The organism is Psychrobacter sp., from assembly GCF_041554015.1.
GTDB lineage: Bacteria > Pseudomonadota > Gammaproteobacteria > Pseudomonadales > Moraxellaceae > Psychrobacter.
Genome location: NZ_JBFFMS010000017.1, coordinates 1 through 50,309 on the forward strand (window position 1 = coordinate 1; position 50,309 = coordinate 50,309).

Annotated in this window: 38 protein-coding genes and 1 tRNA gene; 14 read left to right on the top strand and 25 right to left on the bottom strand. The window is 43.0% G+C overall.

Going from position 1 to position 50,309, the window contains the following annotated elements; translation table 11 throughout:
- The first annotated feature begins 47 nt into the window (after window positions 1–47).
- The 3 genes from ABYU67_RS06220 (at window position 48) to ABYU67_RS06230 (ending at window position 1,591) form a co-directional block, all read left to right on the top strand.
- Window positions 48–123, top strand: a tRNA-Phe gene (locus ABYU67_RS06220).
- Between the two features lie 178 nt (window positions 124–301).
- Window positions 302–802: a DUF4385 domain-containing protein gene (locus ABYU67_RS06225; protein ID WP_372844174.1), complete on the top strand. Its 501-nt coding sequence runs from the start codon at window positions 302–304 to the stop codon at window positions 800–802.
- A gap of 96 nt (window positions 803–898) precedes the next feature.
- The gene (locus tag ABYU67_RS06230; RefSeq protein WP_372844139.1) at window positions 899–1,591 is read left to right on the top strand and encodes a phosphoglycolate phosphatase; all 693 of its coding nucleotides are present in this window, start codon (window positions 899–901) and stop codon (window positions 1,589–1,591) included.
- Between the two features lie 12 nt (window positions 1,592–1,603).
- Here ABYU67_RS06230 and ABYU67_RS06235 read toward each other — a convergent pair whose 3' ends face one another.
- Window positions 1,604–3,154, bottom strand: a complete 1,551-nt coding sequence (locus ABYU67_RS06235) for a YifB family Mg chelatase-like AAA ATPase (RefSeq protein ID WP_372844140.1) — start codon at window positions 3,152–3,154, stop codon at window positions 1,604–1,606.
- A 321-nt stretch (window positions 3,155–3,475) separates the two neighbouring features.
- Between ABYU67_RS06235 and ABYU67_RS06240 the strand changes: the two genes are divergently transcribed.
- Window positions 3,476–5,941: a penicillin acylase family protein gene (locus ABYU67_RS06240; RefSeq protein WP_372844141.1), complete on the top strand. Its 2,466-nt coding sequence runs from the start codon at window positions 3,476–3,478 to the stop codon at window positions 5,939–5,941.
- 242 nt (window positions 5,942–6,183) lie between these two features.
- Entirely contained in the window at window positions 6,184–7,728 is a 1,545-nt protein-coding gene (gene hemN, locus ABYU67_RS06245) for an oxygen-independent coproporphyrinogen III oxidase (RefSeq protein WP_372844142.1), read from the top strand.
- 136 nt (window positions 7,729–7,864) lie between these two features.
- Here the strand turns inward: hemN and ABYU67_RS06250 are convergent, their stop codons facing one another.
- The 4 genes from ABYU67_RS06250 to ABYU67_RS06265 form a co-directional block, all read right to left on the bottom strand.
- Window positions 7,865–9,241 carry an esterase-like activity of phytase family protein gene (locus ABYU67_RS06250; protein WP_372844143.1) on the bottom strand — a complete coding sequence of 459 codons (1,377 nt, stop codon included), beginning with the start codon at window positions 9,239–9,241 and terminating at the stop codon, window positions 7,865–7,867.
- Window positions 9,242–9,535: 294 nt separating this feature from the next.
- On the bottom strand, window positions 9,536–10,396 hold the full coding sequence (locus tag ABYU67_RS06255; RefSeq protein WP_372844144.1) for an SPFH domain-containing protein: 861 nt from the start codon (window positions 10,394–10,396) through the stop codon (window positions 9,536–9,538).
- 15 nt (window positions 10,397–10,411) lie between these two features.
- Window positions 10,412–10,909 (bottom strand): NfeD family protein, encoded by a 498-nt coding sequence (locus tag ABYU67_RS06260; protein WP_372844145.1) that lies wholly within the window; start codon window positions 10,907–10,909, stop codon window positions 10,412–10,414.
- Window positions 10,910–11,109: 200 nt separating this feature from the next.
- On the bottom strand, window positions 11,110–11,649 hold the full coding sequence (locus ABYU67_RS06265; protein WP_372844146.1) for a porin family protein: 540 nt from the start codon (window positions 11,647–11,649) through the stop codon (window positions 11,110–11,112).
- Between the two features lie 321 nt (window positions 11,650–11,970).
- Here ABYU67_RS06265 and ABYU67_RS06270 point away from each other — a divergent pair, with 321 nt between their 5' ends.
- Window positions 11,971–13,203, top strand: a complete 1,233-nt coding sequence (locus tag ABYU67_RS06270; RefSeq protein ID WP_372844147.1) for an 8-amino-7-oxononanoate synthase — start codon at window positions 11,971–11,973, stop codon at window positions 13,201–13,203.
- 77 nt (window positions 13,204–13,280) lie between these two features.
- Window positions 13,281–14,093: a methyltransferase domain-containing protein gene (locus ABYU67_RS06275; RefSeq protein WP_372844148.1), complete on the top strand. Its 813-nt coding sequence runs from the start codon at window positions 13,281–13,283 to the stop codon at window positions 14,091–14,093.
- A gap of 82 nt (window positions 14,094–14,175) precedes the next feature.
- Here ABYU67_RS06275 and dnaK read toward each other — a convergent pair whose 3' ends face one another.
- A complete protein-coding gene (gene dnaK, locus ABYU67_RS06280; RefSeq protein WP_372844149.1) occupies window positions 14,176–16,119 on the bottom strand; it encodes a molecular chaperone DnaK in 1,944 nt (647 codons plus the stop codon).
- 256 nt (window positions 16,120–16,375) lie between these two features.
- Window positions 16,376–16,975: a nucleotide exchange factor GrpE gene (gene grpE / locus ABYU67_RS06285; protein WP_372844150.1), complete on the bottom strand. Its 600-nt coding sequence runs from the start codon at window positions 16,973–16,975 to the stop codon at window positions 16,376–16,378.
- A 607-nt stretch (window positions 16,976–17,582) separates the two neighbouring features.
- On the opposite strand from grpE, the gene ABYU67_RS06290 reads away from it, so the two are divergent.
- Window positions 17,583–19,064, top strand: coding sequence for an alpha/beta hydrolase (locus tag ABYU67_RS06290; RefSeq protein WP_372844151.1), 1,482 nt, complete (start codon window positions 17,583–17,585; stop codon window positions 19,062–19,064).
- A gap of 32 nt (window positions 19,065–19,096) precedes the next feature.
- On the opposite strand, the gene ABYU67_RS06295 is transcribed toward ABYU67_RS06290, so the two are convergent.
- The 8 genes from ABYU67_RS06295 to fmt all read right to left on the bottom strand — a co-directional run bounded on the left by ABYU67_RS06295 (window position 19,097) and on the right by fmt (window position 29,282).
- A complete protein-coding gene (locus ABYU67_RS06295) occupies window positions 19,097–20,173 on the bottom strand; it encodes a metallophosphoesterase (protein ID WP_372844152.1) in 1,077 nt (358 codons plus the stop codon).
- Between the two features lie 358 nt (window positions 20,174–20,531).
- The gene (locus ABYU67_RS06300; RefSeq protein WP_372844153.1) at window positions 20,532–21,491 is read right to left on the bottom strand and encodes a TIGR01777 family oxidoreductase; all 960 of its coding nucleotides are present in this window, start codon (window positions 21,489–21,491) and stop codon (window positions 20,532–20,534) included.
- A 135-nt stretch (window positions 21,492–21,626) separates the two neighbouring features.
- Window positions 21,627–22,271 carry an L-threonylcarbamoyladenylate synthase gene (locus ABYU67_RS06305; protein WP_372844154.1) on the bottom strand — a complete coding sequence of 215 codons (645 nt, stop codon included), beginning with the start codon at window positions 22,269–22,271 and terminating at the stop codon, window positions 21,627–21,629.
- Window positions 22,272–22,369: 98 nt separating this feature from the next.
- Window positions 22,370–23,605, bottom strand: a complete 1,236-nt coding sequence (dprA, locus tag ABYU67_RS06310; RefSeq protein WP_372844155.1) for a DNA-processing protein DprA — start codon at window positions 23,603–23,605, stop codon at window positions 22,370–22,372.
- Window positions 23,606–23,659: 54 nt separating this feature from the next.
- On the bottom strand, window positions 23,660–24,793 hold the full coding sequence (locus ABYU67_RS06315) for a LysM peptidoglycan-binding domain-containing protein (RefSeq protein WP_372844156.1): 1,134 nt from the start codon (window positions 24,791–24,793) through the stop codon (window positions 23,660–23,662).
- Window positions 24,794–25,084: 291 nt separating this feature from the next.
- Window positions 25,085–26,506 carry a threonine synthase gene (gene thrC, locus ABYU67_RS06320; protein ID WP_372844157.1) on the bottom strand — a complete coding sequence of 474 codons (1,422 nt, stop codon included), beginning with the start codon at window positions 26,504–26,506 and terminating at the stop codon, window positions 25,085–25,087.
- A 41-nt stretch (window positions 26,507–26,547) separates the two neighbouring features.
- Window positions 26,548–28,128, bottom strand: a complete 1,581-nt coding sequence (locus tag ABYU67_RS06325) for a transcription antitermination factor NusB (protein WP_372844158.1) — start codon at window positions 28,126–28,128, stop codon at window positions 26,548–26,550.
- Between the two features lie 68 nt (window positions 28,129–28,196).
- On the bottom strand, window positions 28,197–29,282 hold the full coding sequence (gene fmt / locus ABYU67_RS06330) for a methionyl-tRNA formyltransferase (protein WP_372844159.1): 1,086 nt from the start codon (window positions 29,280–29,282) through the stop codon (window positions 28,197–28,199).
- A 275-nt stretch (window positions 29,283–29,557) separates the two neighbouring features.
- Here fmt and ABYU67_RS06335 point away from each other — a divergent pair, with 275 nt between their 5' ends.
- Window positions 29,558–32,506 carry a response regulator gene (locus ABYU67_RS06335; RefSeq protein ID WP_372844160.1) on the top strand — a complete coding sequence of 983 codons (2,949 nt, stop codon included), beginning with the start codon at window positions 29,558–29,560 and terminating at the stop codon, window positions 32,504–32,506.
- A gap of 63 nt (window positions 32,507–32,569) precedes the next feature.
- Here ABYU67_RS06335 and ABYU67_RS06340 read toward each other — a convergent pair whose 3' ends face one another.
- The 8 genes from ABYU67_RS06340 to rpmH all read right to left on the bottom strand — a co-directional run bounded on the left by ABYU67_RS06340 (window position 32,570) and on the right by rpmH (window position 40,059).
- A complete protein-coding gene (locus ABYU67_RS06340) occupies window positions 32,570–33,241 on the bottom strand; it encodes a riboflavin synthase (RefSeq protein ID WP_372844161.1) in 672 nt (223 codons plus the stop codon).
- 451 nt (window positions 33,242–33,692) lie between these two features.
- Complete coding sequence (ribD, locus tag ABYU67_RS06345; RefSeq protein ID WP_372844162.1) at window positions 33,693–34,748, bottom strand: bifunctional diaminohydroxyphosphoribosylaminopyrimidine deaminase/5-amino-6-(5-phosphoribosylamino)uracil reductase RibD; 1,056 nt, start codon at window positions 34,746–34,748, stop codon at window positions 33,693–33,695.
- Between the two features lie 97 nt (window positions 34,749–34,845).
- Window positions 34,846–35,304 carry a transcriptional regulator NrdR gene (nrdR, locus tag ABYU67_RS06350; RefSeq protein WP_011514769.1) on the bottom strand — a complete coding sequence of 153 codons (459 nt, stop codon included), beginning with the start codon at window positions 35,302–35,304 and terminating at the stop codon, window positions 34,846–34,848.
- Window positions 35,305–35,397: 93 nt separating this feature from the next.
- Window positions 35,398–36,849 (bottom strand): tRNA uridine-5-carboxymethylaminomethyl(34) synthesis GTPase MnmE, encoded by a 1,452-nt coding sequence (gene mnmE / locus ABYU67_RS06355; protein ID WP_372844163.1) that lies wholly within the window; start codon window positions 36,847–36,849, stop codon window positions 35,398–35,400.
- Window positions 36,850–37,079: 230 nt separating this feature from the next.
- Entirely contained in the window at window positions 37,080–38,762 is a 1,683-nt protein-coding gene (gene yidC / locus ABYU67_RS06360) for a membrane protein insertase YidC (RefSeq protein ID WP_372844164.1), read from the bottom strand.
- A 211-nt stretch (window positions 38,763–38,973) separates the two neighbouring features.
- On the bottom strand, window positions 38,974–39,351 hold the full coding sequence (gene yidD, locus ABYU67_RS06365; RefSeq protein WP_372844165.1) for a membrane protein insertion efficiency factor YidD: 378 nt from the start codon (window positions 39,349–39,351) through the stop codon (window positions 38,974–38,976).
- Window position 39,352: 1 nt separating this feature from the next.
- Window positions 39,353–39,724 (bottom strand): ribonuclease P protein component, encoded by a 372-nt coding sequence (rnpA, locus tag ABYU67_RS06370; protein ID WP_372844166.1) that lies wholly within the window; start codon window positions 39,722–39,724, stop codon window positions 39,353–39,355.
- 200 nt (window positions 39,725–39,924) lie between these two features.
- Complete coding sequence (gene rpmH, locus ABYU67_RS06375; protein WP_007394757.1) at window positions 39,925–40,059, bottom strand: 50S ribosomal protein L34; 135 nt, start codon at window positions 40,057–40,059, stop codon at window positions 39,925–39,927.
- A gap of 622 nt (window positions 40,060–40,681) precedes the next feature.
- Here rpmH and dnaA point away from each other — a divergent pair.
- The 5 genes from dnaA to ABYU67_RS06400 all read left to right on the top strand — a co-directional run bounded on the left by dnaA (window position 40,682) and on the right by ABYU67_RS06400 (window position 48,658).
- Complete coding sequence (gene dnaA, locus ABYU67_RS06380; RefSeq protein WP_372844167.1) at window positions 40,682–42,127, top strand: chromosomal replication initiator protein DnaA; 1,446 nt, start codon at window positions 40,682–40,684, stop codon at window positions 42,125–42,127.
- Window positions 42,128–42,288: 161 nt separating this feature from the next.
- Window positions 42,289–43,464, top strand: a complete 1,176-nt coding sequence (gene dnaN, locus ABYU67_RS06385; RefSeq protein ID WP_372844168.1) for a DNA polymerase III subunit beta — start codon at window positions 42,289–42,291, stop codon at window positions 43,462–43,464.
- Window positions 43,465–43,647: 183 nt separating this feature from the next.
- Complete coding sequence (locus ABYU67_RS06390; RefSeq protein ID WP_372844169.1) at window positions 43,648–44,847, top strand: DNA replication/repair protein RecF; 1,200 nt, start codon at window positions 43,648–43,650, stop codon at window positions 44,845–44,847.
- Window positions 44,848–45,348: 501 nt separating this feature from the next.
- A complete protein-coding gene (gyrB, locus tag ABYU67_RS06395) occupies window positions 45,349–47,964 on the top strand; it encodes a DNA topoisomerase (ATP-hydrolyzing) subunit B (protein ID WP_372844170.1) in 2,616 nt (871 codons plus the stop codon).
- A 112-nt stretch (window positions 47,965–48,076) separates the two neighbouring features.
- Window positions 48,077–48,658 carry a manganese efflux pump MntP family protein gene (locus ABYU67_RS06400; RefSeq protein WP_372844171.1) on the top strand — a complete coding sequence of 194 codons (582 nt, stop codon included), beginning with the start codon at window positions 48,077–48,079 and terminating at the stop codon, window positions 48,656–48,658.
- A gap of 108 nt (window positions 48,659–48,766) precedes the next feature.
- On the opposite strand, the gene rlmF is transcribed toward ABYU67_RS06400, so the two are convergent.
- Both rlmF and ABYU67_RS06410 read right to left on the bottom strand, forming a co-directional pair.
- The gene (rlmF, locus tag ABYU67_RS06405; RefSeq protein WP_372844172.1) at window positions 48,767–49,804 is read right to left on the bottom strand and encodes a 23S rRNA (adenine(1618)-N(6))-methyltransferase RlmF; all 1,038 of its coding nucleotides are present in this window, start codon (window positions 49,802–49,804) and stop codon (window positions 48,767–48,769) included.
- Window positions 49,805–49,869: 65 nt separating this feature from the next.
- Window positions 49,870–50,309, bottom strand: a 440-nt coding sequence (locus ABYU67_RS06410; RefSeq protein WP_372844173.1) for a LysE family translocator, incomplete at its 5' end; no start/stop codon positions are given.

Below are 50,309 nucleotides of genomic sequence, written 5' to 3' on the forward strand. Positions count from 1 at the left end.
CTTGACAGTAAGCGCTATATTTAGTTTAATAGCGCCTCAACGAAGACGGCTCGATAGCTCAGTCGGTAGAGCAACGGATTGAAAATCCGTGTGTCGGCAGTTCGAACCTGCCTCGAGCCACCATTCGTTTAAGAATTCTAAAAAGCCCCAAACATTTATGTTTGGGGCTTTTTTTATGGCTGCAAGTTAGCTGGCGGCTATTATGCTCTACTTTCACTGATCTATAACATATCTACGCTACATTTAAATCATATCAGCTCTTTATACTAAGTCTATCTAGGGCTAGCCGATAGGTAAGATGATGAGAGAATTTGATTATGATTTGGATTATAAAAATCTAGATTTGCGCGCGCAGCCTGAGCTATACCGTGTCGGTCGCGGTGAGCAAGGGGTGCTACTGGTAGAGCCTTATAAGTCTGAGATACTGCCGCATTGGCGCTTTGCGACCCCTGAGATTGCGCGTGAGAGTAGCGATACCATTTATCGGATGTTTTTGGATTATCTGGCAGCCGATGACTTTGTCGGCGCTGATATGGCTCGCAAATTTATCCAAATGGGCTTTACCCGCGCGCGCCGCTATGCCAATCATAAGGGCGGTAAAAAGTACAAAGGGGCGGTCCCTGATGATAAAAAAGGTCAAAGCGGTGCCCATGGTCGCGAAGAGCTGCCTCGGCAAATCGAAGACCCTATCAAAGCAGAGTCAGCGCGTATTTTTAAGGAAAAATGGGATTTATGCCGCGAAAATAAAGGGTATGTAGCGATGAAAGCTCATCACCGTGAACGCTATCAAGACATCAAATAAGCTCGCAACATTAAAATTTACTGCTTGCTTATGCTATGGTAATCGTCATCAAACAAGTCTCAATAAAACATACCGCATTTTTAACGGATAGACATCATGGACAAGCAACTTTTAATTTTTGATTTTGATGGCACATTGATTGATAGCGTGCCAGATTTGGCGGATGCAACCAATGCCATGCTGACTACCCTTGGCAAGACGCCCTATCCTCTCGCCAGCATCCGTAACTGGGTTGGTAATGGCTCAAGAATGCTCGTCGAGCGCGCTTTAGTCGGTAAGATAGAGGTTCTAGAAGGTGAGTTAACGGTCGAGGAAGCCGATCACGCTGAGCAGGTGTTTTTTGATGCTTATAAAAATATCAGTGGTAGCAAAACCGTCGCTTATCCAGATGTCGATAGCGGATTAAAACAGCTCAAAGCAGCGGGCTATACGCTGGCATTGGTGACCAATAAGCCGATGCGTTTTGTGCCAAAAATCCTTCAATCGTTTGGCTGGCAGCATTTGTTTAGTGAAGTATTGGGCGGTGACAGCTTGCCTACTAAAAAACCAGATCCCGCACCACTATTGCATGTCTGTAAGGCGCTGAACATTCTCCCAGCACAAGCAATCATGATTGGGGACTCTAAAAACGATATATTAGCCGGACAAAATGCCAACATGGATACCCTTGGGCTGTCTTATGGCTACAACTATGGGAATGATATCCGCGAGCTTAATCCGACCGAAGCCTTCGATGATTTTGGCGCTTTGGCTGACTATCTATTAAAGGGTTCGTCTGCCAATAGTTAAAACCCAAGGCTATCATTTACTACGATAACTGAGCGCCTCTGACACATGAGCGCTGGTGATATCCGTGCTGTCCGCCAAATCAGCAATCGTCCGTGCAACGCGCAATACCCGATGATAGCCTCGAGCAGATAAATTAAGACGCTGCTGAGCAAGCTCTAACAGTTGCTGCTCGCCCGCCCCTAGCTGGATATATTTATCAATCTCGCTCGGACTCAGCTCATTATTGACCTTGTTCTGTCGTACTAATTGACGATTATGTGCTGCCGTTACGCGAGTACGAACTTGCTCAGAGGTTTCTCCAGCTTTAGCATTTTGCAGATCCGCAATCGGTAATGCTGGCACAGTGATATGCAAGTCAATACGATCAAGTAGCGGTCCAGATAGCTTGTCTTGATAGCGTTTAATCTGCTCAGGTCGGCAGCGACACCTTGCTGACCCATCGCCATCATAGCCACACGGGCACGGGTTCATCGCTGCTACCAGTTGAAAATTTGCCGGAAAGGTCATCTGCGAGTTGGCACGGCTAATGGTAATCTGCTTTGCCTCTAACGGCTGCCGTAGGACTTCCAAGACGGTACGATCAAATTCAGGCAACTCATCAAGGAATAGGACGCCTTTGTCAGCAAGCGTTATCTCACCGGGTTTCGGTCGTGAGCCACCACCGACTAACGCCACCGCTGATATGGTGTGATGCACTTGCCGAAAAGGGCGCGTACCATAATTATAATCACTATCTGCAACCGAGTAGGTACTAGCAACCTCTAGCGCATCCTCAGCACTCAAATCTGGCAAAATAGTTGGCAGACGGGACGCCATCAAGGTTTTGCCCGAACCCGGTGGTCCTGTAAATAATAACGAATGTCCACCGGCTGCGGCAATCTCCAACGCCCGCCGCGCATGGTGCTGTCCTTTGACGTCTGCCAGATCTACTTGATAACCTATATGCTGCTGGACTTGGTTTGGCACGACCGCCGTTAAGCGCTCATGCAAAAGACTGCTATCAGTAAGAGCTTGCAAATGATTGCATACCGCCTTTAAATTTGGCGCTGCCAATACAGTGATACCATCGACACGGCTAGCCTCTGCCCCATTGATGGTTGGGACAATAAGTTGCCGTGATGATGCCATCAGCTGTTTATTGTCTTTGAATAGCTGCGACGCTAACACTTCAGCCTTTATCGCTCGTGCAACCGCCAAGCTACCGCTTACTTGCCGCAGCTCACCATTGAGCGCCAACTCTCCAATAAACTCAAACCCTGACAATACCGCTGGATCTAACTGATCACTGGCTGCCAAAATACCAATCGCTATCGGTAAATCAAGGCGAGCACCATCCTTTGGTAAATCAGCGGGCGCTAGATTGATCGTCAAACGTCTATTAGGAAACTGAAATCCAGAGTTGAGTATCGCTGAGCGCACTCGATCCTTGCTCTCACGTACTGCCGCTTCAGACAATCCGACAATGGTCAATGCTGGCAGTCCTTGCGACAGATGAACCTCAATGATGACCTCAGGTGCGTGCAGCCCAACGACTGAGCGAGTATAGACTTGAGCAAACGACATAAGCCTTTCCTATAGAGAGATTTATCGATCATAGAGGATTATTAATAAGTGCGCAAATGTTGCGTGTTTATATATTTTATTCACTAGCATAGATGTTTGACATTGTTATATGATTGATAAATGCTTTTTGTTTATCTTATTCATCAATTTTTTATGGGTTTTATACACGTTTTGATTAACGTTTAAAAAACCTAGCGGTTAATAACCCTAAACAATAAAAAAGCATGAGCAATAAAAAGGAATTTATTGATCATTTAAAGCTTAATAGTGTTTTGTATTTCAGCTTTAGATAACACCAATTAACCATGGATGGGTAAGCTTATGAGCATCAAAGTGCTTAATCGGCGTGTGTATACGCTAACGTTATTAACAGCGGCAGTCTCATTAGGACTGTCTGGTTGTTCGGACAGTGACAGTCTTAGTAGTAATGGAGACTCTAATACCACCTACGCTGTGGATATCCAGCGCACTGAGTTTGGTATCCCGCATATCACCGCTAAAGATTATAAAGGCTTAGGTTATGGCGTTGGCTATGCCTTTGCTGAAGACAATATCTGCTCACTAGCCCGTGAGCTGGTCGTCGCCCGTGGCGAGAGTATGCTATATCTAGGCAATGAAGGTAATGTCGCAAGCGATGTTTTTTATACTTGGTATAACACGCCCGCCCGCCGCGCTGAATTTTTAGCAGCGCAGGACCCTGAGGTTATCGATGCTGTAACAGGTTATGCAGCCGGCTTTAGTCGTTATCTACGTGATAAAGGCGTTGCCAACATTGACCCAGCTTGTGCTAACGCTAAATGGGTACGTGAGATCACGACTGATGATTTGTTGACCGTCTATGGTAAAGCCAACCTGCGTGGTGGCTTATCTAACTTCGTTGGTCCCATCGTTGCAGCAGCACCGCCCGCTCAGAACAGAGTGATGGGCAGCTCAAGGATGCGTAGTATTGAGGCATCGGATCTCGTCGTAGACTCAGCACCTGCGTTTGATATGACCACTATCAACGTGATGGACGGCGGTAGTAACGCTTATGCCTTTGGTAGTGAAGTAACCCGTACCAAGAGTGGCGTGATGTATGGTAATCCACATGAACCGTGGGAAGGGGTACAACGTTTTTATGAATTCCATCTAACCTTACCAGGCGAGCTTGATGTCATGGGCTCTGCGCAACAAGGTCAGCCCTTTATTAACATTGGCTTTAATAAAAATGTCGCTTGGAGTCATACCGTATCGACCGCCAAACGCTTTACCCTTTATCAGCTTAGTCTGGTGAATGGTAATCCAATGAAATATAACTATAAAAACAGTGCTGGCGTCTTTGAGCAGCGTGATATCGAAGCGGTACCTATCACCATTAAATTACCCAATGATCAAACACTGGTTCGACCTATCTATCTATCGCACTATGGTCCTATGCTAGCAGTCGATAAAATTAATGGGGCGCTACCCGCTTGGGGCGCTAACAATCTTGCCTTTACCATCCGTGACGCTGCCTCTGAAAACCCACGCGCCTTGAATCAATGGCGCAGTATGAATAAAGCAACCAGTGTGGAGGATTTAGTAGATAGAATGCAAGACATAGTCGGTCTAGGCTTCGTCAATACCATCGCAACCGACCGTTATGGTAAGGCGCTTTACGCTGATATCTCAACCGTTCCCCACGTTACTAAACAGCAGCTAGAAGCTTGTAGTGCCAATGCCGGTCCATTTCTTACCGGCTTGATTGCGGCAGATCTGCCCGCGCTTAATGGCAGTACAGCAGATTGTGAATGGGGCAAAGATGCCGACTCGCCACAGGTAGGTATTTTTGGACGTTCAAACCTGCCTTTCTTGATTCGTAATGATTATGTTGCCAACTCTAACGACAGCTATTGGCTAAGCAACCCTAAACAGCCACTCACCGATTTTTCACCCTTACTGCGTCGTCGATTAGCACCTTTCTTAGGACCCAATCCTGTCGAGGGTGTGCCTCTACTGATGCGTAGCCGTATGGGACTGACGCAGATAGCGGATCGCTTAAGCAACAAAGACAATCTAGGCGGGAATACCTTTAACCTAGAAAATATGCAACAGGTGGTTTATGGCAACCGCAGTTATGTTGCCGAATTGGTACTTGACGATGTACTCGCTGACTGTAAACTTAATCCTATAATGCCTACTACTGGAGGCTCTGTAGATGCGACAACAGCCTGTACAGTTCTGAGCAATTGGGATCGCCGTAATAATCTTGATAGCAAAGGCGCGCACGTGTTTAGAGAGTTTTGGCGCAATGTAAAATTCACTGAGACCACGGATGTGCTTTTTAAAGTGAAATTTGATGTAAAGGATCCTGTAAACACACCGCGCGGGCTCATTATAAATGAAGAGACGCGTAAAGCTTTAGGTGATTCAATTGCTTATTTCAATAGTAAAAATATCGCACTTGATGCACCATTAGGTAGCCTTCAATACGTTATCGATGCTGGCAAAAATAGCGAGAAAATCCCTATGCATGGCGGCTTGGGACGAGAAGGTATCTTTAACGTCGCACAAGGTCCGGGTCTTAATGACGATGGCACTTATAAACCTATCAATAATGGCCCAACTTATATGCAGTCAGTGACCTTTGATGCCAAGGGTCCCGTAGTAGAAGCGCTGTTAGCTTACTCGCAGTCAGCAGATACGACTCGACCTTATCACCGTGACCAAACGCGCCGTTACTCGGCTAAAGATTGGATTCGCCTGCCTTTTAACGCTAGCGAAATCTCCAAGCAAGCTGTTGGCAATAAGATTCAGTTAAGAGAGTAATATTTGATAGGAATAAAAAAAGACTCTAGGGCAATCCTAGAGTCTTTTTTTATGGCCTAACCATATAATTTATAGGTATATAACTAACCCTTGCTGTCCATGCTACTGTAGGCTGTGATTTGTTATACTAGTCGCTACGTGTTTCAAAAAATTTATGCGTTTTTGTCAGCAATACAGTTATGAGCAAAACCCTAAACTTCTTATGCAAATAGCGATCGATACAGTCAAACGAGGAATCTTGCATGTCAGAACAACTTGATATCAATAGCACACCTGAGCACCTCATTAATGCAAGCGAGCAGCCCACCATGGTGCGTCCGGTCGTGCAACCAGACAATCCCTATGCCAGTACTCGTGGCAGCATCACCAGTAAACAGCTGCCAGCCTTCGATCAAGATATCATTAATAAGTATGATCGTTCAGGGCCGCGTTATACCTCTTATCCAACGGCTTTAGAGTTTGCGCCAATACCAGATGGGCTTGAGGCAAAAATCCTGCAATCGCGCGAAGCTCATGCACCGCTGTCACTGTATTTCCATATTCCTTTTTGTCGCCACCTCTGCTACTACTGCGCTTGCAATAAAATCATCACCAAAAAGAACAGCGATGCGGGTGATTATTTAGAGTATCTAATTGCTGAGATTAAACATAAACGTATTTTATTAACGCCAGCAGAAGATGGTAAAAAACCACTAGTTAGACAGCTGCATTTTGGCGGCGGTACGCCAACTTTTTTGCAAGACAATGAGTTGATACAGCTATGGGAGTTTTTGCAGACGCAGTTTGAGTTTTTGCCAGAAGACCAAGGCGATTATTCTATCGAAATTGACCCACGCGAGCTCAGTGGTGAGACTTTAAAAGTATTGCGCAATTTAGGTTTTAACCGCATTAGCTTGGGCGTGCAAGATTTAGAGGAAACCGTACAAGTTGCCGTCAATCGGGTACATTCAGCAGAATTGATTGAGAATGTATTAAATGAGGCGCGTAAGCTAGGGTTTCACTCTATTAATATTGATCTGATTTATGGTTTGCCACATCAAACCCCAGCAACATTAGATAAAACCGTGCGCCGTGTTATTAAGATGTCGCCCGATCGCTTGTCGGTATTTAATTATGCCCATCTACCGGAGCGCTTTAAGGCGCAGCGGCAGATTAAAGAGGCGGATTTACCGACGCCAGCCGCCAAACTTACCATGCTCGGTAATACTATCAATACCTTAACCGAAGCTGGTTATCAATATATTGGGATCGACCATTTTGCCAAACCTGATGATGAGCTTGCCATTGCTCAGCGTGAGGGCAAGTTACATCGTAATTTTCAGGGCTATACCATCATGGGCGACTGTGATTTATTAGGTTTTGGTGTCTCTTCAATCAGTCAAATTGCCAATGCCAATAGCAGTTATATGCTGCAAAATCATACCGATTTAGAGGTTTATAAAGACACTATCGATGCGGCACGTAATAATCCTACCGTCATGCCAGCAGTCAATATGATTAAAACCTCCATCAAAGATCGCTTACGTGAGTACGTGATTATGAATTTATTGTGTCACGATTATATGGATTTTAAAGACATCAATCAGAAATTTGGTATCGATGCCATCACCTACTTTATCGATGAAATTCAAAAGCTTGGCGAGATGCAACAAGATCGCTTGATTGATATGGATGCTGCTGGTATTCGCGTGTTACCAAGAGGGCGCTTATTGGGTCGCAACGTCGCCATGGTATTCGATGAATACCTTACTACAAAACACAAAGACCGCTTCTCAAAAGTTATTTGAATATTGAAACTATCAGCTAAATTTTTCAACAGTAAAAAGACCTCTATCGAGGTCTTTTTCGGTAAGTGGCTTTTAGTTAAGTGACTTTTTGGCGAGTGATTGAGTGATAAAGGTAAGGACTTATTGTAAATCGTCTTTATGCCCTAGGCATTACGATATATAATCGATTGGCATCTTCTATGGTTTTTTCTTGATCTAGGTATTTTTGCTCAACGCTACTCTGTGCATCGACTATCTCTGTATCTGTCATCGCAAAGTCATCATCATTGAGTAAACCTAACGAGCCATCTTGGCGTAACCATAAGCCTTCAAGCTTATCATGCGGATAATTTAAACTAGCCAATACATCGACAACCAAAGTCTTTTTTACAGGCTTAATAGCCATCTCTTGTAGTATTTGCCAGTTTTCTTCATTTTCTGCTATCAACTGCTCAAGCGTTTGTCCTTCGACTAGCAAGCCAAGCTTTGCATCTTGCTTAACATTCTCATCATTTATAATAGCTTCGATATCTGTTGCCTGCGAGATATCGATTTTGTAGATAAGCTTTGTTGCCGATTTATCTTGCAGTGGGAGCTTGCGGTCATGCTCAATCAGATAAAACGCCTGCTCATTGATAGCCACAATACCAGAAGTCACGTGCTCTGCTTTATCCAATCGATATAGATACTGGGCTATTTGTCCCGACACCAAATTAATCGTTATGATACGCACGAGGCTAGACAGACGTCCTGACTTATTAGGATTGTCCATCGATGACTCCATGATACCCACCAATGTCGATTGATCAGGCGTAATCGTCAAGGCTTCCATACCACGATTAGCACGGCGCTTGGTAAATTCTGTTGGTAATAAGATTGGCTTGCCATTAACGATTACATTATTACGCTCATCATTGGCAAAGGCATTGATACGCGCAATCTCCACCCCATTGGCATCATAATGTACAAGGTGTGGACCATACTCATCACTGACCCAAAAACTGCCGTCTGTCAGTGCGGCAAGTCCTTCAGGATCTAAACCATGAATATCGGTTTTAATCGGATTGGTCACTTCATCAAATGGTAAATCTGGATTGACCGTCATTGGCTGACCATTGATATCATAAGGTACTTCATTGGTGCCGCCCAGTGCCTTTGGATTCGGTAACCCCGAGATGGGATTGCCCTGATTGTCTTTCAGCAGCAGCTCGGCTACTTTGATAATTTTACCGTCAGCTTGCAACTCAAACAGCCCGATAGACGGCGTATAATTTGGCACGAGAAACTGCTTACCTTTGCCAGCAATACCATCAAAATCAGCATTAGGACCACGATCGGTCAGCGCATAAAATTGATTGGCATTGGTTGGATGAGCCGCCGCATCTGAACCATAGCCGCCGCCACGTATTTCTAACTTCTGCTCAGGGTAAGCAGCATTGATATGAGTGGCATCTAGTACCTTATAAGGTAATGGGCTGCCTTGTGGGAAATTCTCTATAGAGAGTATCTTAGTATTCAAGTGTTGCTTAGGCATTGTTATTTTCCTTGTATCAAGTATTTTTATTATTGAATCATTTATTAAAGAATAAGAAGTAAATTTAGGTCAAAAAAATAGCCAGCGCATTGTGAGCTCACTGGCTATTTTTTAATTTTTATCTATATAGTGCATTCAGTAGTAAAACGATACAGCGGGACTGGAAGAAATTTTACGCAGCCTCTGTCGGCGTAGGTGCAGCACGCCAGAAAAATTTATACCAGTTCCGCGTTGCAATATAACGTATCGGTTTTATTGAGAAGCGACTATAGCATTTGCTTAAAGTAAGACTGTTTAAACCCTAAGCTTATCACCGACCATGCCTTTGATGGTGCTTAGAATATCAGCCGGTAATACCACCATTTTTGTGTTATCCGATTCAGCTAGCTGGCGAATCGACTTGATATATTGCTCACCCAACAAGTAGACAATCGGCATCTCCTCCTCTCCCATGGCAGCCGTAATAAGACGGATAGACTCTTCTGAGCCTTTTGCCAGCACCACCTGCGCTTCAGCATCGCGGCGTGAGGCCTCCAAACGACCGTCTGCTTCTAAGATAGCTGCTTGCTTTTGACCATCAGCACGGGTCACTGTTGCTCGGCGTAGACGTTCGGCTGCTGCTTGCTCCTCCATCGATGCTTGCATGGTTTGTGATGGGTTAATATCTTGTATCTCAACTGTCTTTAGGGTGATACCCCAATCAGCAATATCTTCTGAGATGGCATGCTTGAGTTTGGTTTTGATTTCATCACGGCTAGACAAGGCACTATCAAGATCCATCTCACCGATGATTGAACGCAGTGAAGTCTGGACAAGATTACGGATGCCATACTCATAATCTTCAATACCATAGACCGCTTTGTCAGGGCGCACGATACTAATATAGGCAACAGCATTGGCGATAATCACCACGTTATCACGGGTAATCACCTCTTGTGAGGGGATATCAAGCACGATGTCTTTGGTTGTCACTTTATAAGATACGTGATCAACATAAGGGATAATTAAATTCAATCCAGGTTCGAGGGTTTGGCTGTATTTACCTAAGCGCTGCACGACCCATTTATAGCCTTGCGGGACAATTCGCACCCCTTTAAATACCGTAAATACGACCAGTGCAATTAACACGATCATCACTATACTAAAGCTTTCCATAACTTATCCTTATTATTATATGGGCGTACTTTGGCTGATCGCTGATTTTGTAGTCATACTACTCACAATCAGCTCATTACCAACGACATCTGTCACTATCACTCTATCCCCGACCGACACAAGCTCTCCTCGAGTGCGGCACATCCATTCAGCAGCTCCCACAATAGGCACGCTAAAACGTACGATGCCAGCTCTATCTGGCTGTGGCTGCACAATAATCATACCGGTTTCACCGATGATAACACTACCACCGAGCCCAGCTGCGGTACGATTGACAGATAAAGGTTTGATAAACTTAAACCATGCCAGCAAGAAGATAGCAGAAAGCACCAACCAAACGATAATTTGTACAGGTATAGAAATAGGCAATAGCCATGAAAGCGCCGCCACTATAATAGCAGCAGCACCAAACCAAAGACTTGCAAAGGTCGGCACAAACATCTCTATAATCAACAGTAGAAAGCCCAATACCAACCAATGCCAAGGTTCAATCATCCACAGCATCTCCATCATCGCTTTATTCCCTATCCTGATAATCCTAACTTTCAATGTAGCACATTTACTCTGCTAAGGACGTTTTAAAAGCGCATCTATGTTTGCCTTGAACTACGGCTCAGTATATCGTGTTTAAAAAAGCAAAAAAACGACCGCCGAAGCGATCGTTTTTTATTTTGGGCGTTCTTGTTCATACTTTGCTATCAAGTATCAAAACATTAGAACTTTAGCTGTGCACCAACGGTCATTAGATCCGCATCACTACCTAGCTTGTCATATTCAGCTTCAACGCTGAAGTTAGGGTTTACTGAGTAGCCAAGACCGACACCACCAGCTAAACTTGTGTCTTTGTTAGTACCATTATAGAAACCTGCTGGAGAAGTACCAGTCGCTTCTATTTCAGTTCTTGCAACACCTAGTTTACCTTTAGCATATAAACCAGTGTTTGGGAAAGCATAACGGTACGTACCATAAGCGCCGTAAGTTTTTGCGTCGATGTCACCGCCTCTGTAATCAGCGTCATCTGAGCCTACAAATTCAGCTTCCATACCGAAGTTAGGATCGAAATTATAGCCTGCATAGACACCATATGCGGTTGGATCATCAGCGCCATCAACGTCTAAATCGAATTGACCGACTTTAGCACCAACGTATGGTTGGCCAGTATAACCGTTACCATAAGAGACGGCAGCTTGTGCACCCATGCTTAATAATGAACCCGCTGCTAGTGCAAGTAGAGTTTTCTGTAGAGTTTTCATGTGTATCTCCTTAAAACAACTGTGGACAAACAAGTTAATTTATTTATGTGGACTTTTTAGTCATATCGCCTTGTTTGCTAACGATGTATACATAGTAACAAACCATGTCAAAAACTCTGTCAGTGTTTAATGGTAAGAAAGTTAAGTTTTGCAAGTGTTTATCAGTGTTGAAGTTACAAAGAGCGATATATGAAATCTTTTGTTACAACCACTGGGTTTGTGCAATAATCGCTACTCATTATTGAGATAATTTACTCAAAAACTGATTTTAATAAGTGCAAACGATCAAATAAAAGCGCTCCAACAGAAAAAGGGACATCAATGACTGCTCTCATTATCAATCATCTGCAAGCAGCACTCGACGCGTTAAAATCGGCGAATCAATATCGCCAAATACCCAATCTACACCACCATGAGCGCCATGTGATAAGTGAAGGCAAGCGTTTACTCAATATTGCTAGCAACGACTATTTGGGTTTGGGTAGTAATGATCAATTAAAAAGCAAATTCCTCAATCAACTTAGCCAATTGCCAATCGATACTGTTCCGAGGATGAGTGCTACCTCGTCTAGGCTTTTGACAGGTAACGATGAGCAGCTGCAAGCCTTAGAGACTGAACTACAAGACTGGTATCAAAACGCCATAAAAAAGCAAAACCTCGCTTGCTCAAAATCGGTGCTGGTATTCAATAGTGGCTACCATGCCAATATCGGTATTTTGCCCGCTCTGACCGCACTGCCTATCAAGACTCTGATTTTAGCTGACAAGCTGGTACACGCTAGTATCATCGATGGCATACGCCTGAGCCAAAGCAAGCTGGTCAGTTATCGTCGTTACCGTCATAACGACTATGAGCATTTAGACACATTTATTGAGCAAGCAGATGCAAGTATTGAGCGCATTATTATCGTCACCGAAAGTATTTTTAGTATGGATGGCGACCGTGCTGACTTAGCGCAGTTGGTACAATTAAAAGCCAAAGATGCTCGTATTGAGCTATATATCGATGAAGCACATGCTATCGGTATCTTAGGTGATACAGGCTTAGGGTTGGCAGAGGAAACCCAGACGCTGGCTGCTATTGATTATCTGGTGGGAACTTTTGGTAAAGCTTTTGCCTCTATTGGTGCCTATATCATGTGTGATGATATGGTCAAACAATGGCTGATCAATCAAATGCGCCCCCTTATTTTTAGCACCGCGCTACCTCCGATTAATCATGCCTGGACACGTTTTATCTTAGCAAAAATGCCAAGCTTAACTGAGCAGCGCCTTCATCTGGCGCAGTTATCTGCTACGCTAAGGGCTGCTATACCGGAGCGCCACCGCCTATTATCAACTCATCAAGAGACAGGCTATGACTCGCCTATTGTGCCTTATTTGCTAGGGGATAATGCGCTTACCGTCAAGAAAGCAAAGCAGCTACAAGCAGCAGGATTTTATGCCCTACCTGTTAGACCACCTACCGTTCCTGCCAATACTGCTCGTATCCGTTTGGTAATGAATGCAGCATTGAGCTTAGATGACTGTCAGCGACTGATAGCGCATTTATAATGCGATTATTTGTCTTTTAGTAAATGATTTATTTTAGCTTTAAGCGATCATCGACTTATTTGGATGTAATAAACGATATGAAAAATCCTGCGATACCGGACACCTTTAGCCCAAGAAAACAAACCATCGCCCGTCATTTTTCCACTGCTGATGACTATGACCAGCATGCTAAGATTCAACAGCAGGTCTGCCAGCACTTACTCAATAACATCGCTCATAATCTGCAAAAAAGTGTGTTAGAAATCGGTGCAGGAACTGGTCAAATGACGCGCTTGTTGGCAGAAAATATTGAAAGTCAGCACTGGTTTATCAATGAGCTGTGTCCTGAACGGGTGGCGATATTGCAATCGATCATACCGACAGCCACCATACTGATCGGCGATGCCGAAACCACTCAGTTATCTAAAGGACATAGCCTGATAATCAGCGCCAATGCCGTCCAGTGGTTTGATAACCCACTTAATTTTGTCAAACAATCCGCTCGCTGTTTACAAGCAGGTGGACAATTGGTTTTTAATACCTTTACCTCAGATAATTTTTTGCAGATTAAGCAACTAACAGCTCAAGGACTACATTATCCTGCAATCAATGAATGGCAATCAGCCCTAAAAGAGGCGGGGTTTGAAAAAATTGAGTGGTCGACTCAGCGCTTTGATGTGCCCTTTGCCAATCCCTACGCTGTCCTTAAACATATGAAGCAGACGGGCGTCTCAACCAATCAAACGCAAGAGCAATCAAGTGGTAGCCGTAAACCTTTTATATGGACCAAATCTCTATTAAAGCAATTTGAGGAAGCCTATTGGCAACAGTTCTCTGAAGTCAATGACAACGGTCAATCTTATGTCAACCTGACATATGATGTGCTAATGATAAGCGCTTTTAAAGCATGATTGGTATTTTGTACTCTTATTCATAACAAAAAAACGCACCCCGAAGGATGCGTTTTTTATTAACTAGATACTAGCAGTAGTATTATTTTTTATCGTCTTCTACTTCAGTGAACTCAGCATCGACCACATCGTCGTCTGCTTGATTGCTTTCGCCTGCATTATCCGCACCTTGTTGGAACTGGTTTGGATCCATACCTTCTGCACCAGCGCCGCTATCTGCATAAATCTTCTGGCTAACTGGCAAGAAAGCATTGTCTAATGCTTCAAGCTTGGCTTTGATCTCTTCATGATCATCTTCTTTTGCAGCCGCTTCAAGCTCAGAGATAGCCGCTTCTACTGATGATTTCTCATCGTCAGATACTTTATCAGCCGCATCTTTTAGGGCTTTTTGTACCGCATGGATACGACCATCTGCTTCGTTACGTACTTGTGCTAGATTGGCGAATTTCTCGTCTTCAGCGGCATTGGCTTCAGCATCACGAATCATTTGTTCAACTTCTTCGTCCGACAAACCAGAATCTGCTTTGATTTGGATACTTTGCGCTTTACCAGTCCCTTTGTCAGTCGCTGAGATGTTCATGATACCATCAGCGTTGATGTCAAAGCTTACTTCGATTTGTGGCATACCACGTGGCGCTGGTGGGATATCCGTTAAGTCAAAACGGCCAAGCTGTTTATTTTGGTTCGCAATTTTACGCTCGCCTTGATAAACCTGAATACTAACCGCTGGCTGGTTGTCTTCAGCCGTTGAGAATACCTGTGATTTCTTAGTAGGAATCATGGTGTTTTTCTCAATGATAGGCGTCAAGATACCACCCATGGTTTCGATACCAAGTGTCAATGGCGTCACATCAAGTAGCAATACGTCAGTTTTGTCACCAGACAATACCGCACCTTGAATCGCAGCACCAGCAGCAACCGCTTCATCAGGGTTCACGTCTTTACGTGGCTCTTGACCGAAGAACTCTTGTACTTTTTGCTGTACCAATGGCATACGAGTCTGACCACCAACCAAGATGACATCATCAACATCACCGATTTTTAGACCTGCATCTTCAAGGGCCATCTTACATGGACCCATAGTGCGTTGTACCAACTCTTCCGTTAAGCTCTCAAGTTTTGAGCGGCTGATGGTAATAACTAAATGCTTAGGACCGCTGCTATCAGCTGTGATATACGGCAAGTTTACTTCTGTGCTTTGGGCACTTGATAGCTCGATTTTTGCTTTTTCTGCCGCTTCTTTTAGACGCTGCATCGCAAGAGAGTCACCTTTTAGGTTCACATCTTGCTCTTTTTTAAATTCAGCGACTAAAAAGTCAATCAACGCTGAGTCAAAATCTTCACCACCAAGGAATGTATCGCCATTGGTCGCTAATACTTCAAACTGCTGCTCGCCATCGACGTCAGCGATTTCGATGATTGATACGTCAAAAGTACCACCACCCAAGTCATAAACAGCAACGGTGCTATCGCCTTGCTTTTTATCCATACCGTAAGCAAGTGCGGCAGCTGTTGGCTCGTTGATGATACGTTTTACATCCAAACCAGCGATTTTACCGGCATCTTTGGTTGCTTGACGCTGTGAGTCATTAAAGTAAGCAGGTACAGTAACTACGGCTTCAGTAACCGCTTCACCAAGATAGTCTTCAGCTGTTTTTTTCATTTTTTTCAAGATTTCAGCAGAAACTTGTGGTGGTGCTAATTTTTTACCGTTTATTTCGACCCATGCATCACCGTTATCAGCTTTGGCGATTTTATAAGGCACCATACCGATGTCTTTTTGCACGACTTTGTCATCAAAACGACGACCAATCAGACGCTTAATGGCAAACAAGGTGTTGTTTGGGTTGGTAACCGCTTGACGCTTCGCTGACTGACCGACAAGGATCTCGTCATCTTTATAAGCGACAATCGATGGTGTGGTACGTGTACCTTCAGCATTTTCGATGATCTTAACTTTATCACCTTCCATCACTGCGACACATGAGTTGGTTGTACCTAAATCAATACCAATAACTTTACCCATAATGAATTGCTCCTAATTTATTTTTGAATTAACTATATACGCATCCAGATCTTAGGTGATATAAACCTATTCGATCACATGTTGCTTTATATCGGTTTGCTTATGTATTTTTTCAAGTCATTTACAGTATGAAAAAACCTTTTTCTGTGATTTTCTGGTTAAAGCCTCACTAATATTAAGGTTTAGCCATGTTAAATACTGCTTATTTATTATCTACAGTATTTAATAACGATTGAAACACACGACTGTCTTTAAATTACTGTCCAACACGTACCATTGCCGGACGTAATAAACGTCCATTTAAGCTATAGCCTTTTTGCAATACAGTACCTACCGTATCCGCTGGTGCTTCTGGGTCAATACCGACTGCTTCATGAAGATCAGCGTTAAATTTCTCGCCTTGTGGCTCAACCACTTCGACGCCGTTTTTATTCAGTACATCTAGCAATGCTTTATGGGTCAATCGCACGCCTTCAGTAACAGGGTCGTCTGCATTGGCGTTCTCAATCGCACGCTCCAAATTATCGACCACTTCCAAAAGCTCTTTGGCAAATTTCTGTAGGGCAAAACGTTTGCTCTTATCCGCCTCTTGCTCCATACGTTTTTGCGCATTGTATGTTTCGGCATTGGCACGCGCGGTATGCTCTTTGGCTTGTTTTACTTCGCCTTCTAGCTCAGCGATACGCGCTTTAAACGTATCTAAATCGATATCGTTTGCAATCGTGCTCTCTGTACCTTCATTATTTTGTGGATCAAATTCTTGCAAGGTCTCATTTAAAATACTGTCGTCATGTTCAATATTGTCATGTGATACATTTTGATCAATCGACTCATGGTTGTTATTTTGCTCGCTCATGATAGCTCCCTAAGATTTCTTAGTATGAATGGTTGATAATATGGATAAAATAGCGCACAAAATTAGCGTAGCGCGCCTTTGTGCCTTTATTACTAATGGATGTGTTACTCATCTAGAGTGGTCGAGAGTAGCATTACTAACGATTGATAGGCTTATCTTGCCTACTTGACCGCCTATTTAAAATCTGTCACTCGTCGTCTCTTTAACTATCTTGCAATAGCTGCTTGATAAAGGCTGTGAGCTAAAATTTCAAGTCTATTACGAGGAATTTTTCTTCTCTACAAGAAACCTTATGCAGATTAAAGAAAATAATCAGCTATTCATCCCTTTTATAAGCACATAACTGATCTTTAGTAAGCACAAATAAGCAGCGACGCCAACAAAAGGTACAAAAAGTCGTCATTTACTCCCAATCCTTTACGCTTTCTACCTAAAGCATTACCAAAAAATACTCAACTTAGTTTCTGATTATTTTATAATTGCTATACTTATCATGGGTTTAACCATAGTTATTCCATAGTGCCCTATATCGGTGCCATATATCAACCAAATACCAACAGTTAGTACTGACCATCAAGCAGTACTTACCACAACTTTAAGGGGTGTTATGTCTCATTCAACAGTACTATCAGTCAACACCTTACTTAATAAAGCGGTGAAGACCCTAAATCTTATGTCATGCGGACAAGATAAGAATATCAAAAGCACGGATGCCGCTATATCAGCTGACATGCTAGATATAGAAGAGCCTATGTTGCAAGAGAGTGAGTTGCAAGCCAGTAAATTGCAAGACAGTCGCGAGGCTAAAAACCTATCTATCAAAGAAAAGATACTCGATCACCATCTGATGAGCAGCTATCAGCCGCATCTACTGCACTATGCCATAAAGAGCTTTGGCTGCTTGCCAACGTCGGTGCTTGAGAGCTTGATCAAGTGTTTAGATGGACCTACCTCAAAGCAGTATTTGCATGTCGATGCTCATCTGCGCTTGATACTTGCCGTCAATCGTAAGCTTAAAACGCCTTTACAGTCGATAGAGATGACCGAGCTACGCAAACGCTTTGCTGCCGATGCCGTTGCTATGCAAGCCCCAAAAGTATGGCAGCAAGCCCGCGATACTTTACGCAACCCTATCAGACCTTTTGCTAAAAAGTCTGAAAACACTATTCGTTGGCAAGATAAGACCATTGCTAATGCTGATGACGGCGATATGACCATTCGCTGCTATCAAAATGAAACTGCGGATATAGGCTTTGGCTTTAAAAAAGAGCAAACCAATAATCCTGATGAGACCGTGCTATTATTTTTTCATGGGGGCGGGTTTTGTATTGGTGATCTTAATACTCACCATGAATTTTGTCATGCAATATGTGAGCAGACAGGCTGGCCTGTCGTCAGCGTTGATTATCGCTTGGCACCCGAACATCCTGCCCCTGCTGCTGTAAGAGACTGTATCAGTGCTTATGCTTGGCTGGCTGAACATTGTGAAGCGTTTGGTGCCTTGCCATCACGTATTGTATTAGCAGGCGATAGCGCAGGCGGTGGCTTGTCGACGTTGATAGCTCAGCAAATCATCACGCCAAATAAAGACGCTTGGCTTGATCTGGGTGATAGCGGTCAGAAAACATTTGATATATTGCAGAACTTGCCCCATCCGATGGCACAAATGCCGCTATACCCTGTGACTGATATCGAAACGGATTATCCAAGCTGGGAGTTATATGGAGAAGGTCTGCTGCTTGACCATGCCGACGTCGCCGTTTTTGACACGGCTTGTTTAGAAAACAGTCCATTACCCCGCCAGCATATCTTAACGTCACCGATGCTGGGAGACAATCGATACGTTTGTCCAAGCTATGTCGTCGCTGCAGAATTAGACGTCTTACGAGATGAAGCATTTGCTTATGCCAATAAGCTTAAGAGCTATGGTATAGCGGTACAGACCCATACAGTACTTGGCGCGCCGCATGGTTTTATTCACTTTATGAGCGTTCATCAAAGATTGGGGCAAGAAACGCAGCTTATCATCACAGGGTTTGCGAGATTCGTGCGAGAAATTATAAAAACTCGGGCATTATTGAGTGCTTAATGGGTGCTTTATATCTTAAGTGCTTATTAATATTAGCTTTGAGCACTTATGAGATTAATTATCCAAATTTCAGAGCGCGTGCCCAACCTAAATGGCACCGCTCCAATACCATAGCCTGAGGTGACCAAAAACTGGCTGCTATTGACTTCTTTCAAACCATAAACCAAAGGTGTAAACCACTTTAATACTACCGTTAAAGGAAATATTTGACCGCCATGGGTATGTCCTGATAAGTGCAAATCAACAGGCAAGTCCTGTATCTCTGTTAAAGCTTCAGGGCTGTGCTCCAAAAATAGCACTGGTTTATCAGTTTGGATATCAGCCATCAAATCTGCCGCAACAGGGCGATTCGGGTCTGTAGCATCGGAGCGCCCAACCAGTAAGACGGCATCATCTAACCAGACATTTTTATTATCAATGACCTGTATACCGGCACGCTCAATCGCTTTGGCAATCGCAACCTCATTACCAGAGTAGTCATGATTGCCCAAGGTTGCATAGACGCCAAGCGGCGCTCTCAGTTTTGATAAATGCTCATGCATATTGGTTTTATCATAAGCATCGGTAGAGTCATTCATGACGTCACCGGCGATCAGTACGGTATCAGGACTTTGCTCATCTATCAGGGTAACCATCTTATCTATCTGCTGATTGCCGAACCATCTGCCCAAATGGGTATCAGAAACTAACGCAATCCTCATCGGTTTGGCTAAGTTTTTGTCTGTCTTTATCGTCAGCTGATGAACCACGGGCGAATAAGCATTAAAGACTGCCAAACTGACAATATCTATATAAGTCAGCACTGCAAATGCGCGAATGGCGATAGGATTGAGTGTTTGCTTGAGAATTTGGTTATAAATAATAGCAACGACAGCGCTGATAAGGCCTGCGTACAACATAAATCCTTGTAGGATACTAATGACCAGATAAACATGAAAACGCTCGCGCCAAAACTCACTCAGCCCGTAGATCAGAAAAATATTATTAATGATAAAAATGCTAAAGAGTAAGCTGAGATGACTAACACGCTGTGTTGGTTTGATTAGCCACCAAAACATCATACTTGTCATCAACGCCAATAATTGCGTACCTATGATAAAAACCAACATAATCGAATTTAACCAGCCAAAGACGCACGTATAGTACGTCAATATTCTTACCTATTGACGACAGAGTTTTTGTTTATTGAAACCTGACAATATTTATCTGCTTATACTCTCTACGGTATGAAGAAGAGATAGTGGAACGGAGATAAATATTACGCAGCTTCTGTCGGCGTAGGCGCATCATGTCAGAAAATTTTATACCTGTTCTGCAATGCGATGCAATGTATCTGTTTTATCTACAACCGACTCTATGATTCCAATAAAAATAAGCATCTTGTTTCACGTGAAACAAGATGCTTATTTTTATCGATAAAATACCTATCGTAATTTCTATTTATTACGGCGAACCTGTTTATTTTATTTATTGCTCTAAAGCTTCTTTAAGTGTCTGATGTTTAAACTTAAACCCAGCATCCAGTAAAGCTTGTGGCAATACGTTCTGTCCATCGATAAGCAGAGTCGACATCTCACCAAACATCAGCTTGAGTAAAAACTTCGGTAAAGTGAAAAAAGTTGGGCGATGTAGCCATGCTCCCAATATTTTGGTAAAAGCATGATTGGTCACAGGATTTGGCGCGGTCAGATTGTAAATCGTTGCGCCTTTATTGCTTGGTATATGGTGAGTGGCCTGTGTAGCATCATTACTCTGATAGGTGCTACCGTTAAGATGCTGGTCTATAATAAATATCACTGCTGCCACCCAATCATCACGGCTGATCCAGCTCATGATTTGTTGACCATCCCCCAACTGCCCACCTATGCCCAGTTTAAATGGCGTCAAAAGCTTGCTCAGCATACCGCCTGCTGGATGTATCACCACGCCTGTGCGTACAATCGCCACAGCCACACTAAGCTCAGTCGCTTGTTGCGCCAATCGCTCCCAATCATCACATAGCTGATGGGCAAAATCGGCCTGAAAACCACTGTTTTCGGTCAAAGGTTTATCGCCTTGACTGCCATACCAGCCAATCGCTGAACCACTAATCAACAGTTTTGGCTTTACATGACTGCGGGCCATAAATGCCAGTATATCTTTTGTTGGTTGCATTCGACTGGCTAGCAGTTGTTCTTTACGGTCGTCACTCCAGCGCGCATCCGCAATCCCTGCACCCGCTAGATTTAAAATCACATCGAAATAGGTATCTGAGCTGGCAAGCTCATCATAGGTCATCATTGTGACATCACGAGGATGTGCTTGATTACTATCGCGAGTTAGCCAAGTAATCTGTAACTTCTTATCCGTCTTTTGATAGTGCTTTAGCATCGCTTCACTCAAAGCACTGCCCAAAAACCCTGAACCACCACTGATTAGAATATTCATCGCTGATAACCTTATGAAAGATGATATTCTCATCAGTGTGACAAAAACACCGTTATGAAAACAAGGGGATAAGTGTAGACGTTTGAGCTTAGTAGCACGGAGCAGAAATGGTACTCTCAAGTTTTAACTATCAAATTAGCGAATAACTTGCCCTGTTAACGCATCACGTATTTGGCTTGGCAGCTGATAACCTAAGGTCTCACCTTTAAGGTATCCAACATATGCGTTTGAGCTTTCATTGTTATGTAAAAAATAATCTTGTGCTCCGCTAAGCGTCAGGGCAGGAGCACGACCTGATGGATTACAGCTTGTCGAGACGACAAAGCCATAGGGATTATCAACAGACACCATTTGCTCGCACAGTTGCTTGACCAGTGGATGATCTATCACCCGTACAGCAATACTGCCGTGAGCACCGGTTATCCATGATGGAATAGCAATCGGTAGATTGTGTGAAACAGGCAATAGCCAAGTATGCGCTTGTTTGGCGGTAGTATTTTTCGAATCCGTTTGCCAGCTATCAATTACCCTTTGACGTTGGTCAAAGCTCAAAGCTTCTAGCAGAACTGCAATGCGGCTAGGACTGTCAGTAACCACAATCATCCCTTTTTCTATAGGGCGCTGCTTGATAGCAAGTAGCTGCATGACCGCTTGCTTGTTGAACGGGTCACAACCAATGCCCCACACGCTTTCGGTTGGGTAAGCAAGTAGCTGCCCTTTTTTAAGCCAAGTCGCTGCTTGGATAACGGAATCAGTAATAAGAGGGGTAGATAAGGACATAAACAACGCCTTTAGAACAAAGAGGATGAAAAGAAGTGATGTATATCTATATTACAAGCAATGCAGCGCTATAAGAATATTTGACGCCATAAGTATAATTAAACACGCGAATAGCGTCCACCTTGGACCGTCACTGCGCCTAATAACTCAAGCTCCATTAACTGCCCAATTAATTGAGCGGGTGCAAGATCAGTCACAAGGATAAGCGCGTCCAAATCTTGACCGCGCCAATCTAATTTGTCAAATAAGGGTATTAGGTGCTCAGGTATGCTAATACTGGCTACTGTTGTGATTTTCTCAGATCTGACTTGCTCAGATTTAATCATTTTTTTGCCAGTAATAGGTGGTGTAGATACTGACTGATTGAGACTTTGAGGATTCGAGCGATTATCAGTTTGCTGCTGAGGTTGGCTTGGTAGTTGCACACTAATATCATCCAATACCTGCTGGGGATGATAAATTAAGGTCGCACCTTCTCGTATTAGATGATGGCAACCTTCAGCATTCGCGTTATCAATATGGCTAGGAATTGCAAAGACTTGCTTACCCTGCTCAGAGGTTAAGCGCGCAGTAATTAATGAGCCGCTGTTAATCGTCGCCTCTGTGACGATGGTCGCAAGGCTCAACCCTGCAACCAAGCGATTACGACGGGGAAAGGTATGCTTATGTGGCAGCGTATGCGGTAACAGCTCACTGATAATACACCCGCCTTGTTCTATAATCTGACTAAATAATTTATCGTGATGATTGGGGTAATTCACATCGATACCCGTGCCCATGACACCAACTGTACGACCTTGAAATGCGACATCTGTCTGCGCCAGCGCACCAAGATGGGCGCGCTTATCTACGCCAATAGCAAGTCCACTAGTAATCACGTAGCCTGCCTGCGCAAGATACTGTGCTATATCAAAGGTGATTTTTTGCGCATGTGCCGTGGGCTTACGACTACCAACAATAGCGATTTGTGCCCAACATAATAATTCACTATTACCGCGATAAAATAACAGCGGCGGTGGATCATAGATGCCTAATAGCTGAGTAGGATAGTTGGGTTGGTCGGCAAATAATAGACCGTACTTCTCTTCTATCAATGCTTGTTGAATGGTGTCGATGCTGGCGCGCGTTTGCTCTGGATGTTCATGACGGGCTAAATGGCTATGATGAATCCCTAATTGACGCCACGACTCGACGCCAGCTTGCCATGCCAGCTGTGCACCACCATAGTGATGAATCAGTTTATGATAGGATGATAATGACGCGTTTAACTCAAACCACAACGCCAGTATTGCACGCTGCTCATCTGATAAAATAAAGGTAGCTACCGTCATCATCGTATGACTCTTATAAGCTTATTTAAGATCTTCTCGCTAAAACTTGAGACAGTATTATAAATAAGGAGGTGGCAATAGCTGATCACCAACGTTCAGTGGCAGCTCAGACTCAAGCACATAAGCATAGCTGATATGATCAAAACTGTTAAATACCATTACCATACCGCTTGGTTCACTCGGTAAACGTACTGGTGTGTCATTGTCTTTGATATCGCGTATCACTGCGCCTTTCTGGTAGACAGTCAACACATCACCCGGCTTTGCACCATGTACGCGTCCTAAATTAATCGCAACCACGCTACCTTTAGCAGCTGAGCTAATAGAATCCATTACACGAACAATCATACCACCGCGATTGACGGTTGCAGGCGTTGGATAAAATACTGGCGGGATAGCATTGTCTAATTCAACAAACACCCGATCGCCTTCACGAACCTCTTTATCGTAACTATCGATAAGCTGTAAGCTTGTCACACCATTGGTTTCGGTAGACGTCACCAAGCCTGTCGCCACCTGTGTGACTTCTAAGCCGATGACTTTTTGTGTTTTGGGATCGACATACATCTCGCCCTCGCGGTAGACCCCATAACGCTGTCCAACGATGAGCGGCACACCTTTAGCATATACTTTATCGCCACTGGCTGTAATCAAGTTGCCTTTTTTGGAAGCTAGTATATAAGGTGTGGTATTAAAGTCTTGCGGATTGACAATCAATGTCTTATCAAGCCAATGCTGAATCGCAGACCATGGAATAGGCGGAATACTATTAACAGCCGAGGTGACCGCGACAGTTGTCGCAACCACATTGCCGGTCAGTTGCTTTTCAATACCTGCGCAGCCCTCGCCTGTATCAACACCTATCAAGGTTTTACCTTGTATGACGCATAAAATCAAAACGTCATTAGGGTAAATAAGATGGGGATTTTTGATTTGCTTATTGGTTGCCCAAATCTCTTTCCAGCGCCATGGACTGTCTAGATAACGTCCTGATATATCCCACAATGTATCGCCTTTTTTAACAATATAGCGATTGGGCGCATCAGCCTTAATAGTGGGCGGTGGATTGTTAGCGTGGGCAGTGCTCATCAGCAGTGCACCACTAAAAGTCGTAACCAACAGGGCCTTTGCTATATTTTTTAAGCTCATCTTCATGGTTATATCCACAATAGGTAACGCTGGTAGCGCCATAATTAAGACAACTTAAGTTGATTTATTCTACTTTTACTTAAAAACAATAATAAAGAAAAGATAACAACTTATAGTCCCTTATTATAACGTTTCTAGAGCAGCTTTCAGTGTTAGCGACTGATATGAATGACAGGTATGATTGCTAAAAAAGCGTCTGGTAAACCGATAAGCTACCGACACGATTTCTAATATTACAATTATATCTACCATAACACAATCATAAACACTCTTTTACAATAGCGTAACCTTAAACTGGATAGCCACATTAAAAAATAGCTAAGAAAGCGCTTATTAAACAGGATTTGGCGTCACATGCTGTCGAATTTGCTCAGCGACCAATTCAGCATCATTATCAAGTATTACCACATGCTGCGGTAAGCTCTCTAAGCCTTCGGTATGCGCTGGACGTGCAATATCTATGTGACCTATTGCTTCGACGATGGTATCGGCAAATTTCACCGGTAATGCAGTTTCGGCACAAACAATCACCTCACCTTCGCGCTGTAATTCTTTGGCAACCTTGATGCCGTCAGCGGTGTGCGGATCGACCAAATCGCCATATTGCTCATAAAGCGCTTTAATGGTTTGTAAGCGATCATTATGGGTCGACTTACCTGCTGCAAAGCCATAGCGCGTATTGACCGCCTCCATCAAATCAGGCAAATCAAAACCTTGACCAGACTTTACGCCCTCAAACAATTCATGGACGCGGGCGCTATCTTTGTCTAATAACAGATAAACAAAACGCTCAAAGTTAGAAGCTTTAGAGATATCCATTGAGGGGCTTGAGGTGATATAGGTTTTGGTGGTCGGACGCGGCTGATACGCACCTTGATTAAAGAAGTCGTTTAAGACATCGTTCTCATTGGTCGCGACGATTAGACGATCAACTGGCAGACCCATTTCGCGCGCGATATGACCGGCGCAGATATTCCCAAAGTTTCCTGACGGTACGCTAAAGCTGACTTTTTCATCATTGCTCGTAGTAACCGCAAAGTAGGCTTTAAAATAATAAACGATTTGCGCAAGGATACGACCCCAGTTAATCGAGTTGACCGTACCTAAGTTATAAGCCGCTTTAAATTCGGCATCTTGTTGCAGTGCTTTGACAATATCTTGGCAATCATCAAACATACCGTCGATGGCAATATTATGGATGTTTTTATCAGTCAAGCTATACATCTGTGCGCGCTGGAATTCGCTCATTTTGCCATGCGGTGACAGCATAAAGACTTCGATATTTTCTTTACCGCGCAGTGCATATTCTGCTGCACTACCCGTATCACCGCTGGTCGCACCGATGATGGTAATACGCGCGTCTTTTCTTTTAAGCACATATTCAAAAGCATTGCCTAAGAACTGCATAGCAACATCTTTAAATGCCAATGTCGGACCGTTTGATAAGCCTAGAATGTATAAATTGTCTTCAAGTTTACGGACAGGGACAATCTCATCAGAACCAAATACCTCAGCGGTATAAGTACGCTCAATAATATCTTGCAAATCAGCTGCAGGAATATCGGTGGCAAAGCGCTGCATAATCGCCATCGCAAGCTGTGGATAGCTGAGCGTACGCCATTCAGTCAGCGTCGCACTATCAATACTTGGATAGTGCTCAGGCAACATCAAGCCACCGTCTGGTGCAAGACCCATTAATAACACCTCACTAAAATCCATCGGCGCTGTCTGACCACGGGTACTGATATATTTCATTAGATTGTCCTGTCCATAATGAGATGATTAATTAAAACAGTTTATTCAGCAGTTTTGTGCAACAAGGCATAATAGAAACCGTCGCCGCCCAGACTATCAATTGGCAAGCACTGACGACCAATCGCTTGTTCGATACCCCAATTGCACTCATCGCTAAATTCAATGGCTTCTACATTACTATAATGAGTCATAAAATCCTGCATCTGCTCAACGTTTTCTTGCTTTAGAATAGAGCAAGTGACATACAATAAATAACCACCAACTTTAAGCTGTGGCCATAGATTATGCAAGATATCCGCTTGTAACAGTGCTGTTTGCTCAACGTCTTCTTCAGTACGCAAGATACTGATATCAGGATGGCGACGGATGACACCAGTCGCCGTACAAGGTGAATCTAATAATATGGCGTCAAATACAAGCTTACTCTTTTTCTTACCTGCCCCTTGCCATGTGGTCGCATCAGCACAGACAATATCGAGCTCGATATTTTTCTCAGCTTGCTGCAAGTCGTGCTGACTAAAGCTCAAGCGCTGTAAATTATCATAAATACGTTCGATACGCGGCGCTTCATTATCGATGGCAGTAATCTTCACTTTCAAAACTCGAGGAACCGACTCACCATCTTGTTTCACGTGAAACAACGAAGACTCGTCTGAGCTGATTAATTCTAGCCAATGAGCAAGCTTACCACCCGGCGCTGCACAAGCATCTAAAATACGAATCTCGCTGTTATTAGTGTTATTCGAATCTATATCATCGGCTGCTTCATCGTTTTTGACACTCAGCTTATTAAGTAGCGCGCTATGGATAAGCGGTGCTGCAAGCTGAGCATGCATGTCTTGCACACTTGCCGCCCCATGAGCAAATTGCGGTAAAGCATTGACTGCGGTGCTTTGATGTAGTCTCAAGCCTTTGGTTGAGATAGGACTAGCAGCAGCTGTATCTAGCGAGTTGGGCAAATTAAAACCGCTCGTTAGCTCAACCAAATCTGCGTCAACCTCTGCCCCATCAAGTGCCTGCTGATAGCCCTCTACCGAAGTCATCGCTGTATTTGCGCGTAAGAACATAGGCGCAGGTTGGCGTAGACCCTGCATCAGATCATCATACTGCTCACTCCAATCTTGCTTAAGCTGATAGGCAAGCCAATTGGGTAAGCTGTGTTTTTTATCGCATTTCTTACGAAACTTACTGGGGTTTTTAGCGACTTTACGCAAAATGGCGTTGATTAGACCCGTCGCATGTGCAAACTCAATCTCTTTTGCCGCCTCAACCGTTTCATGAATCGCCGCATGATCCGCTACTTGCAAATAGAGCAGCTGCGTTAAACCGACTTGAATCGTCGTACGTACTTCTTTTTCATCAATAGGGTTATCAGCCAGACTATCGAGTAGACGCTCAAGGGCATACCACTGGCGCAATGCGGTGAGCAACAACGTATGGGCAAACCCTCTATCGCCGTCATGTAAGCTATTTAATAGCGGATCAAGGACGCTTGCTAGCGACTGACCATTTTGAATCGCCATCAAGGTGCGAATGACGCGGACGCGGACGCTACCATTCATGATAAGATTGCTTGATGGTTTAAGCTTATTGTTTCTTGGCGCAGTACTGGTTTGTCTCATTAAATTGAATTTCCTTGACGTCTAATCATTAGCGTCTTATGCGATTTGGATGATATAAGTAAATAAAATCAGTTCGTTTCTTTACTAAACTGGTCGCCATCATTGAGCTGATTGCCATGACAGAGCTGTTCGGCGGTCATCGGTTTACCACCAGCGAATTGTAGCTGAGTAATCGATAAAGTACTGGCGTGCGGCGTGTCAACATTATTATCAATACTGCTGTCATGACCACAGGCGACTAAGACTGCCTTGCGCCCTACACTAATGACCGTTCCTGCTGGTTTATCGGTTGTTTGAGTGTTATTAACAGGTAAGCTGGCCAATATCTTGACGCGCTGCCCTGCTAAAAAGGTATAAGCGCCGGGCCATGGGGTTAAGCCGCGAATTTGTCGTTCAATCAGAGTAGCTGACTGCGACCAATCTATTTCACCTTCAGTTTTGACTAGTTTTTCAGCATAATTGGCTTGGCTGTCATCTTGTGCTATAGCCTGAACCTGATAATTTAGTAAATCTTTTAGCACGGTAACAATAGCGGTTGCACCAAGCTCAGCCATTTTGTCATGTAGACTGGCGGCCGTATCATCAGCTTTAATAGGAGCACTGACTTTATAAAGCATATCGCCAGTATCAAGCCCTTTATCCATCTGCATAATGGTAATGCCAGTCTCACTATCACCAGCCAGTAAGGCGCGATGAATAGGTGCCGCACCGCGCCAACGTGGTAACAATGAGGCATGGATATTTAGGCAACCATAGGTTGGCGTATTTAAAACCCCAATAGGAAGAATCAATCCATAGGCAGCGACAATCATCACATCTGGCTGATAGCCACGTAGAGTCTCACGTGCCGTCACTCCCTCACTACTGGATTTTTTGAAGGTGAGAGGTTGCTCAACCGCAATACCATGTTCTAATGCCACTTGCTTTACCGCAGACGCTGTTAACTTTTGACCCCGTCCTGCTTTGCGATCGGGCTGGCTATAGACCGCGACAATATCTATATTAAGAGCTTGTTGCTGCTTGATTAACGCCTCAAGGCTTAGCGCAGCAAACTCAGGCGTACCAGCAAACACCACTCTCAATGACTCAGTAGAGCCTGATGTAGGATTATCTAGATTAGAAGATGAATCGGATTTAGAAGCAAGTGTCGTCATAGTTCAATAATATTAATAAGTAATAAAGCTATTATAGGTGAGTTTGTTACGTTGTGCCATGGCTGTCATAGCCACAATCGAACGCTACTAATGCGTCTTATTATTTTTATAATAGTAATAAGACTCAGTATCATTTTTCACGATGTTGTATATTATTAAGCTATCGATAGATTGTATTGATTTATCCTAGCCTAGTCATAAAAATGGTTGTTAAATTTAACGTAATCCTCTTAAATTCACTGTGTATTATCATGCTGACGTAGGGACATGCCTTTATGCCACAGTTTCAGTCTCTGCAACGCTTGTTGGCTTTTTATACTTTGACATTATTTGCGATGTTATTGTTGTATTACTTCATCCTGTTTCATGAGATGAAAAACGATAGCAAGCAGCACAGTGTAGAGGTTTTTCATACCTTGCAGTATCAGGTTTCTGAGCTTAATAATCCTATAAACCCTGTTGTGAAAAAGATAGTAGAAAAGCCGTTTTTGGCAGGAATCAGTTATCAGCTGATTTTTATGATGCCCTCTGGTCAAACTTATATTTACTATCATACTAAAGCGGATGAGCCTGAGTTTACTGGCCTCATGCTTCCAAGTAATGAGACTGCGCTATTATCCAATAAGCATACTCATAGCACCTATACTTTATCCAACAATAAACTGGTCGGCACCATTGAGCTTAGAAGCGGGCATAAATTCTATACCATCTTGCGTCATAAGCCGCTCGATATTAACTGGGTATCGTATCGCTATTGGCTGCCTTTAATGACCGCCATTATGTTTTTTACTTTGGCACTGCTCTATACCCTAAAGCGCCACGCCAATTGGGAGCAGTTGCTGCTTTATACCGATAATTTAAGCCGTCATGCAAAAGACGCTTATACGCCGCCGCCGTTTGTCAGCAAAGAATCTACGCCTGAATTTTTGCAATTGGGTCATGCGCTTAGTCGTATTAATTACCAGTTGCATCATAATCACCGCTATATTACTACTCTAAAGCATCGCCTAGAACGTTTGGTTGATCACGCCCCGCTGCCTATGCTAATGATTATGAGACAGGGTCAGATTAGCTTTTTTAATCAGCGTTTTGAGCAAGTATTTTCGACTGCCTTTCAAAATGATCGTCAGTACCAATTGACAGATTTTGTCTTTTCTGAAGATGACTCTATCCAGCTACTGCTGCAACAACTGACACATCTTCGTGTGACACGTACGCTTATGGTATATGGGCTGGCCAATAAAAAAGCGTATCAACTGCATATTACCCCGTGGTTTGGTGAGCACGGTCAAGTACAGGGTTTTACCGTACTACTGAATAATGTCAATGATTTGGTGAGCCAAAATACCCAGTTACAGCAACAAAATATAGAAATACAGCGACAACTTAGTGAATTTAACACGCTCAAATCAACGATGGGTCATGACTTACGGCTGCCATTAGAAGCCATGATTGACACTTTAGAACCAATTGATACCAGCGTTTTGACTGTCAAAGAACATCAAATTGTCACTACTTTGATTGAAACCAGTCATGCCATGCTCATTATGCTTAATGAGATGCTGGATATAGGAGAGATCGAGGTTCGAAAGACGCGTTTAGATATCAAAACGGTCGACATTTATAAAATAGGGCAGCACGTCAGTCATTTAGTGACAAAAGATGCAAGACAGCATGGACTTGAGCTCCTATATTTCTTTGCCCCTGATTGCCCTCGCCTCATCGATACCGATCATAAACGTCTGCAAGCAATCTTACGTAACTTACTCGATAACGCGATTAGATATACCAGTTCAGGTTATGTTGTACTGACGATTGAAGCCTTACATAACGAACAGCTACCTGCTAAGAACCCCATGTCGATTGATGACTTAACGGACAGCGCCCCTAACAAACCCTTGCCTAATGCTACCAACAAAAAAGCCAACCCAGCGCATGACTGGATTCGTTTTCGTATCCAAGATAGCGGTATTGGCGTAAAGGTAACCCAAAGAGATCAGTTGCACAGTTATTTTAGTCAGATGTCTACTCTAAAAAACTCACCAGCAGATCTGTCCAGTGACTTGCAAACGGCCAGCCGCATGCATACTCAAGTGACGCAAGCCGATGTAGTAGGACTGACAACAGCTCATAGTTTTGCTAAGTTATTAGGCGGTTTTATAGCGCTGCATAGCACACCTAATATTGGTAGCACCTTTGATCTTTATCTGCCTTGTCGAAATCCAGACTATCAACCTATCTACCATCTTAATCAACAGCTAACGCGCTTACATCTTATCGCTATTATCAATCAGCCCCTTGCGGCTGAACATCTAAGACGCTTATGTACTTATTTATCTATCACCCTCACTATTTTTGAGTCTACTGATAGCATGACCCTACAGCAGCTCAGCGACAAACTGATACAGAATCAGGGTACACTCGTGCCCATATTGCTCCTCGACTACGATTATTATGAAAGCATTACGCTTGCTTTATCCAATCAACCAGAGATAACAGATGAAGAAATGACAGAGACAAATCTGGTAGAAGAGCAAATAAAAGAGCAGCACTTACAAGACAAAGTGTCTATCAATAAAGTGTCTACCAATATTGATAGACAGCATACTTTAAATCATCTATTGGCCAATACTTCGCTACCAAAGATATTACTCAGTATGAAATCTGAGCGCCGCATTGCTTCTATGCTCCTAGATAAGTGTGATGGCTTTTTAACCAAACCACTGGATGCAAACTTATTATTGTCTGAGCTATTACGCTTATCACTCTCTAGCAGACAGACGCTCAAACAAGCAGCAGATATTGAGCATAGCGATAGCGCTATAGCATCAGCAGATGCTATGCCTACTAAAACTGTTGCGCCGCTGATCTTGGTGGTAGAAGACAGTCCCACCAATCAAAAAATCGCTTGCAAAATGCTCACCAAACTTGGTTATCGTAGTGTGGTGGCAGAAGATGGTCAGCAGGCATTAGACATGCTGCAAGCGCAGCGTCAAGAGATTGATCTTATTTTGATGGATTGTAGAATGCCGGTGATGGATGGATTGCAAGCAACTCAGGCGATTCGAGCGCAAGGCGATGATATCCCTATCGTTGCTCTAACAGCGAACAATACTGAAGACGACCGCTTATCATGCTTAGCGGTCGGGATGGATGAGTTTTTGGCCAAACCTATCAATAAGGATAAACTACAAGAAGTTATAGCAGCGCTGATTAAACCCTAAAAAACATTAGAGTCTCATGATATAAAATTCTCAGCAGGGTAAGACTGTTGTAGCAAAGGTCCTTTATTTCATAAAACCATTATCTGCTAGAAAAGCTTCGGTAATACTGCTCTGCGGGCTGCTATTGTCACTGTTTCCCTGCGACTTATTTAATAGACGCTCTAGATATCTGGCTACGATATCTACCTCTACATTCACCTTAGATCCTATCAGCCAATGCTGAGCAATATTGGTCACTTGCGCGGTATGTGGAATGATATTGAGCGAGACGATATTATCGCGTACTAGATTGGTGGTAAGGCTAATACCATCAAGGGTAATCGAGCCTTTGGTCGCGGTATAGTGTGCCAACTCTTTTGGTATCTCAATTTCGATATAAATAGAGCGCGCATCCTTTTGTAGCTTACTGACTACCCCGACGCCATCAACATGACCTGCGACGATATGGCCACCGAAACGTGTGGTTGGCAGCATCGCCTTCTCTAAATTGACCAGATGACCGGGCTTTAGATCTTCTAATGCCGTTCGCGCTATCGTTTCACGTGAAACATCGACAGAGTAATGATTACTACCGAAGTCTACTACTGTCAGACAGATACCGTTAGAAGCAATCGAGTCGCCAAGCTTGACATCACTAAAGTCTAGGTCATGTGATTCTATGGTCAAGCGTATATCACCGCCTGTAGGCTGCATCGATTTAACTTTTCCTACACTTTCTATAATTCCGGTAAACATATCAACCTCTTATCATTGCTTGATTTTCATTGTAGATAGTATTTGTCGTCTAAATACATCGTTAATAAGACTGCTTCACTTAATATCTTGCTAACATATAACAAAAACCGCTTTTATTAGTAATACACATACGCTATGACATATATCTTGGGATAAGTTGTGGATAAGTGACAAACAACCTCTATCGTTAAGCAGGAAACCTTTAGTTATTAACAAGTTATCCACAATTACCATTATTTGTATATAATATCTATATGACTAGTTGCAAGAATCTAAGTTATTGATTTAAATAATATTTAATGAGGTAAATACCTATAAACCCTAATAAGTCGTTTCATGTGAAACAAAGTTATACACAGTTTCATGTGAAACCAAGATCATTAGCTGCTTTTTATCCCCATTTACATGAATTCTCTTCGATCTTGTGGACAGACTGGACAATCAGTTAAAATCATATCGGCGATAACGTTAGTTTTAGATCTGAACCAAACTGCTCATGACCCTGAATAGTAAAGCGTAGCTGCTGAGCCAATGATAAAGGATTGATATCAACCATCGCACGCGCTTGTTGCCCAAGCAAACATGGCGCTTGATATACAATCAGCTCATCTACCAATTGCTGCTCTAAGAAGCTACCAGCAACACTGGCACCTGCTTCTACTAAGACGTCATAACAATGATACTCACTCACCAAACTCTTTAGTAATTCAACTAAACCTTCTTCGCGCCAATATAGCGTGTCAATACGTCGGCATAACTGATAATCCGATTGTAGATTGTGCTGTAAGCGCCCTCGCCTATCGAGTATCACCACTTTAGGATGTAAAATTTGTTCAGGCGTGATACCCAGTTGGCTAGAGCGTACGTTCAACTGTGGATTATCGACGATAACCGTTTCACTACCGGTAATAATAGCACCACTTTGCGCCCGTAGTTTTTGTACGTCTTCGCGAGCACTAGAACCTGTAATCCATTTGGATTCTCCTGTTGCCATCGCTGTACGACCATCAAGACTGGTGGCAATCTTTAGCCTGACATACGGCATTTGAGTACGCATGGCTTTCAAAAAACCTTTATTTAACGCTTCTGCCTGAGCGCTAAGGATGCCAACCGTTACCTCAATGCCTGCTTCCTGTAGCAACCGTACCCCGCGACCTGCAACCTGCGGATTTGGATCTAGCCCAGCAACGACAACCCGTATGACGCCAGACTCTAGCAGCGCTTTTGCACACGGCGGGGTACGCCCAGTATGACTACAAGGCTCTAACGTGACATAGGCGGTAGCGCCTACTGCTCGTATACCAGCATCTTTTAGAGCAAATACCTCAGCATGCGGCTGACCAGCTTTAGGATGAAAGCCTTGACCGACAACCTCCTCTGCTTGAACAATGACACAACCTACAGCAGGATTGGGTCTGGTGGTATATAAGCCAAGCTTTGCTTGCTCAATAGCAAGCATCATAAAATAGCGGTCTTTTGCATTTTGAGAGTGGTCTAAATTTGACATAAAAATGGGCTTATTAAATGATTGGTCACTATGATTGAAAGGCGAAGCTGCTAAACAGAAGTAAGAAACTCACAATCACCAAAACCTTAACTCAATGTTATTTTTCATTAGGGCGTATATTGGCAATCTCTTGATGAAAAGCATCTATATCCTGAAAGTCACGATACACACTAGCAAAACGCACATAAGCCACATCATCAAGCGTTTTGAGCTCACTCATAATGATTTCGCCAAGTACTTTACTGCTGACCTCACGCTCACCCATTTGCCGAACGCGTTTTTCAATTCGGCTAATCATCCCTTCTTGCTCATCGATAGTGATAGGACGTTTTTGTAGAGGCAATAAGATCGAGCGGCGCAATTTATCATTATCGTAAGGCTCAATCTTACCGCTGGACTTAATAATACGCGGCATCACCACTTCCACCACCTCAAAGGTAGTAAAGCGTTCTTGACAGCTATTACAAGAGCGTCGGCGACGCACTTGCGCGCCTTCAGCAGCAAGACGTGAGTCGATTACCTTTGTCTCTGACGCATTACAATAAGGGCAATGCATACGGCTTTCCTTGTCTTTATATGAAGCACTATTAAACCAGTTATCATCCTATCTTTACCGCTATATTATTCATATTGATAACCGTAAATAAGATTATTTACCGATGCAAAAACTGCCAAAAATCTTGCCAAGCAAATCATCGGCACTAAATTCGCCCGTAATCTCCCCCAAACTACGCTGCGCTTGACGCAAGCTTTCAGCGACTAATTCACCAGCTTTAAACACGGTTAGCTGCTCATGAGCTTCTGCCAAATATTCAGCCGTTCTTCTTAACGCATCTAGATGACGCGTCCGCGCGATTAAGCTGTTTTCAGGTGGATGAAACCCTACTTTAGCACACAGAGTTTCAATTAATTCATCAATACCTGCGCCTGTTTCACATGAAACATTCACTTGTTCATAACCACGATTATGAATCTGTTGTTGCGAAATAGCAGTGATCTCTTGGTTGCTACTATTGTTCAACAAATCACTTTTATTGGCGATAATTAGTAAGCGCTTGGCTTCTGGTAGCTCACCAAATAACTGCTCAGCGAGCTGTAATGGGGTGATTTCTTCTTCAAGATCACGGGTAACATCATAAACCATCAGCAGCATATCAGCCTGAATAATCGCTGTCCGTGCGCGCTCAATACCGATACGCTCGACCGTATCTTCTGTCTCGCGCAAGCCTGCCGTATCAGTCAAATGTAGTGTCAAGCCATTGAGCACCACAGTTTCTTGTAAGGTATCACGCGTCGTACCTGCCACATCAGTCACGATAGCGCGCTCTTGACCAGCTAGACGATTAAGCAAGCTTGATTTACCCGCATTTGGTCTGCCTGCCAATACCACATGAATACCGTCACGTAATAGCTGTCCTTGCTTAGCCGTTGCTAAAACCTGCTGGATTTTGGCTTTTGTCTGTTCAAGCTTATCTTGTATCACACCATCTGATAAAAAATCGACATCTTCTTCATCGGGAAAATCAATCGCTGCTTCAACATGTAGACGCAGATGAATCAATTGCTCAAGTAGCTGATTAATTTTTTGTGAGAACTCACCGCTAAGTGAGCGAATAGCGCTACTGGCAGCGGCAGCGCTGGTAGCATCAATAGCATCAGCAATCGCTTCTGCCTGTACCAAATCCAATTTATCATTATCAAAAGCACGGTACGAAAACTCTCCAGCACCGGCTTGTTTTGCGCCCAATTCAAAGACGCGCGCCAATAACTGATTTTGCAAAATCATACCGCCATGACCTTGCAGCTCAATCACATCTTCGCCAGTAAATGAGTGCGGACCCTTAAAATATAGCACCAGCCCTTCATCGATGACCGTACCATCTGCTTGATAAAACCGGCAGAAGCTTGCCATGCGCGGTTTAAATGCTGACTTACCCGTCAGCGTACAAGCAATGCTATACGCACGCGTACCAGACAGACGTATCACTCCGACCCCACCACGCCCAAGTGGCGTAGCAATAGCCGCAATGGTCGGTAGACTCGACAAGCCAGCATTATTTGATGACTCAGGGACGGCTAACGCCAACTCTTGGGTATCCACAAGCACTCTCAATAACTAAAAACCCCATTATAGACGGCTTAACGCACACTGACAAAGCAATCTTTAATGAGCGCTATAGCCTTATGAAAAACTACGCTCCCTCTTACTCAATAGCACTTGAGCAAATATAGCGTAAATTTAAGTGCGCATTGAGAGTAGACATGATGTAAGGAACATAAAAAAACCACCGCCGTAGCGATGGTTTTTTGATTTGCCAAACTATTAAATAATTAATCTAATACTTTAACCGTACGAAGCTTTTGCTCTTCTTCTACTTTTTTATTAACGATATATTGATGCGTCATACTAAATAAGTTATTTACTGTCCAGTATAGAACCAGACCTGCTGGGAAGAACAGCATGAATGCGGTAAAAATAATTGGTAAGAACTTCATGACTTTTGCTTGCATCGGATCAGCTGGCTGCGGGTTAAGCTGCTGCTGGATAAACATCGATGCACCCATCAATAATGGCAAGATAAACCATGGGTCCATCGCTGATAGATCCTGAATCCATAAGATCCACGGTGCGTGACGTAACTCCACACTCTCAACCAGTACCCAATATAAAGCTAAGAAGATCGGCATTTGCATCAAGATTGGCAAACAACCCGCCATTGGATTGACTTTTTCCTCTTTATACATTGCCATCATTTCTTGCGACATTTTCATGCGATCGTCGCCATGCTCTTCTTTTAGTGCAGCTAGACGCGGCGCGATAGCACGCATCTTCGCCATTGAGTAGTAGCTCTTATTTGAGAACCACATCAACGCCAGTTTGACTAAAATCGTCAGTAGAATAATTGACCAACCCCAGTTGCCGATGACTTTATGAATGCCATCCAAGATAGCAAATAGCACCTTCGATATTGGCCATAACAAACCATAATCAACGGTCTGATTCAATCCTACTGCCACATCTTTAAGCTCAGATTGTACCTTAGGACCTGCGTATAACGTGGCATTCAAGGTCACTTGCTTGTTTGGTGCTACATTAACCGGCTGGCTATTAAAACCAATGAAGTAATCATCACCTGTTTCACGGCTAAAGAATTTACCGGTAAAGTTTTCAGGTGTCCATGCTGATACAAAGTAATGCTGTACGATCCCAACCCAACCTTTATCACTGGTTGTGGTCAACTCGCCATCATTAAATTTGCCAAATTTCAGCTTATTATACGGATCATCTGGTGTACCCCAAGCGCCACCTAGATAAGTCGCCATACTTAGCGCGCCTTTATCCGACATACCAGGATCTTTGCTGTCATCACGCTTTAGCTGTGCAAACATCTGTCCTTGCCATGCCGCGGTAGAAGCATTTTGAATCTGATAACTGATGTCGATAGGGTATTTATCATGAGTAAAGGTAAAGGTCTTGGTAATTGTCACGCCATCTTTTTTATAAGTAAGCGGTACGGATAAAGTCTGCTGACCTTTTTCCATGACATAGTTGTTAGCACTATGGCTGTACTTAGCACGACCTTCTGCAGTATCGATACCATTCTGACCAATAAGACCAGACTGAGCGACATACACACGATTACTATTATTTTCCAATAATACAAAAGGCTTATCACTATCGAGCGTTGCATCATACTGCTTTAGGGCAGCATAAACGATATCGCCGCCTACTGGATTGATTTTGATGTCATAGCGATCAGTGGTGACCGTGATTAACCCTGCGTCTGCGACAGGTGTTGCTGTCACAGCACCATTACTGACAGGCAACGTCTGTACCGGAATATCACCTGCGGCACCGCTAGTAGAAGGAATGTCAGCTCCTACTGAAGTTGCCGTTTCTGGTGCTGTGTCTACAGCTGGCGCATCGGCATAATCATCTCGCCATGCCAAAATCAGCAGATAAGCGGTAATTAACATCGCAATGATGATCATCACCCGAAATATCTTTTGCATAAACCTTTCCTAGATTAAAAAATTAGGGAATGAAAAATTAGGGCATGTGTCATGACTGTACCATTATCATCATATCTGACAACAGTATCGGCAGTCATTTACATAAAATGTGCATCATTTTACTAAAAATATACCCTAAATGATACCAAGAGTGTGGATAACTTGTGGGTAACTAAATAATCATCCAAGACTTCGCAATCGATAATAAACGCTATGTGAATGTCATCATATGGTTCAAGCGAGACACATAGCTCTTATTATCTCTAAAAACATATAAACCTTGAGCTTTTACGCTAGTAGCTAGTGTAATAGAGGGTACATACCGATAATGATAAGAAGATAGCGGTAGAGGCACAAAATCAATCCCATGTCCGCCTAAAGGATGACAGCGGCCGATACGTTTTAATAACAACCAACTACCCGCTCGGATACCATGCCATGCCAAAGCCTGTTTACCATAGTTTGAGCAAGTTGGATAATATCGACACCGAGCAGGTAATATCGGACTAACTATCTTTTGATAAAAAACAATAAAAGAATAAAATAAACTATATAGAATATTATTTATTTTTTTTAATAAAAATTCCATTTTATTTTTTTTCTAGTTTTTTAAAAATGTTGTTTATCTGATTTTTCAATTCTTTAAGATCTATATCTTTTATAGATTTTTTAACTATAAAAACAATATCTTTATTTTCTAAACAATAAGCCTTTACACGAAAATGCTCACGTATTTGACGTTTAATTAAATTTCGTGCGACAGCTGTAGGCACTTTACGCTTGGTAATGGCCATACCGACTCGTGGCTGCTCACAAGTATTGGTACGCACAAATGCCATCAGATGGCTCTGATGAAGCTTACGCTCAGGTGCATCAAACACCTCACGGAATGCCGCAGGCGTGAGTAAGCGCTGTTCTTTGGTGAAGCGGGCATTAGCTGCCACTGAAACGGTATTAGACATAGTACAACCTAGTATATAAGCGAATAGCGATAGCTGAGATAATAGCGTAGAAATAACAACAAAGTATAGAGACAAAAAAAGCGCCGATGCGGGCGCTTTTAATATATGGCTAAGTGTCAGTTGTGGTGATTGACTATCGCAATCTATAAATAATAGAAACACAACAAGCACTATAAGCCATGCTTATCGCAATCTACTGATTATACAGTAAGACGATGACGTCCTTTAGCACGGCGACGAGCTAGGACCTGACGGCCCTTTTTAGTTGCCATACGAGCACGGAAACCGTGAGTACGTTTACGCTTGATCACGCTTGGTTGGAATGTACGTTTCATAACTCACCTATCAAAATAATGGACTAAATTCGTAATAACGGAGGATTATACCATTGCATAGAATCTTGGTCAATGAACTAATTTAATCATATGTTTATGAGGACACATATTCTACTAGAGCAAATATCATTGTGAATAATTCTTCAGCTAAAAATACCTAGTTATCATTAAAATTTAACCATCAGACAATTTGTTTATTCATCAATTCTTAGAAGTTATCCCCAGTTTGCGTGTAACTCTATAATAATTAATTATTAATATATATAGATATTGTTGTTATTGGTAACCTGAATATCTGTGTCTAAGTTGTTTTTTATGAATATTATCAATAAATTGGACTATGGGTAATCCTGTGGATAACCTGTGGGCTAAATATGGATAACTAGGTCTTTGAAGTTACCCACAAAATTATCCACAGTGTTATCCCCAAAAAACAAGGTTTTATCCACAGGCTATTTGTGTTAGATTATCCCCTACTTAATTTCTAGTTTCGTATAGCGTACCAGTGTGACTTTTGCCGGAAATAATTTTAAGTAATACCTTGAGCAGTATCGAAAGCTACGCAACAGATTACACTGGCAAAACACAATTATTATTTCAAATTATAGGGTTAGTATCTTTCATGATAGACACAGCAAGTATTTGGGATAAATGTCTAAATGACTTACGATATAACGTCAAAGACAACGTATTTACTATGTGGTTAAGACCATTGTCTGCTCATCAGGAGGCGCAAACGCTGACTATACTTGCTCCAAATGATTATTTTGTGACTTATATCAAAAAAAATCATTTGCAAGATATACAGCAGCTGGTTGCTAAGCACAGTCAGGGAAGTATTGAAGAAGTTATTGTACGTGTTGATAACGCTGGCCGCGATAACGAAGAAACCCACCAATTGCAATCAGGGTCTTTATTTGAAGAAGACAAGCCCTCCCCTACTCCTGCGGCGCATAAGTTTGAGGCCGTTTATCATAATAATGCGAAAGCCGATATCGATGCCAATGTGCATTATGCAGAATTGGTCGATTCTACCGATGCCAAGTCGTTAAGTTATCTAAACCCTGACTTCACTTTCGAGACCTTTGTCACTGGTAAATCTAACAATCTGGCTTATAAAGCCTGTTATGAGCTTGGTAAGCGCCAGTCAAAAAATAGACACAATCCTTTATTTATATATGGACCTTCTGGTTTGGGAAAAACGCATTTAATGCATTCTGTAGCGCATCGCTATTTAAAAAATAATCTAAGTTTTTATTATTTCACTTCTGAGAAATTTATTAATCAATTGGTTTATTCATTAAGAAATAATAAAATAGAAGATTTTAAAAAGAAAATAAAAAAAGTAGATTTATTGATTGTAGATGATATTCATGTATTAGCAGGAAAGACCAAAAGCAGTAATGAATTTTTGACACTGTTTGCAGATTTTACCAGTGGCGATAAACAACTGATTTTGGCATCAGATCGTCACCCTTCACAAATGACAGAATTCGATGAACGTTTTAGATCACGATTTTCTTGGGGGTTAACCGTAGCAGTTGATCCGCCTGAAATTGATACTCGCGTACAAATTTTGCAAAAAAAGGCGGCTTCATATGGTATGACCCTGCCTAAAGAATGCGCATTATTCATCGCCCAAAATGTGGTTTCAAATGTTAGACGTTTAGAAGGTGCTCTCAATCAAGTTTTTGCTAACGCTAACTTGACGGGCGCACAAATCACGCTAGAGATGGTGCAATATGCGCTAAAAGACATCGTCGCGATGCGTGTGCAAGCGGTGAATATGGATAATATTCGTAAAGTGGTTGCTGAGTATTATGATGTGACCATCAAAGAGATGATGGGTCGTAAACGCACGCGCAGTATTGCTAGGCCGCGTCAAATAGCGATGGCGTTATCGCGTGAGTTGACTGGTGATAGCTTTCCTGAGATTGGTCAATCATTCGGCGGTCGCGATCATACGACGGTGATGCATGCTTGCGACAAAGTTAATGAGCTACGAGCGGCAGATCCTGCGTTTGATAAAGATTACAAAACACTGGCATTAATGTTGCAAGCGGGTTAGCAGGTCACGGTATCACTATGTTTTAGTAGGTTGATATGGTTTATAATATTAGAGATACGAGTAGACAGACAGTGAATGGATTATAGTCAATAGACAGGGTATGATTAAGCCATTATTATTAAGATTTATAATAAAAATCATTTAAATAAGAGTAACCAAGCATGCAATTATCGATTAATCGAGAGTCGTTACTAAAAGCCATTAATTTGATCGCCAAGGCTGCTGATAAACGGCACAATATGGTTATTTTGGGCAATATCAAGTTACAGTTATCCGAGTCGGCGCTTATTTTGACGGCTTCCGACTTAGAAGTCGAGCTGACATCGACTTTGAAATTGCCTGCTGGTGCTTGTGTGGAAGCAGGTACAACGACTTTACCTGCGATAAAGTTAAAAGACATCTGTAAATCATTGCCCGCACAAGCTCAAGTTAATCTAGCAACTCAAGCAAACGAGCGCTGCCTGCTAACCAGTGGCAAAAGCCGTTTTACTTTAGGGACTTTACCTAGCGAAGATTATCCGAGTTTGGGCAATCCTGAAAATATCACACCATTGACCATCAGTCGCAATCGTCTTATTGATTTGATTCATAAAACCCAATTTGCGATGGCAATTCAAGATGTCCGTTATTATCTAACGGGTATGCTATTTGATATAGCGCAGCAGCAGCTGACGACGGTCGCAACTGATGGGCACCGATTGGCCTTAGCGCGCAGTGTTATTGATGTCAGCGCAGATTTAAATATGCAGGCTATTTTGCCCCGTAAAGCTGTGATTGAGCTTGAGCGTTTGGCCTCTGAGCTTGGCAAAATGCTTGGGGATAAAGACAATGCCGTCACGTTAAGTTTCGGTCGTGAGTTTTTACAAGTGAGTTTGCCGTTTGGTGATGTGGATAGTGCAGGGCAAGTCAATCAAGATTTGATGGTAACTTTTACCGCACGTCTGATTGATGGTAAATTCCCAGATTATCGCCGTGTAATGCCTAGCAATACCGACAAGCTTGCTCTGTTTAATCAAGAAAAAATGATGGATGTATTGCGCCGTGTCGCGATTTTGAGTAATGAGAAGTCTCGCGGCGTGGTGTTTAATTTTGCCAGTGATGGTATGGTAGAAGTGCGAGCCAATAATGCAGAGCAAGATGAAGCGGTTGAGATGATACAGGCAAAGTATCAAGGTGAACCGATGGAGCTGTCTTTTAATGCTGCTTACTTGCAAGATGTGCTTGGGGTGATTCAAGGCGACTTGCAAATGCACATGAGTCAGTCAAATGCGTCTGTATTGGTGAATCAGTTAAATGATGACTTCCATCAGTATGTCATTATGCCGATGCGTATATAGTTTTTGTGTACATAGTTTTAGGGCTTTGAGCCGCTTAAGAGTAAAGGATGGAGAAACTCAGTTTATTAGATTGAGAAATAAGGGAAGCTGAGTTTCTTTGATTAAAATCTTATATTTTAAATTGATAATTATCAAACTTTTGCCTGATATGATAGGTGAATCAAATAGGCGGCTGTCGGTATTATGATTGAACGTCTACAAATCTCTAACTTGCGCAATCTCACGAAAGTCGATCTACACACAACAGAATGTAACATCATTATCGGTGCCAATGGCAGCGGAAAAACCTCCTTACTTGAAGCCATATTTTTGCTGTCAAGAGGGAAAAGCTTTCGTCATCACCAGCCAAAACGCTATATTCAGCACCATCAAAACAGCGCAACTGTACATGCTAGACTTAGTGATAGCAGTACCTTAGCGATTCAAAAACAAGCTGATGCAACGACAGTTCTACGTCTGAATCAAAGTACCGTTTACAATCAAAGTATCTTAACTGAGCAGCTACCAACGCTACTGATAGACCCCTCGACGATGGATATGTTGGAGCAGGGCAGTGCCAGTCGCCGCCAACTATTAGATTGGTTGGTGTTTCACATGAAACAAGGATTTCATCCGCAATGGCTTGCTTATCAGCGTCTATTAAAACAGCGCAATAGTTTACTCAAAAAGACACGTCATTTGACCCAAGTGCAGCTCGCTGAACTAAAATCGTGGGACAAAGGGCTTAGCAATCATGCGGCACTGATTCATCATTATCGCGAGCGCATATTCTTAGAGTGGCAGCCTTATTTTGCCAACAGTATCGCGCAATTATTGCCCACTTATGCAGAGCAACTAAGCCTAAGCTATAATGCAGGTTATGATACTCATATTGCGCTGGATATACAGCTTAACGAGCGCTTAGAGCAAGATTTGCAGCTAGGATATACTCGTATCGGCAATCACCGTGCTGATATTCATGTGCATTGGCGATCTAATGGCTCAATAGCGTCAAACACTGACCTTTCAGATATAGGGCGTGAACAGGATATCAATCCTAAATTACCTGTTTTAAAAGAGCAAGCAGCCAATGTGTTGTCGCGTGGTGAAAAAAAGCTCTTAATCACAGCACTGCGTTTATCACAACTGCCCTTACTGCTAAATACCCAAAAGACTAGCAGCATATCGGATAACAGCGCTCAGATAACGCCAGTGGTATTACTTGATGATATTACTGCAGAGCTCGATGATAGGGCGATTGATATTCTATTATCGACGCTAGCTCAGCTACCATGTCAGGTCTTTATGACCAGTTTAACTGAGGAAGTTTTGCCTGTGGTGCATCAATACTGGTCTGAACCAAATACGTTTCATGTGAAACAAGGGCAGATATCGAGCTCTTAACAGTTTTTTTATAGTATTTCTTTGCTCCTCAGCTTTTCATATCGATACTCATCTACACCTTATTTCACAATAATATAAATGCTCTTTCAGAGCTGGTTCTGTAGCTATAAAACGCTCAGTAAACAGTGACTTAACGGCGAAAAAATGCTAAAATAGAGCTTTATTTTTGTCCTGTTCTCAGCAAGTTATTTGATGACGTTATGTAGGCATTTATTAATGCCTACGGATCTATAAGTATTTGATAAATATAATTTTTTATTTACTCTGATGGTTTCTGCAAAGCCCCAAAAAAGAAGCCGATGTCAGAAAGATAAAGCGCAAATTTACAACGTTTTTAAAGTTGTTATCAATACTCAAGAATTTTAGCTAATCCTGTTTTAGCTAGTGATGCTTATCAAAGGTTTTGACTGTAAAAATTAAGTCTAAAATAACGTTATGAGGCGTCATCGTAGTGGTGCGCTAATAACAAACGGCTGATTATGGCTAGATTAAGGAATGCACATGAGTGATTCATTACCTATCGACCACGAGCAACTGACGTCAGACAGCATTGCTGAAGCTACGGCACCAGCGGTGGTTGCTGAAAGTTTACCTTCTGATTATAGCTCCAAAGATATTCGTGTATTGCGCGGGTTAGAAGCGGTGCGCGTCCGCCCTGGTATGTACATCGGTGATACTGATGATGGTACAGGCTTACATCATATGGTCTTTGAGGTGGTGGATAACTCTATCGATGAAGCGCTAGCAGGTCATTGTGACCAGATTGATATTATTATCCACGAAGATGAGTCTGTGAGCGTCATGGATAACGGTCGCGGCGTGCCCGTTGATATCCATCCAGAAGAAGGTGTGTCTGCCGCGCAGGTCATTATGACGGTACTGCATGCTGGTGGTAAGTTTGATGATAACAGCTATAAAGTATCGGGCGGCTTACATGGTGTTGGTGTTTCGGTCGTTAACGCACTATCGAAAAAGCTTGAGATGAATATCTGGCGTGAAGGTTATCACTATCATCAAACCTATACCGATGGCGTGCCTGATGCTGATATTCAGCAGATGGAGTCAACCGACAAAACCGGCACGCAAATTCGTTTTTACCCAAGTAGCGATGTGTTTACTGGCACCATCTTTGAATACGATATTTTAGCAAAGCGTTTGCGTGAGCTTTCATTTTTGAACTCAGGTGTACGCATTGTTTTAACGGATGAGCGTATTGATAAGCGCCATGAGTTTGAGCATAAAGGCGGCTTGTCAGAGTTTGTCAGTTATATCAATGCTGGTAAAGACGGCATCAATGAAGTCTTCCACTTTACTAGCGAGCAAGATGATGGCATCAGTGTCGAAGTGGCATTACAGTGGACTGATACCTATAACGAAAAAGTATTTTGCTTTACCAATAATATCCCGCAGCGTGATGGTGGGACACATCTATCAGGTTTTCGCTCAGCATTGACGCGTGGCCTGAACAGCTATATGGATCGTGAAAATTTATTTAAGAAAGAAAAAGTCGTTGCAACCGGTGATGATGCTCGTGAAGGTTTGACCGCAATTGTATCGGTAAAAGTACCTGATCCAAAATTCTCTAGTCAGACTAAAGACAAACTGGTGTCGAGCGAAGTAAAATCTGCTGTTGAATCAGCGATGCATGATAAGTTTAATGATTATCTATTGGAAAATCCAAGTGCTGGTAAGGCTATTGCCAGTAAGATTATCGATGCTGCACGCGCCCGTGATGCCGCGCGTAAAGCCCGTGAAATGACCCGTCGCAAGACCACACTGGATATCGCAGGTTTGCCTGGTAAGTTAGCAGATTGTCAAGAAAAAGATCCGGCATTGTCAGAGCTTTATATTGTGGAAGGTGACTCTGCAGGCGGTTCAGCGAAGCAGGGTCGTAGCCGTAAAACCCAAGCGATTTTGCCATTAAAAGGTAAAATCCTAAATGTTGAGCGCGCACGTTTTGACAAAATGCTGTCATCTGCTGAAGTGGGTAACCTGATTACGGCGCTTGGCTGCGGCATTGGCCCAGATGAGTATAATCCGGACAAAGTACGCTATCATAAAATTATCATCATGACCGATGCGGACGTTGATGGATCTCATATTCGCACCCTGCTGTTAACGTTCTTTTTCCGCCAAACGCCTGAGTTGATTGAGCGGGGTTATATTTATATCGCCCAGCCACCGCTGTATAAAGTAAAAAAAGGTCGTCAAGAGCTGTACCTAAAAGACGACGAAGCACTTAAAGCATATCTATTGTCTTCAACGATTGACAATACTAAGCTACATATCAGTGCGGATGCCCCTGCGATTACGGGTCAAGCGCTAGAAACGCTATTAAACGATTATAACCAAACGCAGCTGATTAAAGCCCGTTTGCAGATTCGTTTTCCGTCGGTGTTATTGGATGCGCTGACGCATACGCCGAAGCTTAGCACTGATATGACTTATGATTTGCCTGCGATGCAAGCTTGGAAAGAGACGATACAAGCCCAGCTTGAGCACTTCGGTAGTGATTTAAGTCCGGAGATTGAGCTAGTTAATATCCATGCGCCGCAGCCAAAAAATATGGACGCCGCCGCTGCTGATTTATTAGGTATGAAGCCTATGCTAGAAACTGAAGATGGCGCGGCGTCTGATAGTGAAGCGTTATCTGCTAAAGCACAATGGTTGCCACGTATTACCGTGTATGTGCATCAATTAGCCCATCATTATCTGCTGGATGCAAGCTTTATCAACTCAGGTGAGTACAGTAAGCTGCTGCGTTTGTCTGCTGAATGGAATACCTTACTTGCAGAAGATGCCTTTATTCGCCGTGAAGCAGGTGCAGGAACTACTAAAGATATCCCTGTACGCGACTTCGATTATCTCTGGCAGCAGATGATGCTTGATGCGCGACGTGGTCTAGCGATTCAGCGCTATAAAGGGTTGGGTGAGATGAACGCTGATCAGCTCTGGGATACTACCATGGATCCTGAAAACCGTCGTATGTTACGCGTCACGATTGAAGATGCGATTGCCGCGGATCATATGTTTACCTGTCTGATGGGTGATCACGTTGAGCCGCGCCGTATTTTCATTGAAGAAAATGCATTGACGGTGTCTAATTTAGATATCTAAATGTCATAATATGATGAATAAATGAAAAACCATCGCTTTGATAATCAAGGCGGTGGTTTTTTACTATTAGGGTTGTTTCACGTGAAACAGAAAATAATAAGCGGATAATAAGATGATAGAAGTTATATTGCTAGCGATTGCCCTTGCGATGGATGCGTTTGCTGTCTCGATTGGGCTAGGGGCCAAATCGCAAAGACAGCAGCCCCGTTATGTGCTGCGTTTGGCTATTTATTCGGGTTTATATTTTGGTATTGCGCAAGGCGTGATGCCACTGATAGGTTATCTATTGGGTGCTGTATTGCTAGGCTGGCTGGCTGCTGCTGCGCCGTGGATTGGCGGTGGTATCCTTATTCTACTTGGCGCTAAGATGTTATACGAAGCACTCAATGATGAAGTTGAAGCGCTGATAGAGGACAGTTCTGATAAGAATATACAAGAAAAAATCAATCATCGGATGCTGTTTACATTAGCTATCGCGACCAGCATTGATGCGATGGCAGCTGGCTTTACTTTAAACTTACTGGCGCTTAATGCATGGTTAGCGTGCTTTACTATCGCTATTATTACCGCTGGATTTGGCTTTTTCGGTATTTATTTAGGTAAGTCTTCTGGAACATGGCTTGAGGATAAAGCTGAGATATTAGGTGGTATAGTACTTATCTTGATTGGACTAAAAGTGATGTTTTTTAGCTAATTTATTAACTTTTATCTTTTAATATATAAAAAAATACCGCTTCGTATATCAAAGCGGTATTTTTTTGTTTCACGTGAAACTATAATTATTTATAACAGTCGCTATTATTTATTCTTCATCAGTATCAAAACGCCACGCGAGTATACGCGTGCTTTTTTGACCTTGGCTCATCTCAATGATGCGCATTTGAGCAACACCAAGCTGCTTCAATAATAACTGCATTGGTTTCACGTTTTCTGATTTTGAAACTAAGCTTGTGAACCAGCCAACATGCTCAGCGAAATCTTGACTCTCTTTTGCCATCTTGGTTAAGAAGGCAATCTCACCGCCCTCAGACCATAGCTCTTTATGCTGACCACCAAAGTTTAGGTTTTGCGCGGCATTACCAGACTTGGTTGAATGTCGGCTGATCTGTTCGTTTTCATTTTTACCGCGATGTCGTTGCAAATTATGCTGCTTACGGCTATTGGCTTCCATCGCTTCTTCTAGTGAGGCATGGAACGGCGGGTTACATACCACCACATCAAAGTAATCTTGGCGACCGATGATGTTTTTAAAAATAAATTTAGGTTCAGGTTGCAGTTTTACTTTGACCGCGCTTTTTAGCTTTGGGTTGGTTTCACAAATCAGCGCGGCAGTATTGACCGAAATAGGGTCAATGTCTGAGGCGGTAAAGCGCCAGCCGTAGCTTTGGCTACCAATAATGGGATAAATCGCGCTGGCACCGGTGCCAATATCTAGGGCATGGATTTCTTTGCCAGTTGGTGGCGTATTGTCTTTATTCACATGCGTGGTTTGCGCAAGCAACTCAGCGATATAGTGAATGTAATCAGCACGACCAGGAATCGGTGGACAGAGATAACCTTCTGGGATGTCCCAAAATTTCACCCCATAATAATGCGCCAGTAATGCCTGATTAAGGACACGCACAGCGGCCCTGTCGGAGAAGTTAATCGTCGACTCGCCTTTAGGGTTGGTAATGGTGTGCTTAGCAAGCTCAGGTAAAGCGCGAGTCAGTACTTCAAAGTCATAGCGACCTTGGTGCGGATTGCGCGGATGCAGCTGGCCGAGTTTTTTGGCAGTCTCAGGTGATCGGTTTCGGTGATTATTGGCGGTCGGGCGACGGTTCATAGGCTTACTGGTCATAGTATCGGGCTTTGATGTTTGAATATAATGCACCATTTTAGCAGATTTCACGAATCACTAGCGTCTTATCGACTACGTAAAATCAGATTTAATCCCAATATTATCATCGCTGTACCCAATACGCGGTCGATCCAATGTTCAAAACGCTGAAAGCGACGATGAATGGCAGGAATAGACAGCAACATCACCACGGTACTAAACCATGCCATCTGCAAGACCATCATCCATACGCCATAAATAGCCAGTTGCCACAGCGGTATATCGGGTGAAAGGACGAGAGTAAATATCGCCACGAAATATACGGGCGCTTTTGGGTTAAACACATTACAAAAAAAGCCACGGCGCAGAATGGAAGCGGTTGAGCCTGTATCAGTAGGCGGTTTTTTGGTAGAAATAGCTTTATCAAAAAGCTCTGTGTGAGTGCTAAGCGTCATTTGCTTAGCAAGAGCACTTGGTGAAATGTGCGCACCTAAATCTGTTGGTTCTGCGGAAAAGGCTAAATTTA

Coding starts and splice junctions, on each gene's coding strand:
- fmt (WP_372844159.1), bottom strand. CDS start 29,282: ATGACGACACTTGCTTCTAAATCCGATTCATCTTCTAATCTAGATAAT.
- thrC (WP_372844157.1), bottom strand. CDS start 26,506: ATGAAATATATCAGTACCCGTGGTCAGACAGCGCCGATGGATTTTAGT.
- dnaK (WP_372844149.1), bottom strand. CDS start 16,119: ATGGGTAAAGTTATTGGTATTGATTTAGGTACAACCAACTCATGTGTC.
- ABYU67_RS06340 (WP_372844161.1), bottom strand. CDS start 33,241: ATGTTTACCGGAATTATAGAAAGTGTAGGAAAAGTTAAATCGATGCAG.
- ABYU67_RS06270 (WP_372844147.1), top strand. CDS start 11,971: ATGACTGCTCTCATTATCAATCATCTGCAAGCAGCACTCGACGCGTTA.
- hemN (WP_372844142.1), top strand. CDS start 6,184: ATGTCAGAACAACTTGATATCAATAGCACACCTGAGCACCTCATTAAT.
- ABYU67_RS06260 (WP_372844145.1), bottom strand. CDS start 10,909: ATGATGGAGATGCTGTGGATGATTGAACCTTGGCATTGGTTGGTATTG.
- ABYU67_RS06290 (WP_372844151.1), top strand. CDS start 17,583: ATGTCTCATTCAACAGTACTATCAGTCAACACCTTACTTAATAAAGCG.
- nrdR (WP_011514769.1), bottom strand. CDS start 35,304: ATGCATTGCCCTTATTGTAATGCGTCAGAGACAAAGGTAATCGACTCA.
- dprA (WP_372844155.1), bottom strand. CDS start 23,605: ATGATGACGGTAGCTACCTTTATTTTATCAGATGAGCAGCGTGCAATA.
- ABYU67_RS06295 (WP_372844152.1), bottom strand. CDS start 20,173: ATGTTGGTTTTTATCATAGGTACGCAATTATTGGCGTTGATGACAAGT.
- ABYU67_RS06250 (WP_372844143.1), bottom strand. CDS start 9,241: ATGCCTAAGCAACACTTGAATACTAAGATACTCTCTATAGAGAATTTC.
- ABYU67_RS06305 (WP_372844154.1), bottom strand. CDS start 22,271: ATGTCCTTATCTACCCCTCTTATTACTGATTCCGTTATCCAAGCAGCG.
- rlmF (WP_372844172.1), bottom strand. CDS start 49,804: ATGACCAGTAAGCCTATGAACCGTCGCCCGACCGCCAATAATCACCGA.
- ribD (WP_372844162.1), bottom strand. CDS start 34,748: ATGTCAAATTTAGACCACTCTCAAAATGCAAAAGACCGCTATTTTATG.
- rpmH (WP_007394757.1), bottom strand. CDS start 40,059: ATGAAACGTACATTCCAACCAAGCGTGATCAAGCGTAAACGTACTCAC.
- dnaN (WP_372844168.1), top strand. CDS start 42,289: ATGCAATTATCGATTAATCGAGAGTCGTTACTAAAAGCCATTAATTTG.
- ABYU67_RS06255 (WP_372844144.1), bottom strand. CDS start 10,396: ATGGAAAGCTTTAGTATAGTGATGATCGTGTTAATTGCACTGGTCGTA.
- ABYU67_RS06390 (WP_372844169.1), top strand. CDS start 43,648: ATGATTGAACGTCTACAAATCTCTAACTTGCGCAATCTCACGAAAGTC.
- grpE (WP_372844150.1), bottom strand. CDS start 16,975: ATGAGCGAGCAAAATAACAACCATGAGTCGATTGATCAAAATGTATCA.
- ABYU67_RS06230 (WP_372844139.1), top strand. CDS start 899: ATGGACAAGCAACTTTTAATTTTTGATTTTGATGGCACATTGATTGAT.
- ABYU67_RS06275 (WP_372844148.1), top strand. CDS start 13,281: ATGAAAAATCCTGCGATACCGGACACCTTTAGCCCAAGAAAACAAACC.
- gyrB (WP_372844170.1), top strand. CDS start 45,349: ATGAGTGATTCATTACCTATCGACCACGAGCAACTGACGTCAGACAGC.
- ABYU67_RS06325 (WP_372844158.1), bottom strand. CDS start 28,128: ATGAGACAAACCAGTACTGCGCCAAGAAACAATAAGCTTAAACCATCA.
- ABYU67_RS06335 (WP_372844160.1), top strand. CDS start 29,558: ATGCCACAGTTTCAGTCTCTGCAACGCTTGTTGGCTTTTTATACTTTG.
- ABYU67_RS06400 (WP_372844171.1), top strand. CDS start 48,077: ATGATAGAAGTTATATTGCTAGCGATTGCCCTTGCGATGGATGCGTTT.
- ABYU67_RS06300 (WP_372844153.1), bottom strand. CDS start 21,491: ATGAATATTCTAATCAGTGGTGGTTCAGGGTTTTTGGGCAGTGCTTTG.
- yidD (WP_372844165.1), bottom strand. CDS start 39,351: ATGGAATTTTTATTAAAAAAAATAAATAATATTCTATATAGTTTATTT.
- ABYU67_RS06235 (WP_372844140.1), bottom strand. CDS start 3,154: ATGTCGTTTGCTCAAGTCTATACTCGCTCAGTCGTTGGGCTGCACGCA.
- ABYU67_RS06240 (WP_372844141.1), top strand. CDS start 3,476: ATGAGCATCAAAGTGCTTAATCGGCGTGTGTATACGCTAACGTTATTA.
- dnaA (WP_372844167.1), top strand. CDS start 40,682: ATGATAGACACAGCAAGTATTTGGGATAAATGTCTAAATGACTTACGA.
- yidC (WP_372844164.1), bottom strand. CDS start 38,762: ATGCAAAAGATATTTCGGGTGATGATCATCATTGCGATGTTAATTACC.
- ABYU67_RS06315 (WP_372844156.1), bottom strand. CDS start 24,793: ATGGCGCTACCAGCGTTACCTATTGTGGATATAACCATGAAGATGAGC.
- ABYU67_RS06225 (WP_372844174.1), top strand. CDS start 302: ATGAGAGAATTTGATTATGATTTGGATTATAAAAATCTAGATTTGCGC.
- rnpA (WP_372844166.1), bottom strand. CDS start 39,724: ATGTCTAATACCGTTTCAGTGGCAGCTAATGCCCGCTTCACCAAAGAA.
- ABYU67_RS06265 (WP_372844146.1), bottom strand. CDS start 11,649: ATGAAAACTCTACAGAAAACTCTACTTGCACTAGCAGCGGGTTCATTA.